The 57,671-nt window shown below is 60.7% G+C and carries 50 protein-coding genes, 1 tRNA gene and 1 pseudogene (1 of these 52 running past the window's edge); 19 read left to right on the top strand and 33 right to left on the bottom strand.

What is annotated here, in order from left to right; genetic code table 11:
• On the top strand, positions 1-2,570 hold the 3' portion of the coding sequence (locus ACT3UA_RS14250) for an FtsK/SpoIIIE domain-containing protein (RefSeq protein ID WP_444617046.1). The gene continues 1,102 nt to the left of window position 1, outside the view; only the last 2,570 of its 3,672 coding nucleotides appear in the window; its start codon lies beyond the left edge, outside the window; it ends in the stop codon at positions 2,568-2,570.
• Positions 2,571-2,582: 12 nt separating this feature from the next.
• Here the strand turns inward: ACT3UA_RS14250 and ACT3UA_RS14245 are convergent, their stop codons facing one another.
• Positions 2,583-2,987: a hypothetical protein gene (locus ACT3UA_RS14245; RefSeq protein ID WP_096284163.1), complete on the bottom strand. Its 405-nt coding sequence runs from the start codon at positions 2,985-2,987 to the stop codon at positions 2,583-2,585.
• A 356-nt stretch (positions 2,988-3,343) separates the two neighbouring features.
• Here ACT3UA_RS14245 and ACT3UA_RS14240 point away from each other — a divergent pair, with 356 nt between their 5' ends.
• Positions 3,344-3,592, top strand: a complete 249-nt coding sequence (locus tag ACT3UA_RS14240) for a WhiB family transcriptional regulator (protein WP_096256388.1) — start codon at positions 3,344-3,346, stop codon at positions 3,590-3,592.
• A 184-nt stretch (positions 3,593-3,776) separates the two neighbouring features.
• Positions 3,777-6,047 (top strand): protein kinase domain-containing protein, encoded by a 2,271-nt coding sequence (locus tag ACT3UA_RS14235; protein ID WP_444617043.1) that lies wholly within the window; start codon positions 3,777-3,779, stop codon positions 6,045-6,047.
• A gap of 78 nt (positions 6,048-6,125) precedes the next feature.
• Here the strand turns inward: ACT3UA_RS14235 and ACT3UA_RS14230 are convergent, their stop codons facing one another.
• On the bottom strand, positions 6,126-7,517 hold the full coding sequence (locus ACT3UA_RS14230) for a class II 3-deoxy-7-phosphoheptulonate synthase (protein ID WP_374954806.1): 1,392 nt from the start codon (positions 7,515-7,517) through the stop codon (positions 6,126-6,128).
• Positions 7,518-7,616: 99 nt separating this feature from the next.
• A complete protein-coding gene (locus ACT3UA_RS14225; protein ID WP_096284167.1) occupies positions 7,617-8,288 on the bottom strand; it encodes a lysophospholipid acyltransferase family protein in 672 nt (223 codons plus the stop codon).
• Positions 8,289-8,415: 127 nt separating this feature from the next.
• Between ACT3UA_RS14225 and ACT3UA_RS14220 the strand changes: the two genes are divergently transcribed.
• From ACT3UA_RS14220 to ACT3UA_RS14210, 3 genes are all read left to right on the top strand, one after another.
• The gene (locus ACT3UA_RS14220; protein ID WP_444617040.1) at positions 8,416-9,174 is read left to right on the top strand and encodes an alpha/beta hydrolase; all 759 of its coding nucleotides are present in this window, start codon (positions 8,416-8,418) and stop codon (positions 9,172-9,174) included.
• Between the two features lie 53 nt (positions 9,175-9,227).
• Positions 9,228-9,602 (top strand): hypothetical protein, encoded by a 375-nt coding sequence (locus tag ACT3UA_RS14215; RefSeq protein ID WP_444617038.1) that lies wholly within the window; start codon positions 9,228-9,230, stop codon positions 9,600-9,602.
• A 107-nt stretch (positions 9,603-9,709) separates the two neighbouring features.
• A complete protein-coding gene (locus ACT3UA_RS14210) occupies positions 9,710-11,521 on the top strand; it encodes an AMP-dependent synthetase/ligase (protein WP_096284173.1) in 1,812 nt (603 codons plus the stop codon).
• Here ACT3UA_RS14210 and ACT3UA_RS14205 read toward each other — a convergent pair.
• Positions 11,494-12,039 (bottom strand): hypothetical protein, encoded by a 546-nt coding sequence (locus ACT3UA_RS14205; protein WP_141393479.1) that lies wholly within the window; start codon positions 12,037-12,039, stop codon positions 11,494-11,496. The two genes, ACT3UA_RS14210 and ACT3UA_RS14205, sit on opposite strands and share 28 nt — an antisense overlap.
• Before the next feature lie 214 nt (positions 12,040-12,253).
• Positions 12,254-15,706: a pyruvate carboxylase gene (locus ACT3UA_RS14200; protein ID WP_096284177.1), complete on the bottom strand. Its 3,453-nt coding sequence runs from the start codon at positions 15,704-15,706 to the stop codon at positions 12,254-12,256.
• A 349-nt stretch (positions 15,707-16,055) separates the two neighbouring features.
• On the opposite strand from ACT3UA_RS14200, the gene ACT3UA_RS14195 reads away from it, so the two are divergent.
• On the top strand, positions 16,056-16,877 hold the full coding sequence (locus ACT3UA_RS14195; RefSeq protein WP_444617035.1) for a ParA family protein: 822 nt from the start codon (positions 16,056-16,058) through the stop codon (positions 16,875-16,877).
• 82 nt (positions 16,878-16,959) lie between these two features.
• Here the strand turns inward: ACT3UA_RS14195 and ACT3UA_RS14190 are convergent, their stop codons facing one another.
• From ACT3UA_RS14190 to ACT3UA_RS14175, 4 genes are all read right to left on the bottom strand, one after another.
• Positions 16,960-17,550 carry a MerR family transcriptional regulator gene (locus ACT3UA_RS14190; protein ID WP_096284180.1) on the bottom strand — a complete coding sequence of 197 codons (591 nt, stop codon included), beginning with the start codon at positions 17,548-17,550 and terminating at the stop codon, positions 16,960-16,962.
• A 200-nt stretch (positions 17,551-17,750) separates the two neighbouring features.
• On the bottom strand, positions 17,751-18,233 hold the full coding sequence (locus tag ACT3UA_RS14185) for a bifunctional nuclease family protein (protein ID WP_096284182.1): 483 nt from the start codon (positions 18,231-18,233) through the stop codon (positions 17,751-17,753).
• Positions 18,234-18,273: 40 nt separating this feature from the next.
• On the bottom strand, positions 18,274-19,029 hold the full coding sequence (gene ftsR / locus ACT3UA_RS14180) for a transcriptional regulator FtsR (protein WP_096284184.1): 756 nt from the start codon (positions 19,027-19,029) through the stop codon (positions 18,274-18,276).
• Positions 19,030-19,104: 75 nt separating this feature from the next.
• The gene (locus tag ACT3UA_RS14175) at positions 19,105-19,557 is read right to left on the bottom strand and encodes an FHA domain-containing protein (protein WP_444617032.1); all 453 of its coding nucleotides are present in this window, start codon (positions 19,555-19,557) and stop codon (positions 19,105-19,107) included.
• Between the two features lie 175 nt (positions 19,558-19,732).
• Here ACT3UA_RS14175 and ACT3UA_RS14170 point away from each other — a divergent pair, with 175 nt between their 5' ends.
• Both ACT3UA_RS14170 and ACT3UA_RS14165 read left to right on the top strand, forming a co-directional pair.
• Positions 19,733-20,287, top strand: a complete 555-nt coding sequence (locus tag ACT3UA_RS14170; RefSeq protein ID WP_444617030.1) for a hypothetical protein — start codon at positions 19,733-19,735, stop codon at positions 20,285-20,287.
• Between the two features lie 29 nt (positions 20,288-20,316).
• On the top strand, positions 20,317-20,691 hold the full coding sequence (locus ACT3UA_RS14165; RefSeq protein ID WP_444617028.1) for a DUF488 domain-containing protein: 375 nt from the start codon (positions 20,317-20,319) through the stop codon (positions 20,689-20,691).
• Between the two features lie 244 nt (positions 20,692-20,935).
• Here the strand turns inward: ACT3UA_RS14165 and ACT3UA_RS14160 are convergent, their stop codons facing one another.
• From ACT3UA_RS14160 to ACT3UA_RS14110, 11 genes are all read right to left on the bottom strand, one after another.
• Entirely contained in the window at positions 20,936-22,825 is a 1,890-nt protein-coding gene (locus tag ACT3UA_RS14160) for an FAD-binding monooxygenase (protein WP_444617026.1), read from the bottom strand.
• A gap of 247 nt (positions 22,826-23,072) precedes the next feature.
• Complete coding sequence (locus tag ACT3UA_RS14155) at positions 23,073-24,785, bottom strand: ABC-F family ATP-binding cassette domain-containing protein (protein WP_444617024.1); 1,713 nt, start codon at positions 24,783-24,785, stop codon at positions 23,073-23,075.
• 268 nt (positions 24,786-25,053) lie between these two features.
• The gene (locus ACT3UA_RS14150; RefSeq protein WP_444617022.1) at positions 25,054-25,905 is read right to left on the bottom strand and encodes a PhzF family phenazine biosynthesis protein; all 852 of its coding nucleotides are present in this window, start codon (positions 25,903-25,905) and stop codon (positions 25,054-25,056) included.
• Positions 25,906-26,015: 110 nt separating this feature from the next.
• Positions 26,016-26,092: transfer RNA gene (locus ACT3UA_RS14145), tRNA-Pro, on the bottom strand.
• 101 nt (positions 26,093-26,193) lie between these two features.
• Complete coding sequence (der, locus tag ACT3UA_RS14140) at positions 26,194-27,726, bottom strand: ribosome biogenesis GTPase Der (protein ID WP_096284198.1); 1,533 nt, start codon at positions 27,724-27,726, stop codon at positions 26,194-26,196.
• A 103-nt stretch (positions 27,727-27,829) separates the two neighbouring features.
• A complete protein-coding gene (cmk, locus tag ACT3UA_RS14135) occupies positions 27,830-28,543 on the bottom strand; it encodes a (d)CMP kinase (RefSeq protein WP_444617060.1) in 714 nt (237 codons plus the stop codon).
• On the bottom strand, positions 28,510-29,613 hold the full coding sequence (locus ACT3UA_RS14130; protein ID WP_105554328.1) for a prephenate dehydrogenase: 1,104 nt from the start codon (positions 29,611-29,613) through the stop codon (positions 28,510-28,512). The genes cmk and ACT3UA_RS14130 overlap by 34 nt, the downstream gene beginning before the upstream one ends.
• Positions 29,614-29,616: 3 nt before the next feature.
• Positions 29,617-30,885 (bottom strand): pseudouridine synthase, encoded by a 1,269-nt coding sequence (locus ACT3UA_RS14125; protein ID WP_444617019.1) that lies wholly within the window; start codon positions 30,883-30,885, stop codon positions 29,617-29,619.
• A gap of 99 nt (positions 30,886-30,984) precedes the next feature.
• Entirely contained in the window at positions 30,985-31,575 is a 591-nt protein-coding gene (scpB, locus tag ACT3UA_RS14120) for an SMC-Scp complex subunit ScpB (protein WP_096284271.1), read from the bottom strand.
• Positions 31,568-32,443, bottom strand: coding sequence for a segregation and condensation protein A (locus tag ACT3UA_RS14115; RefSeq protein WP_444617017.1), 876 nt, complete (start codon positions 32,441-32,443; stop codon positions 31,568-31,570). The genes scpB and ACT3UA_RS14115 overlap by 8 nt, the downstream gene beginning before the upstream one ends.
• The gene (locus ACT3UA_RS14110; RefSeq protein ID WP_176484102.1) at positions 32,443-33,300 is read right to left on the bottom strand and encodes a ParA family protein; all 858 of its coding nucleotides are present in this window, start codon (positions 33,298-33,300) and stop codon (positions 32,443-32,445) included. Before ACT3UA_RS14110 ends, ACT3UA_RS14115 begins: the two co-directional genes overlap by 1 nt.
• Positions 33,301-33,777: 477 nt before the next feature.
• On the opposite strand from ACT3UA_RS14110, the gene ACT3UA_RS14105 reads away from it, so the two are divergent.
• Both ACT3UA_RS14105 and ACT3UA_RS14100 read left to right on the top strand, forming a co-directional pair.
• A complete protein-coding gene (locus ACT3UA_RS14105) occupies positions 33,778-34,362 on the top strand; it encodes a TIGR03086 family metal-binding protein (protein WP_444617015.1) in 585 nt (194 codons plus the stop codon).
• A gap of 96 nt (positions 34,363-34,458) precedes the next feature.
• Entirely contained in the window at positions 34,459-34,809 is a 351-nt protein-coding gene (locus ACT3UA_RS14100; RefSeq protein ID WP_096284273.1) for a VOC family protein, read from the top strand.
• A 94-nt stretch (positions 34,810-34,903) separates the two neighbouring features.
• On the opposite strand, the gene ACT3UA_RS14095 is transcribed toward ACT3UA_RS14100, so the two are convergent.
• Positions 34,904-36,205: a cation:dicarboxylate symporter family transporter gene (locus ACT3UA_RS14095; RefSeq protein ID WP_096284213.1), complete on the bottom strand. Its 1,302-nt coding sequence runs from the start codon at positions 36,203-36,205 to the stop codon at positions 34,904-34,906.
• A 168-nt stretch (positions 36,206-36,373) separates the two neighbouring features.
• On the opposite strand from ACT3UA_RS14095, the gene ACT3UA_RS14090 reads away from it, so the two are divergent.
• Positions 36,374-38,065 carry an ATP-binding protein gene (locus tag ACT3UA_RS14090; RefSeq protein WP_444617012.1) on the top strand — a complete coding sequence of 564 codons (1,692 nt, stop codon included), beginning with the start codon at positions 36,374-36,376 and terminating at the stop codon, positions 38,063-38,065.
• Complete coding sequence (locus ACT3UA_RS14085) at positions 38,062-38,784, top strand: response regulator (RefSeq protein WP_444617010.1); 723 nt, start codon at positions 38,062-38,064, stop codon at positions 38,782-38,784. The genes ACT3UA_RS14090 and ACT3UA_RS14085 overlap by 4 nt, the downstream gene beginning before the upstream one ends.
• A 220-nt stretch (positions 38,785-39,004) precedes the next feature.
• Here the strand turns inward: ACT3UA_RS14085 and ACT3UA_RS14080 are convergent, their stop codons facing one another.
• On the bottom strand, positions 39,005-40,909 hold the full coding sequence (locus ACT3UA_RS14080) for an AMP-binding protein (protein WP_444617008.1): 1,905 nt from the start codon (positions 40,907-40,909) through the stop codon (positions 39,005-39,007).
• Positions 40,910-41,081: 172 nt separating this feature from the next.
• Here ACT3UA_RS14080 and ACT3UA_RS14075 point away from each other — a divergent pair, with 172 nt between their 5' ends.
• The 6 genes from ACT3UA_RS14075 (at position 41,082) to ACT3UA_RS14050 (ending at position 46,258) form a co-directional block, all read left to right on the top strand.
• Positions 41,082-41,732, top strand: a complete 651-nt coding sequence (locus tag ACT3UA_RS14075; RefSeq protein WP_096284221.1) for a GntR family transcriptional regulator — start codon at positions 41,082-41,084, stop codon at positions 41,730-41,732.
• On the top strand, positions 41,729-43,246 hold the full coding sequence (locus ACT3UA_RS14070; RefSeq protein ID WP_444617006.1) for an MmgE/PrpD family protein: 1,518 nt from the start codon (positions 41,729-41,731) through the stop codon (positions 43,244-43,246). Before ACT3UA_RS14075 ends, ACT3UA_RS14070 begins: the two co-directional genes overlap by 4 nt.
• Before the next feature lies 1 nt (position 43,247).
• The gene (gene prpB, locus ACT3UA_RS14065) at positions 43,248-44,177 is read left to right on the top strand and encodes a methylisocitrate lyase (RefSeq protein WP_096284225.1); all 930 of its coding nucleotides are present in this window, start codon (positions 43,248-43,250) and stop codon (positions 44,175-44,177) included.
• A gap of 32 nt (positions 44,178-44,209) precedes the next feature.
• On the top strand, positions 44,210-45,349 hold the full coding sequence (locus ACT3UA_RS14060; protein WP_096284227.1) for a bifunctional 2-methylcitrate synthase/citrate synthase: 1,140 nt from the start codon (positions 44,210-44,212) through the stop codon (positions 45,347-45,349).
• 133 nt (positions 45,350-45,482) lie between these two features.
• On the top strand, positions 45,483-45,980 hold the full coding sequence (locus ACT3UA_RS14055; RefSeq protein WP_096284228.1) for a DUF2975 domain-containing protein: 498 nt from the start codon (positions 45,483-45,485) through the stop codon (positions 45,978-45,980).
• Entirely contained in the window at positions 45,980-46,258 is a 279-nt protein-coding gene (locus ACT3UA_RS14050; protein ID WP_255248355.1) for a helix-turn-helix domain-containing protein, read from the top strand. Before ACT3UA_RS14055 ends, ACT3UA_RS14050 begins: the two co-directional genes overlap by 1 nt.
• On the opposite strand, the gene ACT3UA_RS14045 is transcribed toward ACT3UA_RS14050, so the two are convergent.
• The 11 genes and pseudogenes from ACT3UA_RS14045 to ACT3UA_RS13995 all read right to left on the bottom strand — a co-directional run.
• Positions 46,255-46,746, bottom strand: coding sequence for an 8-oxo-dGTP diphosphatase (locus tag ACT3UA_RS14045; RefSeq protein WP_444617059.1), 492 nt, complete (start codon positions 46,744-46,746; stop codon positions 46,255-46,257). The two genes, ACT3UA_RS14050 and ACT3UA_RS14045, sit on opposite strands and share 4 nt — an antisense overlap.
• 19 nt (positions 46,747-46,765) lie before the next feature.
• The gene (gene xerD, locus ACT3UA_RS14040; protein ID WP_096284232.1) at positions 46,766-47,725 is read right to left on the bottom strand and encodes a site-specific tyrosine recombinase XerD; all 960 of its coding nucleotides are present in this window, start codon (positions 47,723-47,725) and stop codon (positions 46,766-46,768) included.
• A 2-nt stretch (positions 47,726-47,727) separates the two neighbouring features.
• On the bottom strand, positions 47,728-48,381 hold the full coding sequence (locus tag ACT3UA_RS14035) for an NUDIX domain-containing protein (RefSeq protein ID WP_444617002.1): 654 nt from the start codon (positions 48,379-48,381) through the stop codon (positions 47,728-47,730).
• A gap of 68 nt (positions 48,382-48,449) precedes the next feature.
• The gene (locus tag ACT3UA_RS14030; RefSeq protein ID WP_096284236.1) at positions 48,450-50,132 is read right to left on the bottom strand and encodes a CTP synthase; all 1,683 of its coding nucleotides are present in this window, start codon (positions 50,130-50,132) and stop codon (positions 48,450-48,452) included.
• A gap of 101 nt (positions 50,133-50,233) precedes the next feature.
• Positions 50,234-51,982 carry a DNA repair protein RecN gene (recN, locus tag ACT3UA_RS14025; protein ID WP_444617000.1) on the bottom strand — a complete coding sequence of 583 codons (1,749 nt, stop codon included), beginning with the start codon at positions 51,980-51,982 and terminating at the stop codon, positions 50,234-50,236.
• A gap of 103 nt (positions 51,983-52,085) precedes the next feature.
• The gene (locus ACT3UA_RS14020) at positions 52,086-53,111 is read right to left on the bottom strand and encodes an NAD kinase (RefSeq protein WP_096284240.1); all 1,026 of its coding nucleotides are present in this window, start codon (positions 53,109-53,111) and stop codon (positions 52,086-52,088) included.
• 71 nt (positions 53,112-53,182) lie between these two features.
• Entirely contained in the window at positions 53,183-53,977 is a 795-nt protein-coding gene (locus ACT3UA_RS14015) for a TlyA family RNA methyltransferase (protein ID WP_096284242.1), read from the bottom strand.
• Positions 53,974-54,144 (bottom strand): hypothetical protein, encoded by a 171-nt coding sequence (locus ACT3UA_RS14010; protein WP_176484100.1) that lies wholly within the window; start codon positions 54,142-54,144, stop codon positions 53,974-53,976. Before ACT3UA_RS14010 ends, ACT3UA_RS14015 begins: the two co-directional genes overlap by 4 nt.
• Before the next feature lie 5 nt (positions 54,145-54,149).
• Positions 54,150-55,157 carry an HAD-IIA family hydrolase gene (locus ACT3UA_RS14005; protein ID WP_176484101.1) on the bottom strand — a complete coding sequence of 336 codons (1,008 nt, stop codon included), beginning with the start codon at positions 55,155-55,157 and terminating at the stop codon, positions 54,150-54,152.
• 13 nt (positions 55,158-55,170) lie between these two features.
• Positions 55,171-55,989: a hypothetical protein gene (locus tag ACT3UA_RS14000; RefSeq protein ID WP_255248356.1), complete on the bottom strand. Its 819-nt coding sequence runs from the start codon at positions 55,987-55,989 to the stop codon at positions 55,171-55,173.
• Positions 55,990-56,376: 387 nt separating this feature from the next.
• Positions 56,377-57,414, bottom strand: a pseudogene (locus ACT3UA_RS13995) (hypothetical protein); the annotation flags it as partial.
• Between the last annotated feature and the right edge of the window lie 257 nt (positions 57,415-57,671).

Below are 57,671 nucleotides of genomic sequence, written 5' to 3'. Positions count from 1 at the left end.
ACCTGCCCGCGGTCCTTGCCGGACGGCTGGAACTGGTACTCGACCCACAGCTCGAATGCCTTCCGGCCAGTCTGATCCTGCTACCCGGGGTGAGCACCGGGCTGCCACCGGCTACAGCGGATCCACATGCAAGCCTGCTGGCAGCACCGGCGACCGGCGAAGTGCGCTCCCTGTACGTGGTGGCCACCGCAGCACAGCCCTGCGCGGAGTCGATCGTGCTCGGGCTAAGCCGCGCCCCAGTGCCGCAGGGCACCTGGTGGGTGAATCCCCTGTTGCCGGAAGCCGTGCTCGAAGATCCGCAACTGGCCTTGCGGAAGGTGCAGCGGCTGAGCGCACCGCGTTTCGCCCGGCTGATCGATCGATGTCTGGCCCTCGCCGAAACCCACGGGTCCCTCAGCAGCGCTGCGCCGCCGAAGGTCGAGGGACAACCTGCACAGCGCGGGCTGACCGCCCACATTGGCACCACCGCGCAGCTTGATCCGGTGGTTCTGGACTTTGACTCCGACGGGCCGCACATGCTGATCTGCGGCACCACCGGTTCAGGAAAATCCGAGGCGCTACGCCGCATCGTCAAAGAACTAGCCGCCGGCTACTCCCCCGAAGATTTGGCCTTCGCCCTCGTCGATTTCAAGGGCGGAGCCGGGCTTTCGGTCTTCGCCGCATTGCCTCATGTCCAGCTCTTCGCCAGCGACCTCGACGCGGCAGCCGCGCAACGCACCCTGGCTCAATTAGAAGTCGAGGTCACCCGTCGCGAACGGCTGCTGGCCAGCTATCGCTGCAGCGACCTGCTCGAATATCAGCAGCTGAGCGATCCAGTGCCCGCCCTGCCAAGGCTGTTGGTGGTGATCGACGAATTCCGGGTGTTTAGCGAATCAATCCCGGAAGCCAGCCCACGAATCGACCGGCTCGCGGCCGTGGGCCGGGCTCTGGGCATTCACCTGTTGCTTAGCACCCAGCGGCCAGCAGGAACCGTGACCGGGCAAACCCGCGCAAACCTCAATACCGTGATCGCACTGCGCGTTAACGACCCGGGTGAATCTATTGAGCTGGTTGGCATCCGGGACGCTGCCTCGCTGCTCAACCCCGGGCAAGCAATCATCCACTGCGCCACGCGGCAGACCCGAAAATTCCAATTTGCGCTCGCCTTCGACCCACCGCCTTATGGCGAGCTAGCCGAACGAGGACCAACGAATCTCGGCGCACGACAGCTCTGCACTTTTGGGACGCCCCCAACTGCCTACGAAGCTGTGGAGGCACTGCACGACCAGATGGAAACCGTGGCTCAGCGCTGGGCAACGCTTAGATTACCGCGCTCACCGTTTGCCCCGGCACTTCCCGCGCAACCTGAACCTCCCGGTTCGGACTGGTCGCCCGAGCAAGCAGACGATATTTGGTGCGGGTTGATCGACCAGCTAGAGCACGGCACCCTCGATCCATTGGTGCTTGGTGGCGTGGCGAGGCGCAGTCTGTTGGTGTGCGGCCTTCCGGAGGCTGGGCCTCGTCAGCTATTGACCGGCCTGTGTCGGCTGCCGCGCAAAATACTGAGTTTCGGGCCCGCTTTGATCACAGATGAACGCAGCAGCCCGCACCTGCGACAAATTACTGGGGAGGACGTTTACGACTTTCTAGATGCGCTGGACTACCTCGAAGAACGGTGCGAAGACACGCGTCTACTCGTTCTAGTTCATGGTGCCGCGCAGCTGCAATCCTTGCTGCACCCACAGCATTTTCAACGCTTCGACGAAGTTCTCGGGGGTCTCTTGCGTCGAGGTGCAGCAGGTGGCACCACCGTCGTCCTCGCGGTGGATCGTGATCAGGCGCTGCTCAAAGCCGCAGGACTGTGCACCGAGCAATGGTATTTTCCTTTTCAGGCCACCGAATCGTTGAAAATGGCCTGGCCTCGCCTCCCCGAAGCTGCAAGCGTGGTTGGACGAGGAATATTAGTGTGCGGTACAGACGCTGCACGCACCATCCAGTTAGGTTCGCCCCAGCCCGCGCCCTTCGAACAAGACGCGTGGAATGCGAATATCGATGACTCTGCGTACTTAGCCGAGCAAGGGGCTTTCCCACTTGGCAAACGTTCAGTTGTAGATGCCACGATTAGTCTGTCTGCCTCGGCGATGACGCTCCTGATCTGTGGAGACCCTTTAATCCGAGAAGAGCTAAGCAAATGCCTGTGTCACCGGTGGTCACTAGAACGCTTGCGCGGAATCGACGAATTCGAATCACGGCTACGCCAATTGGCACCAGGGAATATCGCGCTGGTGCTCGAACATACGAACGACCCACGACTTGCCGGGTTGTTAAATTCTGCGCTGAGCCGCGCGGTGATCCCGGTACTTTTCGTACCGCCTTCCAGCCGGCTTGCCTACGAGATCGGGTCACCGGGCATGGCACTCGATGACCGTTGTGTTGCATTCGTCGAAGCCCACCATCCGCACGATATGCAACCCATGCCGTGGGAACCATTAAGTTCTCAAGAATCGGCACAGCGGGTAAACAAATGGCGCGCGGTCGCCAGTTGCCGTGGGCAACCACGCGCCATCTATATCGACATGGGTGAACTCTAGGATGGGTGAACTCTAGGACTGCGGGCGGTCGCCTAGAAATACGGTTGTCTTGGGTGCAAACAACATCACGACGATAATTCCGGCGATCACGATGGCCGCAATCGCGATACCGCTAAATGGACCTTGCAAGAAGGAGAACGAGAGGATCAATTGGAACAATTGCCACACGATGATCGGTGCACGTGTGAAGGCCTTTCCCTTGAAGAAGTTGAAGGAAACGCTGATCTGCCAGGCGCCGGCTGCGAAGCACAGGACGAGCATGAAAATTCGGCCGCCCATGTTCAAGTCCCCCGCGTCAGCGAGATGCATTAGGTAGTTGACCGCGTAAACCAGGACCGCCACCGCTTCGAGCATTGTCAGGGCAGAGACGGCCAAAACGCTGGGAGGGCGGGACACGGAAGATTCGTTGTTGCTCACGACAACAATTTTCGTGCAAGCAACTCAGGAACTCAAACGCGCAACATCGAAGGCGAATATGGCACCGACCACAGCCCCTTCAGTTAGCGCAGTGAGCCTCGGAATTCCATGTGAGAAAGCACTCAGGCATTCAACCACATTTCACTTCCGTGACTCTTGTTTACTTTCTCGTAACATGAAAACCTAATGTGGTTGGTTAAACGAACACCCCTGCTCGTACCTCTCCAACTCATCGATGACCTTTCCGGTACACACAACGTAACGCACCTGCATTTCCTATTCGCAGTTGTTTTCTGTTTGTGACGATTTCTGGGAGGTCTTCGTTCCCCTAAATATTTCAAGGAGCATCAATAAGCATGGATTGGCGTAGCCGCGCGGCGTGTCTGGAAAAGGACCCGGAACTTTTCTTCCCGGTGGGTAACACCGGTCCGGCCCTATTGCAGATCGAAGAGGCCAAAAGCGTATGCCGTCGATGCGACGTCACGGAAACCTGCCTGCAGTGGGCCATCGAGTCCGGGCAGGATGCCGGCGTCTGGGGCGGCATGAGTGAAGACGAGCGTCGCGCCCTGAAGCGTCGTGCTGCACGGGCCCGTCGCGCTTCTTAGAGTAATAGCTGCACCCGAGGTAGTTCTCGCAACCCGGGTTGCTGTCCGAAATCCGTCAGTGGCAACTCTACTGGCGGATTTCGACTTTAACCCGTGAAATTCTCAGGCCAGCTGAGTAACCTACACTTAGTATCTGTGTTCGAAAGGAGCAAGGTCGTGTCCCAGACTCGCCATCAGTGCTCCCTTGTGGCAGGAGTTTTCTTTGATTAGCCCGGATCGACCAGACTCGCTCGTCGGACAAGTAATTGGTCACCGCTATCGGCTAGATACGCTGATCGCGCTCGGTGGGATGTCACGGGTATACCGGGCAATGGATCAGAATTTGCACCGGTCTGTGGCCGTCAAGGTATTGGACGAGAACTACGCTAGCGAATCGATGGTCCGCGAACGGTTCGAGTCCGAAGCTATTATCGCCGCGAACATCTCCCACCCGAACGTGGTGTCCATCCGTGACCACGCCGTTTCCGGCAGTCACGTGTATCTGGTGATGGAGTACGTTCGCGGACGCAATCTTGCCCAAGTTATCGAGGAACGTGGACGGTTTACTCCACGGCAGATGCTAAGCGTTCTCGAACGAATCTGCAGCGGCCTACGTGCCGCGCACCTCGAAGGCATTGTGCACCGGGATATGAAACCGGCGAACGTTTTACTTTCAGATACTGGCGAAATCAAAATCACCGACTTTGGTCTGGCTCGTGCGGCCAGCGCGCATACTCAGTCCGGGACGCTCGTCGCCACGCTCTCCCATGTCTCCCCCGAGCTAGTTTCAGGGGCGCCCTCCGATTCGCGTAGCGACATTTACGCCGTTGGAATCATGATCTATCAAATGCTCACCGGTCAGCTGCCATTCCCGGTATCCAACCCAGCAGCAATGATGAAGCAACATCTCGATTCGCCAATGCCGTTGCCTTCCACAATGGTTCCAGGGCTCAGCGAAGATCTCGATGAACTGGTGCGCTGCTGCACAGAAAAAGATCCGGATCTCCGTCCGCAGAATGCGGGCTTCTTGCTCGACGATGTCGTCCAGATCCGTTCCACGCTGACCGATGAGGAGCTCGATCTTGACGCCGATTCGCTAGGTCAGATTTCGGACTTGGCCCCATTGGCTGCCGAAGCAATGCCTACCACTGTGCAGCAACGACTAGACGAGTGGCAGCGTTACCGTGAGGAACAACGCCAACCGTGGTGGTTGAACGAAAATACGCTCGGCGAGACGGCCGCTTCGACGACCGAAGACTACTCTGCGGTTCCCCTCGAAGAGGCCACCACGGTCATCAGCACCTCTCAAGCAACCGAAGTATTGGACCTTCGAGAGGCCCAGCCCACCACTGTGACACCTCAACTGTCCCCCGGCGATCCAGTCCAGCCGTTACAGGCAACGAATGCCACCGCGGCTTATTCACGCGATGATTTAGCTGGGTTCGACGATTCAGCTTTGGTGGCCGAGAAACCCGTGCCACCAGCAATTACTCATGGTTCAGCTCGCGCGCAGAAGCAGGAGCAAAAACGTGCGGCGAAACAATGGCGCAAGACCGCGCAAATACCCACCCACCAACTGGTGAACCCTAAATCTGCCGGAAGGCGTTCGGTAATCTTGGTGGTACTCATTTTTATCATCGCATTAGTCGTTGCCGGTGCATGGTTCTTCGGCCGCGGCCCGGGAACCATTATTCGCATCCCATCGCTGACCGGAATGTTGCAATACCAAGTTGTCGCCCAATTTGATGAGCAAGGCGTGCCGGTACGGGTGGACTCGGTCTATGACGATGAGATCGCTGTCGGCCGCGTAGTGCAATCCCAGCCGAGCACCGGCGAAAGCATGATGAAGTTTCAGGGCGTCGATTTACTGATTTCTCGCGGCCCGGAGCTCTTCGAAATTCCGGCGCTCGAAGGAGTGACTGAGGCGAACGCCACCGAGCAACTTTCCGATCTGGGATTGGCCAAAGTGAAGACGAGCCAGGAGTATTCCTCCTCCATCGCTAAGGGACAGGTCATTTCAAGTTCGCCGGCCGCCGGTGAAATGGCGGGGCGGAAAAACACCGTGACTTTGGCGATCTCGCGAGGTCCGGCACCGGTGCAGATTCCTAACCTCGCGGGGATGTCACTGGAGCGCGCCGAGCAGGCACTGAGCGAGGTCGGCTTGAAGCTGAAGCTCGGCGAGCAGCAGTACTCGTCAACAGTTGACCAGGGGTTGGTCGCGGATCAGAGCCCGCGGCAACAGTCCGTTGAGTTTGGCAGCACGGTCACCGTTCATGTGTCCAAGGGGCCAGAATACCTTCAGGTGCCATCGGTGATCGGTCAAAGCCTGGCCGAGGCGAGTGCAACGCTTGAGGAAGCCGGATTCACCGTCTCGACGCGATCGGTGCTTGGCGGCTTCTCGGACACGGTACGCATGCAGACGCCACTGAACCAGCGCGCCGTACGCGGCAGTGAAGTCAGCCTTTACGCGTTCTAAACCAAAGGCTTCGCTCGTTTAAATAACTCTGGCTTCCCGCGATTGCGGGAAGCCAGAGTTATTTAGTGCCACGGGCGTTTAGCGACGACCACGGCTCTGCAGCGCACTGGAAACCAAGAATGCCATTTCCAGGGACTGCTTGTGGTTCAGGCGTGGGTCACAGACCGACTCATAGAGGTCATCGAACTGTTCCTGGCGGATCGGATCGGCACCGCCGAGGCACTCGGCCACGTCGTCACCGGTCATTTCCACGTGCAGGCCACCTGGGAAGGTGCCCAGCGAATCGTGGACCTCAAAGAATCCACGGACTTCGTCCATGACATCGTCGAATTTGCGGGTCTTGTAGCCGTTCTCGCTGGTGACGGTGTTTCCGTGCATCGGGTCGGTTACCCACAGCACCTGGGCGCCGGAGGCGGTGACCTTCTCGACCAAATTTGGCAGCTTTTCGCGAATGTTCTGCGCACCCATTCGGGTAATGAAGGTCAATCGCCCTGGTTCCCGGTTTGGATCCAGCTTCTCGATCAGTTCCAGCGCATCGTCTGGCGAGGTGTTCGGGCCAAGCTTGACGCCGATCGGGTTACGCACGCGTGACAGGAAGTCCACATGTGCGTGATCCAACTGGCGGGTGCGTTCGCCGATCCACAAGAAGTGTCCCGAAGTGTCATACGGCTGACCGGTACGCGAATCGGTACGGGTCAAGGCACGCTCGTAGTCCAGCAGCAATGCCTCGTGGGAAGCGAAGAATTCGGTGCGCTTCAGCGCTTCGAAGTCGGCTCCGCAGGCATCCATGAAGCGGATGGCAGAGTCGATCTCTCCGGCAAGCTGTTCGTAAGCAGAGTGCGCAGGGTTAGCCATGAAGCCGGCATTCCACGAATGCACGCTGCGCAAGTCTGCGAATCCACCCTGGGTGAAGGCGCGGATCAGGTTCAGCGTTGCCGATGAGGTGTTGTAGGCCTGCACCAGACGCTTTGGATCATGTGCACGGGACTCGGGGGTGAAGTCATAGCCGTTGACGATGTCACCGCGGAAGGCCGGCAAGGTCACGCCATCGCGAGTCTCATCATTTGAGGAACGTGGCTTAGCGAACTGGCCCGCCATGCGTCCCATCTTGATCACTGGCATCGAAGCACCATAGGTAAGCACGACGGCCATCTGCAAAATGGTCTTCACACGCGCTGAGATCTTATCCGCGGTCGCCGCGTCGAAGGTCTCGGCACAGTCGCCCCCCTGCAGCAGGAAGGCTTTACCCTGCGCTGCGGCGGCTAGGCGTTCGCGGAGGACATCCACTTCACCGGCAAATACCAGTGGTGGACGTGAACCCAGTTCGGATATCGAGGCACTATAGTCCGGGTGCTCACGCCAGGTGGGCTGTTGGGCAATAGGCAAATCACGCCACGCATCAAGTTGAGGGTCGGTGGCGGGGCCGGCTACAGAAGAGCCAGGCAATGGGGTTCGGTTTTCTTCGCTCACCTTAACAATTCTACGTCCGCGAGCATCAAAGCACCGCGATGAATGTAACAACTCGACGTAACACACCGATTCTGGAAGTCCGGCGTATTGCGCGAACAACTATTTTTTGATTTTCTTCGGGGCGTAAACGTCAACATAGTTCTGTCCGGAAAGCTCATTGATGGCCTTGCGGATTTCGTCTGCCACGTGACGCAGCGTCTGCGGGTCATCGACCTGTTCGGCATACCTGCTGAAGTCCAGGGGTTCTCCGACGCGGATCCCGATACGGCCCGGACGCGGGATACCTTGCCCGATAGGTTGAACCCTGTCTGTGCCGATCATGGCGACCGGAATGACTGGAGCACCAGATTCCATGGCGAGTTTCGCGACCCCCAGCTTGGCTCGGTAAAGCCTGCCATCAGGCGAACGCGTGCCTTCCGGGTAGATCCCTAGCAACTTGCCTTCTCGCAGCGCACGGTTGGCGCTGTCCAGTGAGGCGGCGGAGCCTTTGCCGCCGGAACGGTCCATCGGTAGCTGATTAATATTGCGGAAGAACCAGGCGACGAAGCGTCCTTTGGGCCCTCTGCCGTTGAAGTAGTCGTCCTTCGCGAGAAAAATAACCGGGCGCTCAAGACTCGCGGGCAGGAAGACCGAATCACTGACCGACAGGTGGTTCGAGGCGAGGATCGCGGCACCTTGTTCGGGGATATTTTCGATGCCTTGGAGATCGATCTTGAAGAAGATACGCAACAATGGCCGGACCGCGAACCGTTTAAGAAAGTCGTAGAGCACGGGGTGGCATTTCCTTATTCTCGTCTTCGAACAGCTTTGCGCGGGAGACAACCGGACGGCGCCTTAGCCCACACCATACAATTGTGCACTACGCTCGACAGTGAACCGTTGAATTTTAGGGGTGCACATGATGAAAGATACTTCCTTGGTCCCGGAATCCGAGTCTGCTTCGGACGTGGCTGTATTGCTAATCCACGGTTTCACCGGCTCCACGACGGCCATGCGCCCATGGGCCGACTCGTTGCAGCGCCATGGTGTACACACGAGCGTTCCTATACTTCCCGGACATGAGACACGCTGGCAGGACCTGATCGGCCGACCCTACGGACAGTGGATCCAGGCGACGGAGGATACCTTCGATGACTTGGCGTCCGCGCATCAACATGTTTTTGTCGCCGGGCTGTCGATGGGCGGAGCGTTGGCACTGCATCTCGCATCACGCCGTAATGTCAGCGGAGTGTCTCTGGTGAACCCCGGGCTGGTCATCGATTCGCCGGTTGCTCCCTACGCGGGCTATCTGCGCCGAGTGGTTCGGACCGTCGCTCCGATAAGCAATGACATTGCTTATCCCGGGGCCGACGAGAATGCCTACGAACGGACGCCGGTTGCGGCAGTACATGAGGTGTACAAGCTCTTCGCGCAGACGCGTGCTCGGCTGCCATTGGTGGCCGCCCCAGTACAGTTGCTCCGTTCCGCCGTGGACAACGTGGTTTCGGATGCATCCGTTCATGCCTTGCTCAACGGGCTCGGGCCGGGAATTCTGCGCGAGCGAATTGCGTTATCACGTAGTAGGCATGTGGCGACATTGGATTATGATGCGCCGAAGATTTTCAAAGAATCGCTGCGCTTCATTACTGACGTCGCGGCACGGGAAGAGGCCCAATGAGCCCTGCAGAGAACGAGCCTTCAAAAGCCGAGGACCCGCGCTGGGATCAGTTGGTGGAGAATTTCAAAAGTCTCGACGCGCAAGCTCCTCGCGAGCCAAGCGCTGCCGAACGTGCCACCCACTTGGACAAGCTGTTTAACACCGGGCCGCTCGCTCGCGGACCACGCGACTATGAACCAGTCGATACTCCCGACGAATTCGTTCCTGAAGAGCCAGCCGCGCTGGGCAGTGGCGATCCAATGTTGAATTTGGCATGGGTAGGCGCCGCCGGCGGACCCTTTGGATTGCTGTTTTGCGTGATCTTTTTCCGAAGTGCACCGGGGTTTATTTATCTCGGTTTGGCCGCGGCGGCGATTCTTGGCATTTTTTACCTGCTGCGAAGACTACCGACTCAGCGCGATCCGGGAGATGATGGGGCAAAGGTCTAATCGACTTGGAACACTGCAACGGCTACGTTACTATCGAGTAATATAAATGTGACGCAGCTTACGAGGCGTTATAACCTAGGACACTTACCACAGGAGTTGAGTACCAGATGCGCGAATTTAGCTCGCCACTTCGCATCCACTCGCCGGAAAATTCGAACATCACCGATCTGCTCCTACGACATGCAAATTCGGCAGCGAATCCTGCCTTATTCTCCGTGCCGACCGCCAGTGGGGCTTGGCAGGACATCACCGCATCGCAGTTCGCAGCCGATGCCTCGGCCATCGCGCGTGGTTTCATCGCCTCCGGCATTGAGCAGGGCTCACGCATCGGGCTCATGGCCCGTACCCGCTATGAGTGGACACTCGTTGACTTCGCTATCTGGTACGCGGGATGCATCACCGTGCCCATCTACGAAACCTCCTCCCCCAGCCAGGTCGCTTGGATCGTCGCCGATTCCGAAGCCTGTGCCATGGTCGTTGAATCGCCCAACCACGAAAACGTCGTCCGTCAGGCGGCCCATCAAGAAACCCTCGAATCCTTGGACAACATCTGGCAATTCGAAGGTGGCCTCGATGAGCTGCGCAAGGCAGGCGAAAATGTTAGTGACGAAGAGTTAGAAGAACGACGCACCTCGGCCACGCTGAACGACGTGGCCACCCTGATTTACACCTCGGGCACCACCGGACGCCCCAAAGGTTGCGAACTTACCCACGGAAACTTTGTTGAGCTATCCGAAAATGCTGCAGCTGAACTTCCGCAGTGCGTATATCCGGGTGCCGCGACGATCATGTTCTTGCCGCTGGCGCACGTGTTCGCCCGGTACATCTCGGTACTTGCAGTTTCCGCCGGTTGCCGCGTGGGACACACCCCGGATGTCAAAAATCTCTTGCCTGATTTACAATCATTCAAGCCAAACTTCATCCTCGCGGTGCCGCGAGTCTTCGAAAAGGTCTACAACTCTTCGATGCTCAAGGCCGAAGACGCCGGCAAGGGCAAAATCTTCCATGCCGGCGTGGATGTTGCCGTTGCATATTCCAAAGCCCAAGGCGCCGGCAAGGTTCCACTGGTCCTTAAGCTAAAGCACAAGCTGTTCGATGCCCTGCTGTACAGCAAGTTGCGCGCAGCGATGGGCGGAAACATTCGCCATGCAGTCTCCGGCGGTGCACCACTAGGAGAACGCCTCGGTCATTTCTTCCACGGGATCGGGCTGACTGTCCTCGAAGGCTACGGGCTGACCGAGACTACGGCTCCGATCACCGTGAACACCATCGATCGCATCAAGATCGGCACGGTGGGCCCACCGCTGCCGGGCAACGCTGTGCGCATCGCAGAGGATGGCGAGATTCTAGCCAAGGGCATCTGTGTCATGCGCGGTTACCACAACCGCCCCGAGTTGGAAGCCGAAACCTTCGTCGACGGCTGGTTCCGCACCGGAGATGTTGGCGAGCTGGATGCCGACGGATTCTTGAGAATCACCGGGCGCAAGAAGGAAATCATCGTTACTGCCAGTGGCAAGAATGTAATTCCTGCACTGCTTGAGGACCAGATTCGCGCCGATTCGCTGGTCTCCCAGTGTGTTGTCTTAGGCGATGGCCGGCCGTTCATTTCGGCTCTGGTCACCTTGGACCCAGAGGCATTGCATGGTTGGTTGGAGCGCCACCAGCTCGATACCGCCCTGACCGTGGAAGAAGTCAGCAACCTCGACCAGGTAAAGACCCATGTGCAGAGCCTCATCGACAAAGCCAATACCTCGGTCAGCCGGGCAGAGGCGATCAAGGCCTTCCGGATTGTCCCAACGGACTTCACCGAATCCTCCGGACATCTGACCCCTTCTATGAAGATCAAGCGCGCCGTGGTCTTCAAGGATTACGAAGCCGTCATCGACGAAATCTATTCGGCAGATAAGCCTGTCGCATAGTTCAATACAGCGTTGGCAAGTTCCCACGATTCGTGGGATGCAGCGGCCCAGGGCAACCTGCGGCCGCTTTGCTGTGTCTGTTCGGCAAAATTCATTGGGAGCACAACCCGTTCGAAGACCGGCGCCGGGGTGGCAGACGTTCTCGCGCCGAGCTGCACGTACACCAGGTTCTCGGCCAATGCCGTTCGGCCGTTGAGCAGTAGCCACTGCACTAGCTCCATCAGTGCAGGCTCTGCAGTTGCGGAGCCATCGCCCACCACAACCAGCACGTCGGCCTCGTTGAAGCGTCCGGCAAGGGCTGCCTTGACTCGTTCGGGACCCGCGACGCGGACCTGCGAGTTCAGCGTCAGCTGCGCCAACTGGCCTTCAAGGAACACGGCAAGTTCTGCAGCCGGTAGGGTCGCACTAAGCGCGAAGACGGTAATTTTCAAGTTCTCCCGCACCTTGCCCGCCGCGATGGCTTTCGCCCGCAACGCGGCTGGCTTCAGTGTCGGACCTGACTTACGCGCTATCCTCATGTCACTCCTTGAACAAGAATTTGAGCTCTCCGGACTTCTTGGTGAAACCGAAGCCGTCAGAGAGCATAGTGCCACAACTGCCCGTTGGTGCACTACTCCAGTGGACCGCGCCCAAGCGCATTGATGCCAATGTGCAAAAGGTGTGGCCCCAAGGACCAGTTCAATGTCCCCGAGGCCACACCTATTGCTCAGCGAACGCTGCGCCTTCGTTGACTTACTTGGGTTCGATGACGAGCAGCAGGTCGCCGCCCTGCACCTGGCTGGTTCCGTCCAACGTTACCTGCGAAACGACACCCGAAGCGTTGGCCGTGATGCCAGCTTCCATCTTCATCGCTTCGATGGTTGCTACCGATTGGCCTGCTTCGATCAGGTCGCCGACCTTGGCGTTGACCGTCACGGCACCGGCGAACGGTGCCGCCACGTGGCCCGAATTGGTCGGATCGGCCTTTGGCGCACTCTTCACCGTCGACTCGACCGATTCGTCACGCACCTTGATCTGGCGCGACTGGCCATTGAGCGAGAACACCACGGTGCGCAAGCCCTTCTCATCGGCCTCGGATACCGAGATCAGCTTCACCAGCAGGCGCACACCGGTACCAAGGGACACCACGCGCTCGACCTCTGGGGTCAGGCCGAAGAGGTAGTCGCGGGTGTGCAGCACGGACAGGTCGCCGTAGTTCTCCACGGACTTCTCGAAGTCGCGGGTCGGCCCGGCAAAGAGCAAGCGGTTCAAGGTCGAGCGGATCGTCTCGTCATCGGCATTGAGCGCCGCCGAATCTTCGTCCGACAGCTCTTCAACCCGTGGGCGCACACTGCGGCCCTGCAATGCCTTGGTGCGGAATGGCTCTGGCCATCCTCCCGGAGGATTGCCCAGCTCACCCGAGAGGAACTGGATGACCGAATCCGGGATGTCGAAGTTCTGCGGATTGGCTTCGAAATCTGCCGCCGGTACGCCGGAGCCGACCAGCTGCAATGCCAGATCGCCAACGACCTTGGAGGACGGGGTCACCTTGACCACGTTTCCGAGCATGGCGTTGACCGAGGCATACATGGATTCGATGGCCTCGAAACGCTCGCCCAGTCCCAGTGCGATGGCCTGCTGACGAAGGTTCGAGAGCTGTCCACCCGGAATTTCATGCTGGTAGACGCGCCCGGTTGGTGCAGGCAGTCCGGATTCGAACGGCTTGTACATCGCGCGCACCGCTTCCCAGTACGGTTCCAGCGAAGCTACCGCGTCCAAGGAAAGCCCTGAATCGCGTTCGGTGTGCTCAAGCGCTGCCACGAGGGCGGAGGCAGAAGGCTGGCTGGTGGTGCCGGCCATCGCAGCCGAAGCCACATCCACTGCATCCACGTCGGCATCGATCGCTGCCATCAGGGTAGCAAGCTGTCCGCCAGAGGTGTCATGGGTATGCAGGTGAACCGGCACATCGAAGCGTTCGCGCAACGCGGTGACCAGCTTCTTTGCGGCGGCCGGACGCAGCAGTCCTGCCATATCCTTGATCGCGATGATGTGTGCACCGGCATCGATGATCTGCTGAGCCAGATTCAGGTAGTAATCAAGGGTGTACAGCTTCTCGTTGGAATCGAGCAGGTTGCCGGTGTAGCACAGGGCCACCTCGGCGACGGCGGTTCCGGTTTCGCGCACAGCCTTGATGGCCGGAGCCATCTGCGAGACATCGTTCAACGCATCGAAGATGCGGAAGATGTCGATGCCACTCTTCGCGGCCTGCTTTACGAACGCGTCGGTGACCTCGGTGGGGTACGGGGTGTAACCTACGGTATTACGGCCACGCAGAAGCATCTGCAGCGGGATGTTTGGCAGTTCGGCACGCAGCAGCTCTAGACGCTTCCACGGATCTTCGCCCAGGAATCGAAGCGAGACATCGTAGGTCGCGCCTCCCCAGACTTCCATGGAGAACAACTGCGGCACGGTATGGGCGTAGGCAGGCGCAGCGGCGAGCAGATCTCGGGTACGCACGCGAGTGGCTAGCAATGACTGGTGTGCGTCGCGGAAGGTGGTGTCGGTAACACCCACGGCCTTCGCGTCGCGCAGCGCCTTGGCAAAACCTTCAGGACCCAGATCCAACAGCTTCTGGCGCCAGCCTGCTGGAGGTGCTACCGATTTCGAAGGGCCGTCGAATGGCGAACGCTCCGGCTCGGAGGATTTGTCCCCCGGGAAGCTCGGAAGCTTCTTGCGTGGATCGATGCCATCGATGCGTTCGCCGTTAGGCTTGTTGACGGTCACGTGAGCCAGGTAGTTCAGTGCCTTGGTGCCGCGGTCCTGAGATTCGTTACCGGTCAGCAGATCCGGGCGCGAGTCAATGAAGTCGGTCGCGACGTCTCCGGCGATGAACTGTGGATCGTTGAGAACATTCTGGATGAACGGAATGTTGGTGGCGACACCACGGACGCGGAATTCGGCCAGCGCACGGCGTGCGCGTGCGACGGCGGTCTTGTAGTCGCGGCCACGACAGGTGAGCTTAACCAGCATGGAGTCAAAGTGCGGGGAAACCTCTGCGCCTGCGTAGATGGTGCCGCCATCAAGACGCACGCCGGAACCACCAGCAGAACGGTAAACGGTAATGGTTCCCACATCTGGTCGGAAGCCATTTGCCGGGTCCTCAGTGGTGATGCGCGACTGCAGTGCCCAACCACGAACCTGGATGTTGTCCTGGCTGATCTCAAGATCGCTCAGCGATTCACCGGAGGCGATACGCATCTGAGCCTGGACGAGGTCAATATCAGTGACTTCTTCGGTCACCGTGTGCTCCACCTGGATACGCGGGTTCATTTCGATGAACACGTGCTGTCCTGCCCGCTCACCGACGGTGTCGACCAGGAATTCGACGGTACCAGCGTTCTGGTAGCCGAGGGTCTGCGCAAACTTCACTGCGTCACGGAACAGCGCCTGACGGATGGACTCATCCAGGTTCGGCGCCGGAGCGATCTCGACGACCTTCTGGTGACGGCGCTGCAAGGAGCAGTCACGCTCATGCAGGTGCACCACGTTGCCCTGCTCATCGGCGAGGATCTGCACCTCAATGTGACGCGGGCGAAGGACTGCCTGCTCAAGGAATACGGTCGGATCGCCAAAGGCGGTACCGGCTTCGCGCATTGCCGCACCCATTAGCTCGGGAAGGTCTTCGCGCTTGTCGACACGGCGCATGCCGCGGCCGCCACCGCCGGCAACTGCCTTGACGAAGATCGGGAAGCCAATGCGGTCGGCCTCGGCTAGGAGGAAGTCAACGTCGTCGCTCGGTTCGGAGGATTCCAATACCGGGATGCCGGCCTTGCGCGCTGCCTTCAGCGCAGCGACCTTGTTTCCGGCCAGTTCAAGCACGTCCGCCTTTGGACCGATGAACTTAATGCCGTTTTCTGCAGCCTTGCGGGCCAGGTCTGGGTTCTCCGAAAGGAATCCGTAACCTGGGTAAATCGCGTCAGCGCCGGCTTCTTTGGCGACGCGGACGATTTCGTCAATGTCCAGGTAGGCGCGAACCGGGTGGCCCTCTTCGCCAATCTGGTAGGACTCTCCAGCTTTCTGGCGGTGGATCGAGTTACGATCTTCATATGGGTAGACGGCAATTGTTTTTGCGCCTAGTTCGTAACCAGCGCGGAAAGCACGAATTGCAATCTCACCGCGGTTGGCGACCAAGATTTTCTCAAACATAGTTTCCCTACATCGATTCAGCACACCCATTTGGAAGACGGGGAAGCGTCCTTCGTGGGACGCTTCGTTCCCATTTTCCTGGGTGTAGGGCCTCGCATAACGGATATTTTTAACCGCTGCTGTGGATACCCTACCGTGACGGGGTGCACAATTACCAAACATTTCGCTCAGTGGTCTGACCACATGACTTACTAGCGTCTGCATACAGTTTTTATGACATGGTTACATCCGTGCTAAAAATCCCACGTTGCGGAGTCGGGGAAATACCGCGTGGCACACTATGATAAAGAGAGACTAAATATTCGGTGGGACGTTTAATCAGCAAGCAGTGAAAGGCGTGGTCTGGTCCGTGCATGTAGTGAGCATCAGCAGCCTCAAGGGTGGCGTAGGAAAAACCTCCGTAACACTCGGATTGGCCTCAGCAGCACTCGCAGCCGGAATTCCGACGCTCGTGATCGATTTAGATCCGCATGCAGACGCGAGCACCGGCTTAGGCGCCCGAGCCAACGGCAAACAGCCAATTGGGCAAATGCTCAAGAATGTTCGTCGTGCGCGACTTCAAGATAATGTCGCAGCCAGCGCATGGCAGTCCAAAGCTGCCGAAAAGAAATCGCGCACACGAATTCCGGTACTCGATGTCGCCGTGGGCGACGCGTTCACCGGAATTTATGATCGCCCAGATCTTCGTACTCGAGATTTGCGCCGTCTCTCGCAGCTATTGAGCCGCACCAGCGGATACCAGCTAGTACTTATCGATTGCCCACCATCGCTTAACGGTCTAACCCGCATGGCATGGAGCGCTTCAGATCAGTTATTGCTCGTCGCTGAGCCAAGCTTGTTCTCAGTAGCTGGAACCGAACGCACACAGCGCGCGCTTGAACTCTTCCGCCGCGAATTCGCTCCGTCCCTAGGCCCGGTTAGCGTCGTAGCCAACCGCGTGCGCAAGGATTCAGCCGAGCATACGTTCCGAGTCAACGAGATGCGCCAGATGTTCGGCGATTCCATGGTGAAGCCGGAGATCCCCGAGCACCCAGAATGGCAACAGATTCAGGGCGCAGCATATTCAGTGCATCAGTGGCCAAGCAAAGCCACTGCCCCAATGCTTTCTCAGTTCGATGCGCTACTCAAGGACCTCATGTCCTCGGCGCCGACGCAGAACGCACAGTCCTAGGGTTTAGAAACAAGAAAGCTTCGGCTCGAACAAACTTATGGAAGTTTGTTCGAGCCGAAGCTTTCGCAATTCTAGGTACTATTCAGCTAACGTTACGGGCGGCCTTGGCAGCGCGTCGGGAAGCGAGCTCATCGGTGACCAACTGGTCCCCCGTGCTTTCCGATGGCAGCATTGCCAACGTTCCTTCAACTTCGCGCCATACTCGGCCAACGGCGATACCGAAGACACCCTGACCGGCCTGGACCAGGTCTATGACTTCGTCGGCACTGGTGCACTCGTAAACCGAAGCGCCATCGCTCATCAAGGTAATCTGGGCCAGATCTTCCACACCACGTTCGCGGAGATGGCTTACCGCTGTGCGGATCTGCTGCAGCGAGACGCCGGTGTCCAATAGGCGCTTAACCACTTTCAGGACCAGGATATCGCGGAACGAATACAGGCGCTGAGTACCGGATCCTTTGGCTTCACGGACCGCCGGTTCAACCAGACCAGTACGAGCCCAGTAGTCCAGCTGTCGGTAGGTAATCCCGGCAGCCTTGCATACAACTGGTCCCCGGTAGCCGGCATGTTCATCCAGCTCGGGCAGATCATCAGTGAAGAGCAAACCTTGGGTATTGGATCGCTGAACGCCACCGGTGGTCCCATGGCGAGGACCGGTCTGGCTAGACTCCATCCAAATACTCCTAGCGTGTAAGCTCATTCAATTGAGAGGCCAGAGAATTTCATGCGACTGACCGGTGCGAGTGATGACGAACCTAGTATCGGTCAACAGGAATTTTCTCTATGCTTCGACGGTACGGCTATAAGGGGCGTTGGTCAAAGACCTTCAAGCTTAACTTTAAGGCGTGTCGCAAATGGCAGGCCGAAGACCAGCTAAGCCGAGAAATCTTCGGGGTCAATATTGTCAAGGAACTCTCTGAATTCACGCATTTGTTCCTCGGGAAGCTCTTCGTCTTCGGACTCGATTTCGATGGCGACCCCCGCTGATTCCATGACTTCTTCGGTGCACAGGATCGGGCATTGCGTACGTACCGCCAGCGCAACTGCGTCAGAAGACCGCGAGTCGACGCGCTTGCCGTTGGACAGCACCAACTCGGCGGTGAAAATTGCGTTCTGCACCGAGACGATCTCGATTCGCACAAGTTTAATTTCCAGAGCTTCGAGCATGTTAACTATCAGATCGTGAGTCATGGGTCGTGGCGGGGTGAGCCCCTGTTCCGACATTGCGATAGCGGATGCTTCGGGTGCGCCAATCCAGAGAGGGAGATACAAATTCTGCTCATGACGCTTAAGCAGTAGCAGCGGCTGATTCGATGGAAGCTGAATCCGGATACCGGCAAATTCTAGTTCAAGCATGCACTCCCCCTAGCGTTGCGAACTCGTTCCTGCTATCAGCCTAGCGATCAAGCTGCGAAATCGCACGCTGTACGAGCGCTTCATGAAGTTCTAGGCACTGTCGCGAGATTTCTTGAGCTTCTTCGGTTGCCCGAGCGCGCGCGGAGACCTCAGGCTTTTTCAAGTCCGCACCAATAATGGACTCGATCAAGGAGAACTCGCGTTCTGCAGCGGTACGGAACTGACGAAGGTGGCGAGGCTCAATACCGTGATGGGAGAGATCAACGGCGGACTTGGTGACCCGCACGCCGTGGACATCGAAGTTGCCCGATTCAGGCTCGATCAGGCCAAAGTTAATTAGCTCGTTGACGAGCTCTTCGCTGGCTCCGGTAAGCCCCTGAAGTTCCGCTAGGGAGACGGGACGTGAATGACGGTCGACTGCCTCAACCATGTCGCTATTGACTGCCTGCGGTGCTGTGGGCGCGCCACCGGGCAATGCCGCGGGAGCTTCACCACGGTCAATGGCATCGAGGTGGTCCTTGATGACCTTGAGCGGAAGGTACTGATCGCGCTGTACAGAGAGGATGAATCGAAGTCGACTCACATCGGAGGCGGAATATTTCCGATATCCGGCCGAGGTACGCTGCGGGATAATTAGTCCCTTGTCCTCCAAGAATCGAATCTTGGAGGCAGTCACCCGTGGGAATTCGCCTTTCAGTTCAGAGAGCACCTCGCCGATATTCAGTGCTGCCACCCTCACGTTCTCGTGGCGTACTGCCTCGAGTCGTGGGCTACGGGCTGCATCAAAGATTGGCAAAGGAGAATCTCCTCAAGTAGTTAGGCGGCATGACAGCCGATTGAGAGGCTGCCAGGAGACTAGTTCTTCACTAGTTTAAACGTTAGGTACGCTCTGGTAGAAATTCAGACGGAACTTACCGATCTGCACCTGTACCGCGTTGGCCAAAGTCACCGAGTCGATACGGTCGCCGTTGATGTAGGTTCCATTCAACGAACCAATGTCGGTGAGCTTGAAAACGTCGCCAACGCGCTCAAACTTTGCGTGCCGTCGAGAAACCGTGACATCGTCCAAGAAAATGTCCGCATCCGGGTGGCGACCGGCAATGCTGGAATTGGTGTCCAGCAGGAAGCGGGCTCCCTTATTTGGTCCCGTATGGGCAACCAGTAGCGCAGATCCCGCAGGAAGTGCTGAGACCGCAGCGCGTTCGTCCTCGGACAGCGGATAAATTACCGACGGCTCTGCAGTCTTGTGAGCTGCCGGCAAGGAGATATTGGTCGTTTCGGAGGCAGACTCGTTGTGCGGGTCAACCGGCCCATGTTCAGACATTTGGGGTCCTCCAAGAAAATTTGCTCTCAAGCTCGCGCTTGACGACCTTCGGTTAAACGGGAGTTTGGTGGTTTGCACCAGACTATCTCCAGATTAGCCTACTCAACGCTCAAGAGATAACACGAAATTACACATTTTCAATGCTTGGCATGCTCAAACGTGCAATGATTCCTGCATGGAAGAGAATTCGAATGCCACTGCACCGGCAACACGCGGAGAATCCGCGCCTGCCAATAAGCGTTCAAACTGGAAACTACGGCTCATACTAGGTTCGCTTGCAGTTATCACGATCTTGGCAATCTATGCGATTGCTACGATTTTTATGCCAGTTTGGTGGGCAACTCGAATTTCAAGCCAAAATATTGGATCGGCCACCGGAGGCTGGATTTCGGGGTTCTCGCTCGGGTTTGTCTTTACGTTGATCCCGCTGCTCGTGCTGTGGCAGGTTCGGTTCCGCAAGTTGAGCTGGCGATGGCGCGGAGTTATTGCGGTCCTGGCAATCATTCTCGCACTGCCTAATTGGCTAACGCTTGGAATCTTCTGGAACGGCTCGGATGCCGCGCAGAAGGCTCAGGCAATTTTGAATACTGGCGCGACCTGGTTCGGTGGCGCCACACTTGTTGGAGCCATCGGCGCCGCAGCCATCTTCTTGGTCATCTTCATTACCTGGATGATCTTGCGTCGACGGGGAACGCGCGTCAAAGACCTGGAGGCGCGCCATGAAGCATAGCGCCGCTCCGGCACACGCGATGAAGCTCAATGACCGAAAATAACGTGACTGATATTCGACTCAAACGCGCATACATCGACGCTGAAGCATCCGACGGATATCGGGTCCTGGTCGATCGTTTGTGGCCACGCGGGCAAACCAAAGAGAAACTCTGTGTGGAGCGGTGGGCCAAAGGCATCGCACCGTCAAATGAACTACGCAAGTCTTGGCACCACGATCCGGCGCGATTTGATGAGTTTGCAGAGCATTACCGTCAAGAGCTAAACCAGAATCCGACTATTGACGAATTCTTGGAGCTGGTCGCCGAACAACCAGTCGTTACCTTCATCTACGCGGCAAAAGACGAGGAAGTTAATCACGCGGTGGTACTTCGTGACTTTCTTCTTGCACAGCTGAATCAGTGACCTCATCCCGGGTCGAGGCTGGCGGAACAAAACATACACCATCAACACACGCCATATCGGACTCCGAGACTTGCTGCAAATCAAATTTGAATTCCATTGTGCTCCCCAAACGGTGGCGGTTCTTAGCATAGAGAACAGCAATCAAGATCTGAATATTCCGGTAGCAATGACGATTGCCCCGCCACGTGATTCGTGACGGGGCAATCATTGACCTTGGGTAGTCTGGTCAGGCTTCGTGAGCAGCCTAGTTCTTCGGAACCAGAACACCGTCGAAGAAGGTCGCCAGCTCGGCCGTCGCATCCAGCGGCAGGATATTAGCAACGTACTGATCAGGGCGGACGATCACAATGGCACCGTTAGCCGAGATGTCACGCTTCGCGTAGATATCCGAGCCATCGAGCACCGCGTAGACCTTCTCGTAGTCCATCAGCCCGAACTTGCCGCTGTTGGGACGGAAGACCTTCGGCGCGTCATTGAGGTTGAAGGTGGTGTAGTCCTGCTGGAAGACGACCTTTACGTCGAAAAGTGAATCAATATCGGCACCAGCCGGGGTGAACTTGACGATTGGTGATTCTGGCGATTCAAGCAGCCACTTCGACAGGTTGGTCACCTTCGAATCGGCGCCGGCCACAGCCTGGTCGGCGAACACGTAGATACGGTATCGACCGTCTGCGCGGTGGTGGTGGCCCAAGTGCACAGGATTGTTGTCACCTAGGCGCATGACCTCAGATGATTTGAAACGCTTGCCGATAGGGAAACCCTTGGCCAAGTCCTGATGATCTTTTTCGCCGGTCAGAATCGAGGGCTGGTATTCGGTCATGAAGCCTGCAGGGAATTCGGCGGTACGCACATAGAACTCAGCGATACCTTCCTTGCCTTCAAATTCTTCAGGCTTGGCCGCCATCAACGAGGACCACTCCTTATCGAAGTCGATCAGGTTCTTTGCGATGACCTGGCGCTCGCCCGAATAGGTGCGCAGCAGCTCTTCGGGAGCCCGTCCGGACAGCACGTAGCCGAGCTTCCAAGCGAGGTTGAAACCGTCTTGCATGGACACGTTCATGCCTTGGCCGGCCTTGGCCGAGTGGGTGTGGCAAGCGTCGCCGGTGATGAAGACGCGTGGCTCCCGAGTACCGATCTCTTCGACCTGGACATCGTCGAAGCGGTCCGTCAGGCGGTGGCCAACCTCGTAAACGCTATTCCACGCAACGTCTTTCACCTCAAGCGTGTAGGGGTGCAGGATCGCCTTGGCGTGCTCGATGACCTGTTCCAAGGTGGTTTCACGGACCTTGCCCTTGTTGTCTTCTGGAACCTCGCCTAGGTCCACATAAAGCCGGAACAAGTTGCCACCCTCGCGAGGGATCAGCAATATCGAGCCAGCCTGGGAGTGGATGGCGCATTTGGTGCGAATGTCAGGGAAATCGGTCAGCGCGAGAGTGTCCATAACGCCCCACGCATGGTTTGCTGCGCCGCCGGCGAGTTGCGCGCCGATGGAACGACGCACGCCGCTGCGGGCTCCGTCCGAGCCAACGACGTACTTGGCACGCACAACGCGTTCTTGGCCCTTGGTCTCACCATCGGTGGAAATCAAGGTGGCCTTGACCGGGTATTCCTCCCCGTCGTGGACTTCGAGGGTCTTGAACTCCCAGCCGTAGTCCGGGGTGATTCGTGCTGGAGAATTCTTTGCGTAGTCGGCAAAGTAGTCGATGACGCGAGCCTGGTTCACGATCAGGTGCGGGAATTCGCTAATGCCGTGCGCGTCATCGGGCGTGCGGGCGCCGCGGATGATGTTCTCCGGGTTCTTCGGATCCGGCTCCCAGAAGATGGTTTCCTTGATCTGGTAAGCCTCGGCGGTGATGTGTTCAGCAAAGCCAAAGGCCTGGAAAGTTTCGACACTGCGCGCCTGGATACCGTCGGCCTGGCCGATTTCCAGACGGTGCGGGCGCCGGTCGATAATGCGCGTGTGCACCTCGGGGAACTGCGATAGCTGCGCAGCGGTGATGATACCGGCGGGACCAGCACCGACGATCAATACGTCCATCGTGTCCGGAAGGTCGGCCGGTCGGTCGAGACCGGTTCCGGCGGCCGGTTCGATGCGTGGGTCGCCCGATACATATCCATTGTGGTGAAACTGCACAGCTTCATCCTCACTTCTCTGTGAACGCTCTGGCTCAAAACTTATGTGTTCGATAATCGAACATTAGATTCGCATATCGCACACTAACTATAAGTGAATTGTGAACGTCGACACAAGCTGAGATTGCGTACATCTCATCTTTGCCTAAGTCATAGGCTCAAAATCTACGCCGATAAAGCACTTCTGGATACACCCCTGCCGAGCCCGCCCTGGTGAACCTACGTCCGTGTAGTGCGTTTCGCCGAGCTCAGCGGACTTCGGTCACCATCCCACCCGGCGCCACCAGCAGGCGCCGCACTTGGAAGGAATCGCGGAGTTTTTGCTGCCAACGCCGATCGTGCGTCACCGTAATGACGGTTCCGGCATAGTCGGCGAGGGCTTCTTCAACGCTTTCCACGAGTTCTGGAGACAGATGGTTGGTCGGTTCATCGAGCAATAAGAGCTCAGCCCCGCTAGACAGGGCGACCGCCAATTCCAGCCGTCGCTGCTGACCCACCGAAAGGCTTTGCGGATGGCGTGAAAATTCCTGCGGCTCGAAAAGCCCCAAGTGCGCCAGCTTTACCCATGCTTGCGGTACATGCTCGTCAATTGCCAAGGCAAAAGCTTCAACGACGCTTTGCCCGGGCAGCAAGCTTAACTCCTGCCGCAACCACTGCACCCTCAAATCCGAAGCGCGCGCCACGAGTCCATGATCTATCGGAAGTTCACCGGCGAGCACCCGCAATAGTGCTGACTTGCCCGCCGCGTTGGGTCCTGAGACCAGCCACCGCTCCCCTGTCCGGATGATGAACCTTTCGGCATTAACCGCGGGTGCCTTACCGCGTGACGCACCATCGACTAAGATCAATTCTTCGCGGGTCCCACCGTTTTGCTCGGCTGCCTCGGGCAAGGCAAAATGCAGCTCCTTGGCCGGCTCCACGGCAGGTGCTGCGGTTAGCTCGTTGATACGCGACTTGGCCTGACGGGTTTTGCTCGTCGAACCATGAGTACGGCTGCGCTGTCGAAACGAACCGTGCCCAAACCCCGCCTTTTCGCGCTTTCGCGGTACAGCTGACACCCGAGACGCATTTTTGAGCACCAACTTGCGAGCCCGTTCAAGTTCCTGGCTCCACTGTTCATGTTCGGCAATCAGCCGCTCGCGTTCTCGTTTCTTCTCACTTAAATATCCTAGGTAGCCATCACCATAATGCTGCAGCTTTCCCTGATGCACTTGCACGATTTCGTGGGCGAACCTGCCTAAAAACACCCGGTCATGGCTGACCACTACCAACGCACCTCGATGGGCATGCAGGCTCTGTTCCAGCCATTCCAAGGCGGTGTCATCCAAATCATTGGTCGGTTCGTCCAGGAGTAACAGCTGCGCCTCTGCGCACAGCACCGCGGCCAGGGTCAACCGAGACCTTTGGCCGCCAGATAGGGTGGTCACTGGAGCGTTGCGATCAACTTCGCCTAGGCCAAGCTGTTCCAAGGCACGGTTTAGCCGCCGCTCCAGCGAGTAGCCTTGACGTGCTTCATAGAGCGCTGTCACTTGAGACAGCTGAACAAGAAGTCGTGCGGCTTCGTCCTCAGATGCGTGTTCCAAGCGCAGGCCGATGGCGGTGAGCAGCTGCTCAAGGTCGCGGAAGGTCCTGTGGTAGCCGTCGATGGCCTGCTGCACGGTGGCACCAGGTGCAAACTGTGGATGCTGGCTGGCCATGGCGATACCACCGGGCACGCGAACGCGGCGCTGACCGGACGTAGGCGCCAACGTACCGGCAAGCAGCCGCAATAACGTTGATTTACCGGCTCCATTGTCGCCAAGTATGGCAAGTCTTTGGTGCGCGGCCACATGCAGCTCAACGTCCTGCAGCACATCGCGATCGCCGAAGCTGAGGCTGACCTGTTCGAGCGAACATTGGAAGCTTTCGAAGCCGTCGACTGGACGCTGCGGATTTTCTGGATGTACGGGTTCGCGGGACATGGGGATATCCTCCCTCGCAAGCCGAAGCTGGGGTGCGCTATCGGCTACACGGATAGTCGTCGGCTAAGAGCCGAAAATGGACCGGACTCTCGACATGACCCCGGGATTATCCCGGGGTTCATGCGAAGGACCCACCGCGGAGTATGACTCAACGCGGTGTCCCGGTCTACAAAAACAACGTTCCCATGCATTCCACAGTACGCGTGGACTTCGCCGCTGCCAAGGCCAGGTACCGAACGTGCATTGGTCAGCGGTCTTGGCTGGTATTTCAGAGGTCGATCTGTCCCGAGATGGCTACGTGCGTTGCGCCGCCGACCCAAAGCTGGCCATCGGCGACCGAAATTTCGAGGCGACCGCGTCGATTCATCGCAGTTCCCTGGCGCACCACGTACGGCGCCCGGGCACGATCGGTATCCAGCATCCACGCTGCGACGGCCGCGTTGAAACTTCCCGTCACCGGATCTTCGCGCATATCGAAACCGTCTTCGGTGAAGAAGGTGCGCACTTCATAGTCTTCCCCGGTCGGGCTCTCTCCCGGTTCCAAGGCGCCGATGACACCGATATTCCAATCACCGGGGTGACCGGCAGCATTGGGGTTCAAACCCAGAACCGTTGCCGCATCGGAAAGCTGCAGCCCTACCCAGCCCGGGCCGTTGTCCACCCATTGGGCGGCGAGCACGCTTTCGGCGGGGACACCCAAGATCTCGATTACCTCTGCCAGATAGCCTGGCTCGACCTCCCCGGTGCGAGTGGCAGGAGGAGAAACGAAACTGAGCAGGTCATCCTCGATGCGAATCGGCACGAGACCCGCCTCGCATTCGGCGATAATCATTCCCGCCTGGCGCGGTACTCCACCCTGATCCAACCATGCCCGGGCGGTACCCAAGGTGGGGTGGCCGGCAAAGGGAAGCTCCGTGCTCAGGCTCAAAATTCGGAACCGGTAGTCGGCCTGCCGCGAGGATGGCGGGTAGACAAAGGTGCACTCCGACAAATTCGACCACACCGAATAATCGCGCAGATCCTCGTCGCTCAGTCCCACCGCGTCCAGCACGACGCCTACCGGGTTGCCCTTATAGTGCTCTACGCCAAAGACGTCGACCTGTCGGAAACTGCGCAGCATGAGTTGGGACCTTTCACCCGGGTATAAAAATACTAGCGAAAGCCGCGCTCACATGCGTTTCGACATGCCAAAACCCCGGCGAAAACGTATTTTCGCCGGGGTTTTTCAGCTGGTCGGGCTAACAGGATTTGAACCTGCGACCTCCTGACCCCCAGTCAGGCGCGCTACCAAGCTGCGCCATAGCCCGATGCTCTCGCAGCCGTTATCCCCGTGCCTTTCGGCCCGGGGTGCCGTCTACGAAAAGCTCCTTAATTACCCTACCTCATATGCGGGGTAATTTTCGAACCGTTACCGGGTACGGCTGCGACGCTCGCGGATACGCATCGAAACTTCGAGCGGGGTGCCTTCGAAACCAAAGGTCTCGCGCAGGCGGCGGGCGATGAAGCGGCGGTAACCCGGATCCAGGAATCCGGAGGTGAACAGCACGAACTTCGGTGGACGGGACGAGGCCTGGGTGCCGAAGAGGATCCGCGGCTGCTTGCCACCGCGCACCGGGTGCGGGTGCGCCGCAACCAGTTCGCCGAGGAAGGCGTTAAGCTTGCCGGTCGGAACACGCTTATCCCAGGATTCCAGCGCGGTATGCAACGCCGGAACCATCTTGTCCTTGTGCCAACCGGTCAGCGCGGACATGTTCATGCGCGGCGCCCACTCGATGTGGGCCAGATCGCGCTCGATCTCCTGCTCCAGGTAGTAGCGGCGATCCTCGTCCACCTCATCCCACTTGTTGAACACAAGCACCAGTGCACGGCCGGCGTCGACGGCCAATTGGATGATGCGCACGTCCTGCTCGGAAACGGTTTCGTTCGCGGCCAGTAGCACCACCGCAACTTCCGCCTTTTCCAGAGCCGTCTGGGTACGCAGCGAGGCGTAGTAGTCCGAGCCCTGCGCCATATGCTGGCGGCGGCGGATACCTGCGGTATCCACGAAGCGCCAGACTTCGCCACCGAGTTCGATGAGCTCATCAACCGGGTCGCGGGTGGTGCCGGCGTAATCGTCGACGACCACACGCTCGGAGCCTGCGAGCTTGTTCAGCAGCGAGCTCTTGCCCACGTTGGGGCGGCCGATCAGCGCGATACGGCGCGGGCCGCCCGAAGGGATCACTCCACCGTGGGCGGAGTGCTTGGGCAGCTTCTCCATCACCGCGTCCAGCAGGTCCGCGGTGCCGCGGCCGTGCAGGGCGGATACCGGCCATGGCTGGCCGAATCCAAGGCCCCACAGGGTGGCGGCTTCGGCTTCCTGGTTGAAATCGTCGACCTTGTTGGCGACCAGGAAGACCGGCTTGCGCTTCTTGCGCAGCATCTTCACCACTGCCTCGTCGGTCGCGGTGGCACCCACATGCGAGTCGACAACGAAGAGGATCGCGTCAGCCACGTCGGCGGCGATTTCGGCTTGGTCGGCAACCGAGGCGTGGATGCCCTTGGCATCGTGCTCCCAACCACCGGTGTCAACCACGCTGAACGGGCGGCCCAGCCACTCGGCCGAGTAGGAAACACGGTCACGGGTGACCCCCGGAACGTCTTCCACGACCGCTTCGCGGCGGCCTAGGATGCGGTTGACCAAGGTCGATTTGCCTACGTTGGGGCGGCCGATGATGGCCAGGACCGGTGGGATGACAACGTCTGAATCGTCCTCGGAGTCATCGTCCAGACCCGAAAGCAGGGCGGAGTCCTCCGCATCCAGGTCATAGTCTTCGAGGCCGGAGAGCAGGGCGCGGGTACGGATTTCCGCGTCTTCCTCGCTCAGTTCGGCTAGGCGCTCGGCGATATCGTCGTCTACGACCGGGGTGTATTCCCCGTCGTGGGAGGTGTTGTGCTCGCTCATGATTTTCCCTTCAAGGCGATAGGTCCAACCCGTTGTTTCGGGCGGGACGTGAATCTTCATCGGCTCTCGCCGAGGATGGGCGCCGGTTATGGCTTAGTTGGTACTACTTTTTCGCAGCCGTGGCGATTGCGTCAAGCACGGCTGCAACGGTCTGCTCAAAATCCAGGTCCGAGGAGTCCACCGTGATGACTCCGTCGGCGGCCTGGGTGAAGTTCACTACCGTCGAATCTTTTTTGTCCCGTTCCAGCACCTGGGCCTGGAGCTGGTTCGCGTCTTGAGTTCCGCCGAGTTGGATTCCGCGGCGGCGCAGGCGCGCTTGTTCGGAAGCGGTCAGCAGGATGCGGGCTTCCGCGTCCGGGGCGACAACGGTGGTGATATCGCGTCCCTCGGCGACGATGCGCTCGTTGGCAGCGATGATTTCGCGTTGCCGGCGCACCAGCTCGGCGCGGGCCTCCAGATTGGTTGCCACCGCCGAAACCTGCTCGGAAATGCGGGGTTCACGAATTGCGTCGGTCACCACGGTATCCCCGATGACCACCTGCTCGCGGTCCGGATCCACCGAAATCTCCAGCTTCGCCGCGCGCACCGCCTGGGCGATCGCGTCTGCGTCGCTCAAATCGGTTCCCGCTTCGAGCACCGAATAGGTGATCGCCCGGTACATTGCACCGGTATCGAGATAGGCCGCGCCCAGTGCGCGGGCCACGGCCTTGGAGACCGAGGACTTGCCCGAACCGCTGGGTCCGTCGATGGCAACGACAAGGTTCGTCGGGTTAGCTGCGTGCGTCACTGGGCTACTTTCCATCCGTTGTTCGTCAATACGTTTATCAGTTCATCGCGCCGGCCAGGGAGCACCGACACGTCCACCAGGCCTACCTGGTGTCCGGCGGAGTGCTCCATGCGCAGGTCCTCCAGGTTGATCCCCGCTGCCCCGATGTCTGCCATCAGCGCGGCGATCTGCCCCGGCTTGTCATCCACCACAACGGTGACCAACGCAAAGGCTTGCGGCGGCGCACCGTGCTTGCCCGGAATCCGCGCCTGCCCGGCGTTGCCCTCGCTCATCAGCTGCGACAGATCCAGCAGCGCCCCAGGGCCCTGCGGGTTGTGCAGCGTGTTGATCAGCCGGTCCAGGTCTTCCTTCATCCCCGAGAGGATCGGGATCAGCGCGGTGGCGTTATGCGCGAAAATCTGGATCCACAACTTCTCATCGCTGGCCGCGATGCGGGTCATGTCGCGCAATCCGTTGCCTGCCAGGCCCAGCTGGTGGGCCTCGGCGTTGAGCAGCCGCGAGGCGATCATCGAGCTGGCTGCCTGGGGGAAGTGGCTGGTCAGCGCGACCGACTCGTCGTGGGTCCGCACGTCCATGCGATGCAGGGTCGCCCCCAGATCGATGGCCAGCGCCTCGGCGGTCTTCACGCTGGCCGCGGTAGCCTGCGCATGCGCGCAGATGACCCACGGCATCGAAGTGAACAGCGCCCCGCGCGCGGCGGCCGGACCGGATTTCTCCCGTCCTGCCATCGGGTGGGTTCCCACATAGCGGGCGAGTTCGGCCTCACCCAGCCGCTGGTCGGCGCATACGGCGTCGAGGATCGAGCCCTTCACGCTGGCGATGTCCACCACCGTCGCGTTCGGGTAGGCCAGCAATGCATCGGCCACCAGCGCGGCGGTGACATCCGGCGGAGCGCCGATGACCACCAGCTCCGGGGCGATGCGCGTCTGCGCATCCAGCGGCTGGCCGGCGCCGATGTCCTGGGCCACGCCCGCCGCGGTCGGCGAGATGTCCTGCAGGTAGACCGCCACACCCTTGGCGCGCAGTCCTAGGCCCACCGATGTGCCCAGCAGTCCGGTGCCGATCACCAGCACCGGGCCGGCAAGGTGAGAGGTGGGCATGGGCTACATCCCCACCATGGCCATCAGGTGTCCGATTTCCTGGTTGCCCAGTGGCCGGATGGTTCCCTGCTTCTGGTCGCCCAGCTGGACCGGTCCGATGCCCACGCGCACCAGGCGCTCTACCGGGTGGCCCACCGCGTCGAACATGCGGCGCACGATGCGGTTGCGGCCCGAGTGCAGGGTCACCTCCACCATCACGGACTTCGGCGTGGTGTCAATCACTTTAAGATCATCAACCTTGATCCAGCCATCTTCCAAGCGGATGCCTTCGCGCAGGGCATTGCTCGCGGCGCGCGAAATCGGGCCGGGAATCTGCACCAGGTAGGTCTTCGGGACCTCGTACTTCGGGTGCTGCAGGCGGTTTGCCAGTTCCCCGTCGTTGGTCAGGATCAGCAGGCCTTCGGTCTTGTAGTCCAGGCGCCCGACATGGAAGAGGCGCAGCGACTCGTGCTCGTGGCGGAAGTAGTCGGCGATGGTGCGACGGCCTTCTGGGTCATCCATCGTGCACATCACGTGCTTGGGCTTGTTGAACACGAAGTACTTATTCGACTGGTTCAGCTGCAGACGCATGCCATCTACGTGGATGGAGTCTTTTTTCGGGTCCACGCGGGCACCGAGTTCGACGATCAGCGAGCCGTTGACCTCAACCCGGCCCTCGGTGATCATCTGTTCGCAGACGCGGCGCGAAGCGACCCCGGCGTTGGCCATGGCCTTCTGCAGACGGATCCCGTCCTGGTTCTCCACGCGGTTAGCCTGGTTTTCGACACGTGCCTGGGCGCGAGCGCGCTGGGTAGGACGAGCGTAGCTGGACTGCACCGAGTTGCCGAAGCGCTCCTTGCCGAAGGCGCGCTCGGAGTTCTTTCCGAAGGCCGCCGAGCTCGACTTGTCGCGGCTTTCGCCCGGTTTGCCGGATCTGGCTCCCGGCTTGGAGCCGTAAGGCTTTGCACCGGACGCGTTCTTCGCACCGAATGATTTGTTGCCCTCGGAGCGGTTGCCGTACGACTTCTCGCCGGAGGAACGACCGCCCTCGGAACGATTGCCGTACGACTTCTCGCCATAGGACTTATTGCCCTCGGAGCGGTTGCCGTACGACTTCTCGCCGGAGGAACGACCGCCCTCGGAACGATTGCCGTACGACTTCTCGCCATAGGACTTGTTGTTATCGGAGCGGTTGCCGTACGACTTCTCGCCGTAGGACTTGTTGCCGGCGGACTTGCCGCCGAAGCTCTTGGGGCCACGCGGATTGCGCGGTGCCGAGGAACCCTTGTTCATGGTTCGTACTTCCCTTGTCTGTTACGTATCGCGGGCGCACCGCTCAGCCAAGCGGGACGCATCTGGTGTCCGGTCGACATCCGTTATATACGCGGATGCCTAATCGTCGTAGGTTGCCGAATCGAGCGATTCAAGGTCGGCTACTCCGGGAAGATACGGGGAGAGCGCCGGAAGTTCCTCCAGCGTGCCCAGTCCCAGTCGTTCCAGGAAGTACTCGGTAGTCTGGTACAGCGTCGCTCCGCCGTCGCCAATTTCCGGGTACTCCGTGATCAACCCCCGAGTCAGCAGTGTGCGCACCACCGAATCGACGTTAACGCCTCGAATCGCCGAAATACGTCCACGCGAGACCGGCTGTCGGTAAGCGATGACAGCCAGGGTTTCTAGGGCGGCCTGCGAAAGGCGTGCTGTTTGCCCGTCGAGCACATAACTGGAGACGAAATCGGCGTAATCGGTCCGCGTATAAAAGCGCCAGCCAGAGGCGACACGGCGTAGTTCAAATCCACGCGGACGATCTTTACCATCATACTCGGTCGCCAGCTCTTCCAAGGTGGTGGCAATCCGGGCTACCGGCAGCTCGAAGATTTCGGCCAAACGTGCCGTTGATACGGGCGAATCGGCGACCATCAGCACCGCTTCGAGCCCCGATTTGAGCCCTCCGGGGAGCTCGTCGATGGGTGCAATCTCACTCATGATCTGGCTCACCAGCACTCCCCTCGTAGCTATCTTGCACCGCTTGGACGTCAAAGTCCTGCTCGCCGGCCAACGAAATCTCCAGCCGGCCCAGCGGATCCTGTTGCGCGAATACGATGACCTTCTGCCTGAACATCTCCAACAATGCCAGAAAACGCACCACCACGACCAACTGTTCGCTGGTGTCTGCGATCAGCGCCGCAAAATCCAAGGTGCCGCGCTCGGTGAGCATCGCGGTGATCACCTCCGCCTCGGCGCCGATGGTGACATTCGCCCCGTGCAGGTGCGAAAGCCCTACCTCGGTCACCGGCTCTGGCTTCGGGATCAGAGCCGTGGCGGCGAGCTGCGCGAATTTCTCCGGGCCGATGTTGAAGATCAGCTCCGGCAGCAGCGCGGCGAATTGCGGCTCCAGCGACACCTCTCGCGGCCGGCGCGCCGATTCCTCGTGGTAGCGCTGCCCGAGGAATTCCGCGGCGTGCTTAAACGCCTTGTACTGCAGCAGCCGGGCGAAGAGCAGATCCCGTGCTTCGAGCAGCTCGAAGTCTTCCTCGTCGGCCATTTCGCCGCGCGGCAGCAGCCGGGCCGCCTTGAGATCGAGCAGCGTGGAGGCGACCACCAGGAATTCGGTGGTCTCGTCGAGCAGCTTCAGCCCGTCCCCGGCGCCCTGCAGCTCCTTGAGATAGGCGATGAATTCGTCGGTGACCTCGGCCAGCGCCACCTCGGTGATGTCCATTTCGCGCTGCGTGATCAGGTGCAGCAGCACGTCGAAGGGGCCGTTGAAATTTTCCAGTGCAAGCCGAAAACCGCCAGCCGTCTCATCCGTGGCGGATGGGTCGGTGGCGGTTTTTTCGGTGGCCTGCGCGCTCATTAAGGGGCGCCACCACGGTAGATCAGTTCCTTCGCGAGATTCCGGTACGCCACGGCGCCAGGGTGATTGCCCGCATAGGTGGTAATCGGTTCGGCGGCGACGTTGGCATCGGCGAATTTGATGGTGCGCTTGATAACCGTCTCGAAGAGCTTGTCCCCGAAGGCTTCCTCCAGGCGGGACATGACCTCGCGGCTGTGCAGGGTGCGGGCGTCGTACATGGTGGCCACCACGCCGTCGACCTCGAGCACCTGGTTCAGCCGGTCCTTGACCTTGTCGATGGTTTCCATCAGCAGTGCCACCGCACGCAGCGCGAAGAATTCCGCGGTCAGCGGGATGATCACGCCGTGCGCCGCGGTCAACGCGTTGACGGTCAGCAGCCCCAGGGAGGGCTGGCAGTCGATGAGCACCACGTCGTAGTCGTCGATCACGTTGCGCAGCGCGCGTTCCAACGCCTGCTCGCGAGCGACCTCATTGACCAGCTGCACCTCGGCGGCGGAGAGATCGATATTGGCCGGCAACAGATCGATATTCTCCACCTCGGTGCTGCGGATCGCATCGGTGATATCGGTTTTACGGTCCATCAGCACGTTGTAGACGGTCATGTCCAGCTCGTGTGGATTCATGCCGAAGCCTGCGGAGAGCGCACCCTGCGGATCGAAGTCCACCAGCAGCACCTTGCGGCCGTATTCGGCGAGCGCGGCGGCCAAGTTGATGGTGGAGGTGGTTTTACCCACGCCACCCTTCTGGTTAACCATCGCGATCACCCGCGCCGGGCCGTGCGATGGAAGTTCTTGCGGGGTCGGGAATTCGGTTAGCGGTTTACCGGTGGGACCGAGCGGGCGGGGCTCCTTGAGCATTCCTGTGCCGCGCTGTTTGCTTCCCTGCTGTTCGCTCACGATGGGTGAACCACACTTCCCGTTCGGATCGGACGATGTACTTGGTTAAAGGTTAACGGTTCGGTTCAAAAATTCTCGGGTTTGCGGTTCTCATACGGCGAGCCTTTACCTTGAACCTTAACTCAAATGTTGTAAGGGAGCTGAATGCCTCTCGGGCCAGCCGCAGCCGAAGAACACGTGGGCATTTCGCCACCCATGCACCGGCCGGCAGGGCGATGTGCTCAGTGCTCAATCCGGTGTGCTTCGCAATCAAGGCTCGACGATGGCTGCATCACGATTCTTTCACCAAATAATTGCCTGTCAGCCCATCGACTCCCCGATCTCCGCACTAGAACATCCGCCCTCTGGCGTTGTTATCGATAAACTGCTTCGGGAAACTTCATCTATGGATGTCGCGCACCCATCGCCACCTGGCCATGTGAATCATCTGGAGGAATCATGAGCACACCACAGCAGCTAACCGTCAAACAGCTTGAGCGCGCATTTTCCTCGGTCGCGGAACTCATCAAAGGCACTGAGTCCGGAGAGTACTCGGCGCCCACCCCATGCACCGATTGGACGGTGCGCGAGCTGATCGCGCACCTGGTCGGCATGAACCTCGTCTTTACCGCCCTCATGACCGAGCAGTCACCGCCGCAGCGCACGACCGACGTCCTGGGCGATGATCCGCTCGCCGCCTACCTCGATTCGTCCACCCGGCTGCTCGCCGCCTTCGATCATCCCGGAGCCCTTGAACGCAGTTATCAGAGCCCCATGGGTTCGGCCACCGGACAGGAGCGGTTGCAGATACGCATGTACGACCTGCTCGCGCACGGCTGGGATCTTGCCCAAGCCACCGGCCAGCAACTCGAGCCACTAGAGGACTTGGCCGAACAAGCGTTGCAGTTCGTTCGGCGCCAGCTCGCAGATCAGCCCCGAACCGGGCGCTTCGATCCGGTGCAGGCCATCGCAGATGATGCGCCGGCGATCGAAAGGCTCGTAGCATTCCTTGGCCGTCGGGTCGAAGAGAATCCAATCCCGTAGTTTGAAAACCGCCCGGCTCAAAAGGCTTGCAGCAGTTCAGCTCCCGTGTTCGACTGGAACACCACGGTGCAGAATCCAGCAACGAAGGACAGAGCCATGATCAAAGGAATACTTGCCAATTGCACGGTCACCGATCTTGCACGTGCCGAAGAGTGGTACACCGTCTTATTCGGTCGCGAACCGGATCACCGGCCCATGCCTGGCTTGCTGGAATGGCATCTTGGCGTAGGTTACGGGGTGCAGGTTTGGTCCGAACCTGACCGTGCTGGCAACTCGACCATCGTGCTCGATGAGTCCGACCTTGATGCGGAAGCCGCTCGTCTGCTAGAGACCGGAATCGCGCATCAGGGTCCGCAATTGGGCGGAGGCGCGCATATCCTGCAGCTGGAGGATCCCGACGGAAATCGCGTAGTTCTCGCCGGAGCCCTGGTCATTCCGCTGCCCTGAATTCCGCGGCATAAAGACAACACGCCAACATCGAAAAGTCCGCGGTTCCTCTTTAGAGGAACCGCGGACTTTTTGGGTTATGCATCAATCGAGACTAGTGGGCGTCTGGATTCATGGAGAGCTCATCGAACGGGCGGTCGCCGGCAAGCACCGCGCGGGCCTGCCCCATGTCCAGTTCCTTGGTCCACTTGCCGATCAGCAAGGTGGCCACCGCGTTACCGGTGAAGTTGGTCAGTGCGCGAGCCTCGGACATGAACTTGTCGATGCCCACGATCACGCCCATGCCGCCAAGCAGTTCCGGACGGTGCGCCTGCAGTCCGGCGGCCAATGTGGCCAGACCCGCACCGGTGACGCCGGCCGCGCCCTTGGAAGCGATGATCATGAACAGCAGCAGGCCGACCTGCTGGCCGAGGTTCATCGGCATATCCATGGCGGTGGAGACGAACAGCGCGGACATGGTCAGGTAGATCGCGGTTCCGTCGAGGTTGAAGGAGTAGCCGGTTGGCACGGTGATGCCCACTACCGGCTTCGAGACACCGACGTGCTCCATCTTGGCGATCAAGCGCGGCAGCGCCGACTCGGAGGACGAGGTGGAGAAGATCAGCAGGTATTCGCGGGCCAGGTACTTCAGCAGCGAGAAGATGTTCAGGCCGGTGACCAGGCGCAGAATAGTTCCGAGGATGACCACGATGAACACCGCACAGGTCAGGTAGAACGCGCCCATCAGGATGGCCATCGAGCCGATGGCGGCCCAGCCGGTGGCGCCGACCACGGCGGCGATTGCGCCGAAGGCACCCAGTGGAGCAACCCACATGATCATCATCATAATGCGGAAGACGACCTGCTGAATGCTCTTGATGCCGTTCAGCACCGGCTCGCCCGACTTGCCCATGGACTGCAGGGCGAAGCCGACGATGAGCGCCAGGACCAGGGTTGGCAGCACCGGCAGATCACCGGGAATCAGTTCCAGCAAGAAGGCGACGGTCGGATTCTCGGCGCCTCCGGCACCGGCCTCGTAGGGCTTGAGCTCCAGGCCTTCGCCGGGGTGGATCAGATTGCCCACCAGCAGGCCCAGGGCCAGCGCGAAAGTAGACATGGTCATGAAGTACAGCAGCGCCAGACCGCCGACCTTGCCCACAGTGGCTGCTTTGGCGATCGAGCCGATGCCTAGGACAATGGTGCAGAAGATGACCGGTGCGATGATCATCTTGATCAGCGCAACGAAGCCGGTGCCCAGCGGCTTCAGCGCCTTGCCGAGGTCCGGGGCGATCAGCCCGACGGCCGCGCCGAGCACCACGGCGGCGATCACCATGATGTAGAGCCAGTGGGTGCGGTCCTTTTTCTTGACCGGTGCCTGCGACGCAGGGTCCTGCGGAACTTGTTCTGTGACAGCCATGGAGATTCCAGCCTTAATATGCCGAGGGGCCAGCTCAACGTCATTATCGGGCTGGCGCGTAAAATCGTTCTTGTCCCATCGTGCGCGCCAAAGTGATCCGCCTCTCTATTGCGTTCATATTGTTCACACAGCCGAAACTTAAACTTCCCCGACGAAGGAGTCAGCCAGATGGCCAGCAACCCGCAGGAGGGTGCCGCTGCCAATGCGCCGGTCCCGTTGACCCGCGACGGCTGGTCCTTCGCCGCACGAATATTCGCCGCGCAGATGCTGCTGGTCATTGTGGTGGTGGTGTGGCTGGGCATCGCTTCCTACCAGCAGCAGGCCCGGGTGGTGCTCGATGTACGCCAATCGACCGTGGCCACGGTGTCCACCACCTTGGCCAACGACCCGTTTGTGGTAGACGCCTTGCAGCAGCCGGACCCCGGCGCCGGCTTGCAGCCTTACACCCAGGACATCTTGTCCCACGCGCCGACGATAGATTTCATCACGATCATGACACCGGACCTGCTGCGCGTGACCCACCCGAATCCAGCACAACTGGGCAAACGCTATTCCGGTTCCACCTCGCAGGCGCTGCGCGGGCAGGTCTATTCGGAGCAAGCGGTGGGAACCCTCGGCCGCTCGGTGCGCACCATCGCCCCGGTCTACGCCGCGGACGGCACCCTGGTCGGCATGGTCGCGACCGGCATCACCCTGGAGAGCCTGCAGGTGCTCTACCGCGAGGAGCTCCCGCAGATCCTGCTGGTTTCGCTCTTCGCCCTGCTCTTGGCCGGTTTTACCTCCTGGTCCTTCTCCCGGTACATCCAGAGCGCCACCCTCGGCTTCGGCCCGCACGGGCTGCGCCGGCTCTACGCCTTCTACTTCTCCGCACTGCATTCGGTCCGCGAGGGGCTGATCCTGCTGGATCGCAAGCACCGCATCGTGCTCTACAACTCCGAGGCGGCCCGGCTGCTGCAGCTTCCGGCGCAGACCCCGTCCGGCGGGTTGGAATTGGCCGACGCCGGCTTGCCCGACACCCTGCGCGAGCTGATGGCCGGCGGCCGAGCCGCCCGCGATGAAATCCATCTGGGCCACGGATCGGTGCTCGCCGTGTCGCAGAGCAACGCCCGGCTGACCGGCACCCAGCTGCCCGGCCGCTACCGCCTGCCCTTGCGCTGGCTGCGCGTGCAGCCGCCCACCGGGCAGGTGCTCACCCTGCGGGATCTGACCGAGGTACAGGAGCTGACCGGCGAGGTGCAGTCGCTGAAGACCTTCTCCACCGCCCTGCGCGCGCAAACCCACGAACATGCAAACCGCCTGCACACCATCGCCACCCTCATCGAGAACGGCAGCTCGGACAAGGCGCTGGCCTTCGCGGTCGACGATCGGCAGCACTCCCAGGCGCTCACCGACGCGATCGTGCGCAATATCGACGATGTGTACCTCTCCAGCTTGCTGGTGGCCAAGTCCGCCCAGGCGCACGAGCGCGGGGTGACGCTGAGCATCAGCGCCGAAGGCGTGGTGCGTCCGGACACCTTCCACGCCACGGACATCGTCACCATCGTGGGCAACCTGCTCGACAATGCGCTGGACGTCTCGGTGGGCACCGCGGAATCCACCGTCTGGGTGGAGGTCACCGCCCTTGAGGACGAGGTCATCATCGCGGTGGCCGACTCCGGCCCGGGCATCGAACCCGAATTCTTGGAGAACCTGCTGCGCTTCGGGGTGAGCACCAAGCAGGGCAGCGCACCGCGCGGGCTCGGTTTGGCCCTCGTCCAGCAGGCGGTGGCGCGGCTTCATGGAACAATGACGATAGACAACGACGCCGGTGCGATCTTCACCGTCACCCTGCCGGTACCGCCCAAGGAGGAGCACGCGTGAGCCACACCGAGCCGACCGCCGAATTCCTGGTGCTGGTGGTCGACGACGAACCGGAAACCGCACGCGCCCACGCCACTTATGTGGATCGGGTGCCGGGCTTCCGCACCGGAGCCATCGCGGCCAATGGGCACGGCGCCCTGCAATTGCTGGCCGAGGCGCACGCCGCCGGCACGCCCTATGATCTGGTCCTGCTGGATATGACCCTGCCGGATCTGCACGGCATCGACGTGGCCCGGCGCATGCGGGGTCGCGGCTACACGCTGGACATCATCGCGATCACCGCGGTGCGGGACCTGGCGGTAGTGCGTTCGGCGGTGGCCACCGGTATCACCCAGTACCTGATCAAGCCCTTCAGCTTCGCGGTGTTTGCCGAAAAACTCGAAAACCACCGGGCGTTCATCGCCACCATGCAGTCCACCGGCTCCTCCACCTCGCAGGCCTCCATCGATACCGCATTTTCCGCGCTGCGCACCACCAGCGCCTCGGTGTCCCTGCCCAAGGGGCTGATCAGCCAAACCCTGGAGCAGGTGCGCACCCATCTGGCAGCCAGCCCCGCCCGAGCTTTCTCGGCCACCGAGCTCGGCGAAGAACTGGGGCTCTCGCGGGTGACGGCGCGCCGCTACTTGGAGCATCTGGCGATGGCCAATTCGGCGGTGAAGCAACCTAGGCACGGCACCCGCGGGCGGCCGGAATTCGAATACCGGCACAATTCGAGCTAGCGCCGTCCGTGGCGGAATAAGGTTTCCGCCAGCTTCCGTCGCAGCGTTCGGCACGATTCGCTGTGATTCCAGAGGCAAATGGTGACCGACTGCGCAGCCTGGATAGCGATCTCGGTGGTGCTCGTCTTAGGACTTTATCCGCCGCACAACCAAGGGCCTGGCCCCGCAGAATTTCTGCGGGCCCAGGCCCTTGCAGCGTTAACCGCTGGAGGGTTCCGGGCTAGGCCTGCGGACGCAGGTACCGGGTCAGGTCATCGAGCACCGTGGGGTCTTCGATGGTCGAGGGCACCGTGTAGTCCTTGCCGTCCGCGATCTGCCGCATGGTCTTGCGCAGGATCTTGCCCGAACGGGTTTTGGGCAGTCCGGCGACGACGGTGACCTCGCGGAAGTCGGCGACCGGGCCGATATGCTGGCGCACCAGCGCGACGATCTCCTTCTTCAGCGTCTCCTCATCGGTGTCGACGCCGGTTTTGAGCACCACGTAGCCGCTGGCCCGCTGCCCCTTGAGCGCGTCGCTGATGCCGATCACCGCGCATTCGGCGACCGCGGGATGGCTCGCCAGCACCTGCTCCATCGCCCCGGTGGACAACCGGTGCCCGGACACGTTGATCACGTCATCGGTGCGGCCCATCACGAACAGATACCCGTCTTCGTCCAGGAAACCCGAGTCGCCGGTCAGGTAGAAGCCCTCGATCTGGCTCAGGTAGGTGTCGATGAACCGCTGGTCGTTGCCCCACAGGGTGGTCAGCGCGCCCGGCGGCAGCGGCAGCTTGATCACGATGTTCCCCTCGGCACCGGCGGGCACCTGATCACCCAGTGCGTCGCGGATCTCCACGTTAAATCCGGGGACCGGGGTGGTCGGGCTGCCGGCCTTGGCGCTCAGCTCCTCCAACCCCAGCGGGTTCGAGGCGATCGGCCAGCCGGTTTCGGTCTGCCACCAGTTATCCACCACCGGGATTCCCAACAGATCCACCGCGAAATGGTAGGTGTCCGGGTCCAGCCGCTCACCGGCGACAAAGAGCGCGCGCAGCGTGGACAGGTCGTGGGCGGCGATCATGGCTCCGGAGGGATCCGCCTTGCGCACCGCGCGCAGGGCTGTCGGCGCGGTGAACATCGTGGTGACCTTGTGGTCCTCGATGATGCGCCCGAACACGCCCGCGTCCGGGGTGCCGATCGGCTTGCCCTCGTAGAGCACGGAGGTGGCCCCGGCGATCAGCGGGGCATACACGATGTAGGAGTGCCCCACCACCCAGCCCACATCCGAGGCGGTGAACATGACATCGTCCGCGTGCACGTCGTAGATCGCATTCATCGAATATTGCAGCGCGGTGGCGTAGCCGCCGGTATCGCGCACCACGCCCTTCGGCGCCCCGGTGGTCCCGGAGGTGTACAGCACGTACAGCGGATGCGTGGAGGGAACCGATACCGGCCCGGCCGGCTGCGCGAGCTTGGCCAGCTCGTCCCAATCCAGCCAGTTCACCCCCGCCGCGCTCTGGTATTCACCGGGCGCATGCGCAAAGCCTTCGCGGTGGGCGACGATGACATCGCGCACCGATTTGTCGGCGAGCGCCAGCGCTTCGGCGACGGCCGGCAGGTATTCGATATGCCGCGAGGGTTCGATGCCGCCGGAGGCGGTGACGATGGCGACCGGCGCGCAGTCGTTGATGCGCGCGGCCAGTTCCTTGGGCGCAAATCCGCCGAAGACCACCGAGTGCACCGCACCGAGCCGCGCGCAGGCGAGCATGGAGATGGCCGCCTGCGGGATCATCGGCAGGTAGATCAGTACGCGGTCCCCGGTTTCCACCCCACGGGATTTGAGCACGCCGGCGAAGATTTCCACCTCGCGAAGCAGTTCGCTGTAGCTGTACTCGGTCTTCGTCCCCAGCATTGCCGAGTCGTAGACCAATGCCGTGGCGTCTCCGCGCCCGGCAGCCACATGCCGATCCAGCGCATTGGCCGACAGGTTAAGCTCGCCGTCCGGGAACCAGTTGTACAACGGCGCCTTCGAGTCGTCGACGGCTTGGGTGGGTTCGCTATCCCATTGGACATCTTGTGCGGCGGTGAGCCAGAACGCGGCCGGATCGGTAGCGGCCAGTTCAAAGGCCTGACGGTATTCCTGTGCCATGTTTCCCTCCTGGGGCCGGGCGTCATCACCCGGCGGCTGTGCGGTAGCTTCGATTCCAAGCGTATGAGCGCAGTCACATGTTCGCAAGTCTTATGTATACATTTCTCGTTATTTAACGAAAAGTATTCGGACCTACTGTCGCTTTTTTGCTATTCGTGTATACAATCGAACCATGAAAGCAAGCGATAAGGTCTACGAGAGCCTGCGCCGAGACATCGTCGAATGGCGCTTGTCACCGGGCACGGTGCTCGCCGAGGTGGAGCAGTCGGCCAGGCTCGGAGTCTCCCGAACCCCGGTGCGTGAAGCCCTGGCCCGCTTGGTTGCCGACGGGCTGGCGGTGCAGCAGCGCGGGCGCGGTGCGATCGTCTCCGAGGTTTCCGAATCCCACGTCGAGGACCTGTTCGTCTTGCGCCGGGCGCTGGAGTGCGAAAGCGCGCGGCTCGCGGCCCGCTCAAGCCAGAGCGAGGCCTTCGCCGAGCTGGCGCGGCGCTTCGAAACGGCCGCTAGGCAGCTGCGTGCAAGCACCCCCACCGAGGGCTACTACGAGCTGGTGGGCGAACTCGACGAAATGATCGACGACGCAGCAAATAACGCCTACCTGTCCAACGCGCTGCGCACGCTGCGCGTCCACCTGCAACGGGTGCGCCGGCTGGCCAAGGACAACCCCGAACGGCTAGAGCAATCCGCCGGAGAGCATGCGGCGATCGCCCGGGCCATCGCCTCGGGCAAATCCGAGGTCGCCGCGGCGGCCACCACCGTGCACCTGCACCAATCCTTTGAACACATCATGACCCACGCGGTCGCCTCTGAAAGGACACCATGATCAATCATCCAGTTCGCGTTTACCGCTCCGAGGAAAATCTGGCCCGCGAGGATCAGCTTGCCCACAAGATCGCAACCGTGGCGGTCGACCCGGTAGAGGTCACCGCCGAGGTCACCGACATGATCATCAACCGCATCATCGACAACGCCTCGGTAGCCATCGCCTCGCTGAACCGCGGCCCGATCATCGCCGCCCGCACCCAGGCACTGGCCCACGCGCCGTCCACCGGCGGGGCGGGCGCCAACGTCTTCGGCATCACCGAGAAGGTCTCCCCCGAATGGGCGGCCTGGGCCAACGGCGTGGCCGTGCGCGAGCTGGACTACCACGACACCTTCCTCTCGGCCGAATACTCCCACCCGGGCGACAACATCCCGCCGATCCTCGCCGTCGCCCAGCACACCGGGGCCTCGGGCAAGGATCTGATCCGCGGCATCGCCACCGGCTACGAGATCCAGGTCGACCTGGTCAAGGCGATCTGCCTGCACAAGCACAAGATCGACCACGTAGCCCATCTGGGCCCCTCGGCCTCCGCCGGCATCGGCACCCTGCTCGGCTTGGATCTGGAAACGATCTTCCAGGCCGTCGGCCAGGGCCTGCACACCACCACCGCCACCCGCCAGTCGCGCAAGGGCGAGATCTCCACGTGGAAGGCCCACGCCCCGGCCTTCGCCGGCAAGATGGCCGTCGAGGCCGCCGACCGCGCAATGCGCGGGCAGACCTCCCCGGTCCCCATCTACGAAGGCGAAGACGGCGTGATCGCCTGGATGCTCGATGGCAAGGACGCCGCCTACGAGGTGCCGTTGCCCGAGGCCGGCGAGGCCAAGCGCGCGATCATGGACACCTACACCAAGGAGCACTCCGCCGAATACCAGGCGCAAGCCTGGATCGACCTGGCCCGCAAGCTGCACGGTGAGCACCCGGAAGCCACCGATCCGAAGAACGTGGCCTCGGTGCTGATCAAGACTTCCCACCACACCCACTACGTGATCGGTTCCGGCGCCAACGACCCGCAGAAGTACGATCCGACCGCCTCGCGCGAAACCCTGGACCACTCGATCCCTTACATCTTCACCGTCGCGCTGCAGGACGGCGCCTGGCACCACGTGGACTCCTACGCCCCGGAACGTGCCGGACGCGCGGATACCGTCGAGCTGTGGCACAAGGTCACCACCGAAGAAGATGCCGAATGGACCCGCCGCTACCACTCGCTGGACATCGCGGAGAAGGCCTTCGGCGGCAGCGTCGAAATCACGCTGAACGACGGCACCGTGATCACCGATGAGATCGCCGTTGCCGACGCGCACCCGCTGGGTGCCCGCCCGTTCGCCCGCGAGCAGTACGTCAACAAGTTCCGTACCCTGGCTGCCGGTCTGGTCGACGAGCAGGAGATCGACCGCTTCATCGCGGCCGCCGAAAACCTGGAAAACCTCGGCGCCGGCGAGCTGGAACAGCTGAACATCGTCGCCGCCACCGGAGTGATCGACCAGTCGAACGCACCGAAGGGCCTGTTCTAACATGCTGTACTCAACTCTCACCCCCGCCGCGAAGCGGGTCGCGCTGCGCGAAATGCTCACCCCGGGTGCCGCCCGCCAGTTCCCCGGGGCGTTCAACCCGCTCTCGGCGAAGCTGATCGGCGAGAAGAACTTCGACGGGGTCTACATCTCCGGCGCGGTGCTCGCCAACGACCTGGGCCTGCCGGACATCGGGCTGACCTCGTTGACCGAGGTGGCCACCCGCGCCGGGCAGATCGCCAGGATGACGGACCTGCCGGCGATCGTGGACGCGGACACCGGATTCGGCGAGCCGATGAACGTGGCCCGCAGCATCCAGGAACTCGAATACGCCGGCCTGGCCGGCTGCCACATCGAGGACCAGTTCAACCCGAAGCGCTGCGGCCACCTGGACGGCAAGAACGTGGTGGACACTGACACCATGCTCAAGCGCATCGCCGCCGCCGCGGACGCACGCATCGATGAAAACTTCCTGATTATGGCGCGCACCGACATCCGCGCGGTCGAGGGACTGGACGCGGCGATCGACCGGGCCAAGGCGATGGTCGACGCCGGGGCGGATGCGATCTTCCCCGAGGCGATGAAGAACGTTGCGGAATTCGAAGCGGTCTGCAACGCGGTCGACGTGCCGGTGCTGGCGAATATGACCGAGTTCGGCAAATCCGAGCTGTTCAACCGCCAGGAGCTTGCCGACGCGGGCGTCGCGCTGATCATCTACCCGGTGACCTTGCTGCGCAGCGCCATGGGCGCCGCCGAGCGTGTGCTCGACGCAATCAGCGAGGATGGGACTCAGGAGCGCGAAGTGGATAACATGTTAACTAGGTCACGCCTCTACGAGCTTGTCGACTACGAGGCGTACAACCGGTTCGACACCGGGATCTTCAACTTCCAAGTCCCCACCCTGGACATCGATACCAACAACTCGAACCTCTAGCACGGGAATCCATCAACGAAGAGGATGAACTCATGACCACCACCGAGGAAATCAAGAAGGGCCTAGCAGGGGTCGTCGTGGACTACACGGCCGTCTCCAAGGTCAATCCGGACACCAACTCGCTGCTCTACCGCGGCTACCCCGTGCAGGATCTCGCGGCGAACAAGTCCTTTGAAGAGGTCGCGTTGCTGCTTTGGACCGGCGAGCTGCCCAGCGAGTCGGAGCTGACCGAATTCTGCGCCTTTGAGCGGGCTAATCGTGCGCTCGATCCGCGGGTGAAGGCAGCCATCGACCTGCTGCCCACCGACTGCCACCCGATGGATGTCGGGCGCACCGCCGTCTCGGTGATCGGCGCGAACCACCTGGAGGCGGAGAATTCCTCCCCCGAGGCGGAACTGCGCAAGGCGAAAGAGCTTTTCGCCGCCTTCCCGGCGGTCGTCGCCTACGATCAGCGCCGCCGCCGCGGCCAGGAAGTGGTACCTCCGCGCGAGGACCTGGACTACTCGGCGAACTTCTTGTGGATGACCTTCGGCGAGGAAGCCGCCCCGGCGGTCGTCGACGCGTTCCGCGTGTCGATGGTGCTCTACGCGGAGCACTCCTTCAACGCCTCCACCTTCACCGCACGAGTGATCACCTCGACGCTCGCGGATCTGCACTCGGCGGTCACCGGCGCCATCGGCGCCCTGAAGGGTCCGCTGCACGGCGGCGCCAACGAGGCGGTGATGCACACCTTCGACGAGATCGGAATCGACAAGAACGAGTCGCGCAAGGATGCCGCAGCCCGCGCCAAGACGTGGATGGAGCAAGCCCTGGCCGAAAAGAAAAAGGTCATGGGCTTCGGCCACCGCGTCTACAAGCATGGCGACTCGCGCGTGCCGACCATGAAGGCCGCGCTGGATAAGATGATCGAGCACTACGATCGCTCCGAAATGCTCGGCCTGTACGACGGGTTGGAATCCGCGATGGACGAGGCGAAGGCGATCAAGCCGAACCTCGACTATCCGGCGGGCCCGACCTACCACCTGATGGGCTTCGACACCGAAATGTTCACGCCGATCTTCATCGCGGCGCGAATCACCGGCTGGACCGCTCACATCTTCGAACAGCGCGCCTCCAACGCGCTGATCCGACCGCTGTCCGCATACAACGGCCCGGAGCAGCGCGCCCTGTAAACACCTAGGGCAGCTACGGTTCATTCGGCGGGGTCGGACCTACGGGTCCGACCCCGCTCTTGCGTTTCCGGCACGTTCAGTCTATTGTTTTTCGATAGGTATACATCGCTAAGCGACAATTGGAGAGTGTCACATGGGTAAATTGAGCACTTTGGCGTTGCGAATCGTGCTGGGGCTGGTAGTCCTCGGCTCGCTCTTCATCCAATGCTTCATGATCCCCCTGGCGGCCATGGAGCTGGCGGACCGTCCAGCAGAGTTCGCCTACCTGCGCATCTCATTGTTCAGCTACGCGGTACTGGCCCTGCTGATCGTTCAGATCTGCTGCGTCTGCGTCTGGAAACTGGTCGCCCGGGTGCGCCGCGGAACGGTCTTCACCCACGCCTCATTCAAATTCGTCAACATCATCATCACTGCAATTGCCTCCGGGGCGGTGCTGACATTCATCCTCGGGACGATCATGGCCCCGGGCGAGGCGGTGGCTCCCGGCGTAGTGCTCCTGGTCGGCGGATTCGGTGTCCTGCTAGCGGGCATTGCCCTGATCGTCTTGGTGCTGCGCCACCTGCTGTCGCAGGCGGCGAGCACCGAAGCCCAAGCGGCCCTGCTACGCACCGAGTTGGGCGGGGTGATTTAGTGGCCATCCGAGTGGATATCGATGTGATGCTTGCCCGACGCAAAATGGCGGTCGGCGAATTGGCCGAGCGGATCGGCATCACCCCGGCCAATCTTGCGGTCCTGAAGAATGGACGTGCCAAGGCGGTGCGCTTCAGCACACTGGAAGCGCTGTGCCAGGTCCTGGATTGCCAGCCGGGCGACCTTCTGATTTTCGAAGCCGAAAGCCACGATCCGCGCGGATCCGGTTCTCCGCTGCCCCAATCCACGTTTCCATCCGACGCGTCGAAAATAGGCTAGCCCCAGGGCTCGAAATCGATCGATTGCACCGCCAGATTATCCGCCGCCAGAATGATCTTCGCGGTGAACCGCTCCCCTGCAGCCAAGGCCGGGAGCCAGAGCGGGGAATCCTCCCACATCTGCCTCACCGGCAGTTCGCCGACAGGGAACCACAACGGTTCAAGTTCCTCGCTGGGCACGGGCATCCCGCTGGCGATTCGCGCAGTGAAGACCGCACAGTCCATATCCGCGCGCGGATTCGCCGGAAAAGTAAAGGCCACCCGGGCGGCGAACGTCAGATCTGCCGATTGCACACAAACCCCGGTCTCTTCGCGGAACTCCCGCATCGCAGCGTGCTGCGCAGACTCCCCGGGATCGATCTTTCCTCCCGGCAGCACGATGTTCCCCTGCCCAAAGCCGCGCAGCTTGCGTCCCAATAGCAGCTCGGTGCCCCGGGTGCCTTCGCGCAGCAGCGCCAAGAGCGCGACGGGTTGCGGCTGGGTCACCATCACGCTGGTCTCCGCACCGCTAGTTCACACGCGGGTGCGCGAAGAGGTACGCCTCCCGCAGTGAATCGACGGTGACCTTCGTGTAGATCTGCGTGGTGGTGACCGAGGCATGGCCAAGCAGCTCCTGCACCACGCGCACATCCGCACCACCCTCCAGCAGATGGGTGGCGAAAGAGTGGCGCAGCGTGTGCGGGGAAACATCGCCTGGAATCCCGGCTCGTTCGGCGGCCTTGGACAGGATCAGCCACACCGACTGGCGCGAGAGCCGCCCGCCGCGCTGATTCAAGAACAACGCGGGAGTGCCCTTGCCTTTGGCGGCCAGCCCCGGACGTGCCCGCACCAGATAGTCGCTCACCGCGCGTTGCGCATATCCGCCCACCGGAACAACGCGTTCCTTGGAGCCCTTGCCGAACAGCCGCACCACCGCGTCGGCGGCGAAGTGCAGGTCATCGACGTCCAGGGCGACGACCTCGGAAATGCGCGCCCCGGTGGAGTACAAGAATTCGAGAATCGCCCGATCGCGCAACCCCGCGGGGGTATCGAGAGCGATCGAGTCGAGGATCTGGGTGACGGCAGAAATACTGATCGCCTTGGGCAGCGACTGGCCGACGGCCGGAGGCTGCACCTCGCGGGCCGGATTCGGGGAGCAGATTTCCTCCAGCTCCCAATACTTATGCAGTTGCCGGATGGCCACCGTATGCCGGGCGACCGAACGCGCCCCCAGCGCCTGGTGTTCCGCATCCCCTCGGGCCAGCTGCTGCAGGTAGCCGCTGACCTCATTCTCGGTGAGGCGTGCCGGGTCGGTGATGCCGCGCGCTTCCAACGCTTCTTGGTACCGGGTCAGATCCCGCCGGTAGGACTCCAGCGTATTCTTCGCCAGTCCGCGTTCGATGGCCAGATGCTGCAAGTAGCGGCGTAGCTCGGAAGCGAACTTCGAGGACTTCGGGCTTGGTACCGCGGCGCGCTCGGGACTGCTCATCGCTACGATGAGGTTCTGCTGCGCAGCCCCGGGTGCGCTTCGAAGGCGCTGTTCGCCTCGCGTAGCGAGGCATAACCGGTGGCTCGGGCCGCGTGCGCTGCCAGCAGGCCGACGACCGCCGAGGGGTTGTGGATCTCCCCGGCGAGCACTGCGGCAACAGCCTCGTCCAAGGGCACCCAGCGGGTGATGATTTCGGCTTCTTCTTCGGTCCGTGCATGGCGTTGGTCCGCCGGCACCAACTGCACATCGCGCGCCAAGAAGATGCGCAACGCCTCTGAGGAAGATCCCGGAGAGAGGAACACGTCGGTGAGCACCGACCAGGTCTGCGCGGTGCTATCGGCTTCTTCCCAGAGCTCGCGCTTCGCCCCGTCCAGCGGCGGCTCGCCTGCCACATCGAGCAGGCCAGCGGGAAGCTCCCATAGCCGCATGCCTACCGGATGACGGTATTGGTTAACGAGAAGGACCCGTTCACGCTCATCGAGGGCGAGAATCGACACGGCACCAGGGTGCACGATGTAGTCTCGCTCGATGCGGGTTCCATCATCCGAAAGCTGCACCGTGTCGTGGACGACATTCCAGATGCGTCCTTCATAAACGGTTTCGCTGGCGATGAGCTCTCGTGGTGAAAGTTCATCGGCTATCGGTTGTGGTTCCACGCGAACGGGCCCTTCTATTGGTATTACCTTGCTGGTACTACCTTAGACGGTTTAGAACCGGGTTTCGCTTAGGCGTTGCGCTTGGCCAGCGCCGCGGCGACCAGACCTGCAAACAGCGGGTGCGGACGAGTTGGGCGGCTGGAGAGTTCCGGGTGGGCCTGCGTGGAGACGTAGTACGGGTGTACGTCCTTAGGCAGTTCCACGAACTCGACAAGCTGGCCATCCGGGGAGGTTCCGGAGAAGACCAGACCTGCTTCTTCGAGCTGCGCACGGTAGGCGTTGTTGACCTCATAGCGGTGACGGTGTCGCTCTGCGACCTCGGTCTTGCCATAGGTTTCGGCCAAAACCGATCCTGCTGCGAGCTTTGCGTCATACAGTCCCAGACGCATGGTGCCGCCAAGATCGCCCTTGCCGTCAACGATGTTCAGCTGCTCTTCCATGGTCGCGATGACCGGGGTGGAAGATTCTGGATCGAATTCGGTCGAGGAAGCCCCTGGCAGGTCGGCCATATTGCGGGCGTACTCGATCACCATCGACTGCAGCCCCAGGCAGAGGCCGAGGGTCGGAATCTGGTTTTCGCGAGCGAAGCGCAATGCTCCGAGCTTGCCTTCCAGACCGCGAATGCCGAATCCACCGGGGACACAGATCGCTTCGACGCCCTCAAGTGACGTGCGTGCACCGTCTTCGGTGTCGCAATCATCCGATGGCACCCAGCGAATCTTGACCTTGGCTTCGTTGGCGAAACCACCGGCCTTCAGCGCCTCGGTAACCGACAGGTAGGCATCTGGCAGATCGATGTACTTGCCCACCAGGGCGATGGTCAATTCATGCTTCGGGTTGTTCACCACGTCCAGCAGGCGGTCCCAGCCCTCCCAGTCCACGTCGCGGAACTTCAGCTCCAAGGTCTGCACGATATAGGCGTCAAGGCCCTGGGAGTGCAGGATCTTGGGAACTTCGTAGATGCTTGGCGCGTCGGCGCAGCTAATGACCGCTTCGGTTTCCACATCGCAGGTACGGCCGAGCTTGGCGCGCATCTCGTCGGGGATTTCACGGTCCGAGCGGATCACCAGAGCGTCGGGCTGAATGCCGATGGAGCGCAGGGCTGCCACCGAATGCTGAGTTGGCTTGGTCTTCAGCTCATGGCTTGGACCGATGTATGGAACGAGGGAGACATGCACGAAGAAGGCGTTCTTCCGGCCGATATCCTGGCGGACCTGGCGGGCCGCTTCAAGGAATGGCTGGGATTCGATATCTCCGACGGTGCCACCAATTTCGGTGATGATCACGTCCGGGGCGGACTTGCCGGCACCGGGTTCGGTGGCGGCCAAACGCATGCGGCGTTTGATCTCATCGGTGATATGCGGGATGACCTGAACGGTATCGCCCAGGTATTCGCCGCGACGTTCGCGTTCCAGAACGGTTGAGTAAACCTGGCCGGTGGTCACATTCGCGCTGCCTGGAAGGTTTTCATCCAGGAAACGCTCATAGTGGCCAATGTCCAGGTCGGTTTCTGCGCCATCGTCGGTAACGAAGACTTCACCGTGCTGGAAGGGGTTCATTGTACCTGGATCGACGTTCAGGTACGGATCGAGCTTCTGCATGGTCACTGAGAGACCACGAGCTCGAAGTAGATGTCCAAGGCTGGATGCCGTCAATCCCTTACCCAGGGAGGAGGCCACACCGCCGGTGACGAAGATATGCTTTGTCGTTTCAGACGACCGAGAATCACGAGTTAAATTACGCTGCACCACGGGATTTCATCCTATCACCATTGCTCGCTTGCGCGAATACCGACCATCCACTTTGCAACTCTACGACACGCAACCGCGATGCCAAAGTCCGTTTCCGCAATCTATCGTGCGCTCTTCGTCACCAGGGCGTCGACCATCTTTCGCGCGTCGGCGAGCAGCTCTTCGGCATGCGCCTGCGCGGTATCGGAATCCTCCTGACCTGCCAACATACGCGCCAATTCGCGCACACGCTCGGACTCGTCCAAGGTGATTACATCGCTGGCGGTAAACCCTGCACCGGCTGCGGATTTTCCATTTGAGGTCTTGATCACCCGGATATGGCGATCTGCGTAAGCGGCGACCTGAGGCAGGTGTGTGACCACAATGACCTGCACATGGCGGGCCAGCATGGCTAACCTCTCACCAATGCTTACCGCCGCCTTGCCGCCCACGCCCGAGTCGACTTCGTCGAAGATGAAGGTTGGCACCGGGTCGACCGCGGCGAGCACCACCTCGATGGCAAGCATGACGCGTGAGAGTTCGCCTCCACTGGCCCCCTTGCCCAGCGGCCGCGGCGAGGCGCCGGCGTGCGGAGCAAGCAGCATCTCGATCTGGTCTTGGCCGTAGGCACCAAGCTCAGGCAATTCACTGATCTCAACAAAGAGCCTCGCATCCGGCATGGCCAACGCCGTCAATTCCTCACTGACCCGCTTGGAGAGCTTTGCGGCCGCCTTACGACGAGACTCGGAAAGTTCGGTAGCCAGCGACGCAGCCTTCTGCTCCAGCTCGACCACCGTGCTTTCGAGCTCCTCGATGCGGGTGTCATCGGAACCAAGCTGCTCCAGCCGCTGTCGGGACTCATCAGCCCAGGCAAGCACCTCATCGATGCTCGGTGCGTACTTGCGCAGCAGCTTGTTCAGTTCCGCGCGGCGGGATTCGATCAGTGCCAGCCGCTCCGACCCCTCTTCATCGAGGTCCGAAACATAGCTGGCCATATCGCTAGAGAGCTCAGAGGCGAGAATGCCCAATTCTGCGGCGCGCTCGGCAAATGCAGCCAATGCAGGATCATCGCCGCTTGACTGCGCGAGCACACCGCGAGCGGATTCGGCCAGGGTGGTGATCCCGGGGGTCTCAAAATCTTCGCTGTCGACGATCGCGCGGGCCTGCTGGCTGGCGCTACGCAGCGATTCGACATTGCCCAGCTTGATTGCGGTTTCGCGCAGTTGTTCGTCTTCGCCCGGCATTGGCTCCAGCGAATCGATCTCGTCGAGAGCCAGTCGTAGATTTTCGGCTTCGCGCACCCGATCTCGCGAGTCTTGCTTCAGCGCCGAGAGTTCCTTGCTGGCGGCGCGCCACTGCCGATAGGTGCGCTGATAGCTGCTTAACGTGCGGGCAAGGGCCGAGCCAGCAAAACGGTCCAGTGCGTCGCGCTGCGCGCCGGCTTCCTTCAGACGGATCTGATCGGACTGGCCATGCACCGCGACAAGCTCTTGGCCCAATTCGGCCAGCAGACCTACCGGAGCGCTTCGCCCTCCGACAGTCGCCTTCGAGCGCCCCTGCGCGGACAGCGACCGAGTGAGGATCAGTTCGCTCTTCTCCCCCACCTCGTCCACAAACGCGCCGGCATGGGTGGCGGATTCAAGTACGTGATTGTCGGGCTCCAGATGCACGACCGCTTCGGCCAGCGCATGCTTGGCGCCGTTTCGCACGGCTCCTGCATCGGCCCGCCGTCCAAGCAATAGTGACAAGGCGGTGATGACCATGGTCTTACCCGCACCCGTTTCACCGGTGACTACCGTCAACCCCGGCCCCAGTGGCAGGGTCGCCTTAGTGATCACGCCAAGGTTGGAGATCGAAATTTCCTGAATCATAGCCCGCTCCCGGTCGTTCTAGTTCATGCGTTCCAGTTCTCGTCCTAATAGTACTTGCTCAATCGTAAGTTTGTTCTAATATCGTTGCTGCGGGTCGTGTTTCCTACTGCTTAGTTTCGTCACGTGCTATCAAGGGGATGCTTGGTTCGTCCTTGTGGTGCGGCTCAATGCTTTGAAAGCCCGGGCCGGTCACCTGCAGCGCGGTGGTCGCCGGACGACGATCGTCCTCGTCGGCAGGCCCACGCCAACCCTGAATGGGCAATTCAAACTTCTTCACCAGACGTTCGGAGAAAGGAGTGGTGTTCAAACGAGCCATGCGTACCGGTATTTCGCTGCGCGTAACCTCGATGCGTGCACCCGGAGGCAGGTCGATGGTACGACGCCCGTCGCACCACAGCACCGCACCGGCCTCTGAACGAGTGAGCGTCTCCACAGCCATAACCGAGTCCGGGGAAACCACCAGCGGTTTGGCAAACAGCGCATGCGCACTAATCGGGACCATAATCAGCGCGGCAACCTCTGGCCAAACTACCGGGCCTCCAGCCGAGAACGCATAGGCGGTAGATCCGGTGGGGGTAGCCATCACGACGCCATCGCAGCCGAATGTGGAGATCGGTCGACCGTCTACCTCGATTACCACTTCGATCATGCGTTCACGATTGGCTTTTTCAACGGCGGCTTCATTCAGCGCCCAAGTTTCGGCCAGGCAGACATTGTCCAACCACACCTTAACCTCGATGGTCATCCGCTCTTCGACGGAATATGCACCTGAAACGAGATCCCGTACGGTGCTCGCCAGCTCGGAGCGCTCGGCCTCCGCAAGGAAACCGACATGCCCTAGATTCACGCCGACCAATGGCAACGGCGCTTGGCGGACCAGTTCCGCGGCGCGCAGCACCGACCCGTCGCCGCCAAGGACTACGCCCAGATCCACCTCATCGATGGTGCAGTCCTGGTCCAAGATCTCCATCGGAACCTGCAGCCCGTGGCTGGCATCGAGCACTGCTTCGTGATCCTTTTGACGCATTACCGGCATCACACCTGCCGCATCGAGCAACCCACAGGTTTCGATGGCCGCGGCGATCGCTTCTTGGCGCCCGGTGTGGGTGAAAACTAGAATGCGTCGCAAGGCAGGCTGCCCCTCTCTGGTTCGAGCTATGCGCTTGGCGCTGAGTATGTCACCGCACAAGCAAGTCACTTCTAAGAGTAGTCAACCGCGTCCCACATTTCGGTTTCACTGACCGATTGTTGATGACCGGTTGGAACTTTTCCGAGCCAGAGGAAGAATTCAACGTTGCCGTCTTGTCCGGGCAGCGGGCTGCGGGCTACTCCGCAAAGCTCCAGCCCGGCTTCCTGCGCGGATTTCACAACACCTTCGATGGAGCTGCGGCGTAGTTCGGGAGATGAAACCACACCGGTGCGGTTCAAGTGGTCTCGGCCAACTTCAAACTGCGGCTTGACCATCAACATCAAGGAACCGCCCGCGCGTGTCGCTCCCGCAAGCGCAGCGATCACCAAGCGCAAGGAGATGAAGGACAAGTCTGCCACTACAAGGTCGACTTCTCCCCCGATATCTTCGGGTTTCAGATAACGAACGTTAAGCCCTTCAAAAACCGAAACCCGTCGGTCTTGGCGGATCTGATCGACGAGCTGGCCATGCCCAACATCGGCTGCCACTACGTGCTTAGCCCCGCGGCGCAATAGCACATCGGTGAACCCGCCGGTCGAAGCTCCGGCATCGAGACAGCGCATAGACATTGGGTCGACGGTCGTAAACACATCTAGTGCTCCGGCAAGCTTGTGCCCGGCTCGGGAAACGTATTCTTCGCCGATACTGGCCAGCACATCGAGCCTGGCCGTGATCGGAATTTTTTTAGCAGCCTTGGTGACGCACACTCCATCGAGCAGCACCCGGCGGGCCTCGATGAGCTTTGCGGCCTCGGTGCGCGAACGGGCCAGAGATCGAGAAACAAGTTCCTGATCTAGTCGGTTCATCCGTGGAGCTCCGTGGAATTGAGTTCGGCTTGGAGGGAATCGAGCAGCTGCTCGTAAACTGCGGCGTGCGCGATCACATCCTGCTGCGCCAGCGAGGATAATGTTGCGTCTACCCGCTGGTCGTCAATGTGGACTACCGGCTTGGACCCAGGGGTTTCCATGTTCACGTCGTTCACCTCTGTGCTCGTCGCAGGGTATCCAATCCGCGGGCGGTGAATTGGATTTCTGGGCTGACATGTTCTTGCTGCCGCGAATGAGCCAGCCACCATGCGTGACACGCGGCCCGCCAGGCATTCAGGTCCGATTCGTTCCCGTTGACCTCAATGGATTCGCCTTCCACCTTAGCTACGGACTCGCCGACTTGAACCCCGTACCCGAGGACCTTGATCGTCGGATACGGCCGGTAGAGGTCCGCGAGGCTTGAAATCAAGTAGTTTGGGCGTTCGGCTACTGGTGCCCCGAGCGCCGTACGCGGGGAATCTACGCCGGTCAGCACCAGCGCGGTTGAGAACCCCGCCCGATATCCACCGAGAATATCGGTGTCCAGACGATCACCGACTACCAATGGGCGCCGAGAATCGAGTCGGTCCGCGGCGCGGGAGAATAGATAGGATTCAGGCTTGCCGGCCACACGTGGGGTCACGCCGGTGGCCAGTTTTACCGCGTGGACCAACGAACCGTTACCCGGGGCGATGCCCTCGGCGCGCGGAATCGTGAGATCCGTGTTTGTGGCAACCCACTGGGCGCCGTTGTTGATGGCATAGCTTGCCTCGGCTAGATCGTTCCATGCGACGTTAGGATCGAAGCCTTGGATCACCGCCACCGGTTCGTCTTTGTGCGATTCGACGACTTCCAGTCCCCGCACCGCAATGCATTCACGCAGATACGGGGACCCGACCACTAGGACCTTGCTGCCCGGGTTCAATTCGCGTGCCAGCATTTCGGCGCCGGCATCGGCAGAACCGAAAACCTGCTCAGCACCGGTTTTCACACCAAGCTGACGCAGGTGGGCCGCGACCGACATCGGCGACCGCCCCGCATTATTGGTGATGAACGCCAGGGCGACGTTTACTTCGGCTAGTGCATTCAACGACTCGACGGCGTCGGGGATCCCATTGGGACCCGCATAGACGACGCCATCGAGGTCGGAAAGCACAGAATCAAATCCGGAGATCAGCATTCGGTACTAGTTCCTACTTCTGGGAGTCGGTTTCGGTCTCGATCTCGGCGTCGGCCTCTTCGGCTTGAACCTCGACCAGTGCGTCTTCTTCATCGATGCCGGTCTGCTCGGCAACTGAGGCGTCTTCGTCAATGCCGTCTAGTTTGGCATCAACTTCGTCTTCCTCGGCTTCGTCCGAGTCGGCCTCTGCGACAGCATCGTCCTCATCAGCTACGACGACGATGTTTTCATCAACAACGTCCTTGGCGCGTGGACGCTCATCCTCTTCGTCCATCTCTGGAGCCAGATCCACAATGAAGGATTCGGTTTCTTCCTCGATGCCTAGGGCCCGCTCGGCAGTAGCGACCTGAGCAAACCAGCGCTTTGACTCTTCGCCACGTCCAGCTGCGGAAAGCAGATCAGCGTAGGCGGTGAACAAACGAGGGCTGAAGGAATAAGCACGGTTGAAGTCTAGCTGCTCCAAGGACTCCAGTTCCGACAGGGCCTTATCCAGTTGTCCCAAGTCACCGAAGCAGCCGGCCGCAACCATATGCATTTCGACCTTCACTGCGGTTTCCAGATTCGCGCATTCCTCGGAGTGAGCAAGTTCAATAGCTTTTTCGGCACGGCCCAGGCCTCGCAACGAGTCGGCAATCAACGGCAGGTTATAGTCCGAACCGGAGATCCGACGGTGAGTGCGAAGTTCACGCAATGAGTCAGCATATTTGCCTGCGTGGTAGGCAGCGATGCCAACTGCTTCGCGGACAACCGCAACACGGCCGCCACGACGGGAAGCTGCCAGTGTGTGCTCGTAGGCCAGCTCTGGTTCTTCTTCAAGCAGACGCCCTGCCATTACAAGGTGCTTAGCAACCCAGCTTGCCGAACGCTCTTCGAGGTAGCGAAGCTGGGCGCGTGCAACGCGATCCAGCTCTTTACCGGTAACGTCCTCGTCGATTTCTGGCGACTGCTCACGGTCGGGGCGGTTCGAGATTCGCAGGTCGCCCGGGTTGTGAGCGCGAGGTGCCTCTGGTCCCCGGTCGTCAAAGCGGCTTCCGCGATCGGGGCGGTCGCCCTTGCTTCGGAAGTCACCGCGGTTGTCATCACGCTTGAAGCCACCACGGTTATCGTCACGGCTGCCACGGAAGCCGCCTTCGCGGTTGTCATCACGCTTGAAGCCGCCACCGCGGTTGTCATCACGCTTGAAGCCGCCACGGTTATCGTCACGGCTGCCACGGAAGCCGCCTTCGCGGTTGTCATCACGCTTGAAGCCGCCACCGCGGTTATCGTCACGCTTGAAGCCACCACGGTTATCGTCACGGCTGCCACGGAAGCCGCCTTCGCGGTTGTCATCACGCTTGAAGCCACCACCGCGGTTGTCATCACGCTTGAAGCCACCACCGCGGTTATCGTCACGCTTGAAGCCACCGCGATTGTCGTCGCGCTTGAAACCACCACGGTTATCGTCACGGCTGCCACGGAAGCCGCCTTCGCGGTTGTCGTCACGCTTGAAACCACCGCCACGGTTGTCGTCACGCTTGAAGCCACCACCGCGGTTGTCATCGCGTTTGAAGCCGCCACGGTTGTCATCGCGACCGCCACGGAAGCCGCCTTCGCGGTTGTCGTCACGCTTGAAGCCGCCACCGCGGTTGTCATCGCGTTTGAAGCCGCCACGGTTGTCATCGCGACCGCCACGGAAGCCGCCTTCGCGGTTATCGTCACGCTTGAAGCCGCCACCGCGGTTGTCATCGCGCTTGAAACCACCACGGTTATCGTCACGGCTGCCACGGAAGCCGCCTTCGCGGTTGTCGTCACGCTTGAAGCCGCCACCGCGGTTATCGTCACGCTTGAAGCCACCACCGCGGTTGTCATCGCGTTTGAAGCCGCCACGGTTGTCATCGCGACCGCCACGGAAGCCGCCTTCGCGGTTATCGTCACGCTTGAAGCCGCCACCGCGGTTGTCATCGCGTTTGAAACCACCACGGTTATCGTCACGGCTGCCACGGAAGCCGCCTTCGCGGTTATCGTCACGCTTGAAGCCGCCACCGCGGTTATCGTCACGCTTGAAGCCACCACGGTTGTCATCGCGACCGCCACGGAAGCCGCCTTCGCGGTTGTCATCACGCTTGAAGCCGCCACCGCGGTTATCATCACGCTTGAAGCCACCACTACGGTTATCTTCAGTGCGCTTGAAGCCATCGCGCGAATTGTTGCGGTTTGATTCTGAGTTCCGGAAGTCGCCCTGTCCGCGTTCGGAACTACGGCGGAATTCGTTAGACATGTAATGTCCCCTTCAGCGGCTATCTCAAAACCGCAACCTTCGTGATCGCATTTGCGATGCACTTCACTATTTACTATTCACCATGCCGTCCGGCATGTACATCTATATCAAGTCTACGGGAGCCAACTGCCCTTACCATAAGAATCTGGAGCAATGTGGGCAGACACTCAGTATGGACTATGGGTCCTCACCGTTAAAGTGCAAAAAGGGGCTCCACCCCACCAGGCAGAACCCCCACACCAACCCCCGCACCACTT

The organism is Glutamicibacter sp. 363, from assembly GCF_052379505.1.
Lineage (GTDB): Bacteria > Actinomycetota > Actinomycetes > Actinomycetales > Micrococcaceae > Glutamicibacter.
Note: the sequence above shows the minus strand (reverse complement) of the source record. Positions and strands in the feature narration are given on the sequence as shown.

Bases quoted from the DNA above. Each gene is read 5' to 3' on its own strand.
- ACT3UA_RS14240 (WP_096256388.1), top strand. From the start codon at position 3,344: ATGGATTGGCGTAGCCGCGCGGCGTGTCTGGAAAAGGACCCGGAACTT.
- ACT3UA_RS14190 (WP_096284180.1), bottom strand. From the start codon at position 17,550: ATGGAGTCTAGCCAGACCGGTCCTCGCCATGGGACCACCGGTGGCGTT.
- prpB (WP_096284225.1), top strand. From the start codon at position 43,248: ATGCTGTACTCAACTCTCACCCCCGCCGCGAAGCGGGTCGCGCTGCGC.
- ACT3UA_RS14170 (WP_444617030.1), top strand. From the start codon at position 19,733: ATGGAAGAGAATTCGAATGCCACTGCACCGGCAACACGCGGAGAATCC.
- ACT3UA_RS14130 (WP_105554328.1), bottom strand. From the start codon at position 29,613: ATGCCCACCTCTCACCTTGCCGGCCCGGTGCTGGTGATCGGCACCGGA.
- ACT3UA_RS14060 (WP_096284227.1), top strand. From the start codon at position 44,210: ATGACCACCACCGAGGAAATCAAGAAGGGCCTAGCAGGGGTCGTCGTG.
- ACT3UA_RS14090 (WP_444617012.1), top strand. From the start codon at position 36,374: ATGGCCAGCAACCCGCAGGAGGGTGCCGCTGCCAATGCGCCGGTCCCG.
- ACT3UA_RS14175 (WP_444617032.1), bottom strand. From the start codon at position 19,557: ATGTCTGAACATGGGCCGGTTGACCCGCACAACGAGTCTGCCTCCGAA.
- ACT3UA_RS14200 (WP_096284177.1), bottom strand. From the start codon at position 15,706: ATGTTTGAGAAAATCTTGGTCGCCAACCGCGGTGAGATTGCAATTCGT.
- ACT3UA_RS14115 (WP_444617017.1), bottom strand. From the start codon at position 32,443: ATGAGCGCGCAGGCCACCGAAAAAACCGCCACCGACCCATCCGCCACG.
- ACT3UA_RS14210 (WP_096284173.1), top strand. From the start codon at position 9,710: ATGCGCGAATTTAGCTCGCCACTTCGCATCCACTCGCCGGAAAATTCG.
- der (WP_096284198.1), bottom strand. From the start codon at position 27,726: ATGAGCGAGCACAACACCTCCCACGACGGGGAATACACCCCGGTCGTA.
- ACT3UA_RS14045 (WP_444617059.1), bottom strand. From the start codon at position 46,746: ATGGTGACCCAGCCGCAACCCGTCGCGCTCTTGGCGCTGCTGCGCGAA.
- xerD (WP_096284232.1), bottom strand. From the start codon at position 47,725: ATGAGCAGTCCCGAGCGCGCCGCGGTACCAAGCCCGAAGTCCTCGAAG.
- ACT3UA_RS14080 (WP_444617008.1), bottom strand. From the start codon at position 40,909: ATGGCACAGGAATACCGTCAGGCCTTTGAACTGGCCGCTACCGATCCG.
- ACT3UA_RS14015 (WP_096284242.1), bottom strand. From the start codon at position 53,977: ATGAACCGACTAGATCAGGAACTTGTTTCTCGATCTCTGGCCCGTTCG.
- scpB (WP_096284271.1), bottom strand. From the start codon at position 31,575: ATGAGTGAGATTGCACCCATCGACGAGCTCCCCGGAGGGCTCAAATCG.
- ACT3UA_RS14070 (WP_444617006.1), top strand. From the start codon at position 41,729: ATGATCAATCATCCAGTTCGCGTTTACCGCTCCGAGGAAAATCTGGCC.
- ACT3UA_RS14095 (WP_096284213.1), bottom strand. From the start codon at position 36,205: ATGGCTGTCACAGAACAAGTTCCGCAGGACCCTGCGTCGCAGGCACCG.
- ACT3UA_RS14220 (WP_444617040.1), top strand. From the start codon at position 8,416: ATGATGAAAGATACTTCCTTGGTCCCGGAATCCGAGTCTGCTTCGGAC.
- ACT3UA_RS14055 (WP_096284228.1), top strand. From the start codon at position 45,483: ATGGGTAAATTGAGCACTTTGGCGTTGCGAATCGTGCTGGGGCTGGTA.
- ACT3UA_RS14000 (WP_255248356.1), bottom strand. From the start codon at position 55,989: ATGGCAGGGCGTCTGCTTGAAGAAGAACCAGAGCTGGCCTACGAGCAC.
- ACT3UA_RS14100 (WP_096284273.1), top strand. From the start codon at position 34,459: ATGATCAAAGGAATACTTGCCAATTGCACGGTCACCGATCTTGCACGT.
- ACT3UA_RS14155 (WP_444617024.1), bottom strand. From the start codon at position 24,785: ATGTCCCGCGAACCCGTACATCCAGAAAATCCGCAGCGTCCAGTCGAC.
- ACT3UA_RS14165 (WP_444617028.1), top strand. From the start codon at position 20,317: ATGACCGAAAATAACGTGACTGATATTCGACTCAAACGCGCATACATC.
- recN (WP_444617000.1), bottom strand. From the start codon at position 51,982: ATGATTCAGGAAATTTCGATCTCCAACCTTGGCGTGATCACTAAGGCG.
- ACT3UA_RS14125 (WP_444617019.1), bottom strand. From the start codon at position 30,885: ATGAACAAGGGTTCCTCGGCACCGCGCAATCCGCGTGGCCCCAAGAGC.
- ACT3UA_RS14110 (WP_176484102.1), bottom strand. From the start codon at position 33,300: ATGCTCAAGGAGCCCCGCCCGCTCGGTCCCACCGGTAAACCGCTAACC.
- ACT3UA_RS14150 (WP_444617022.1), bottom strand. From the start codon at position 25,905: ATGCTGCGCAGTTTCCGACAGGTCGACGTCTTTGGCGTAGAGCACTAT.
- ACT3UA_RS14075 (WP_096284221.1), top strand. From the start codon at position 41,082: ATGAAAGCAAGCGATAAGGTCTACGAGAGCCTGCGCCGAGACATCGTC.
- ACT3UA_RS14005 (WP_176484101.1), bottom strand. From the start codon at position 55,157: ATGCTGATCTCCGGATTTGATTCTGTGCTTTCCGACCTCGATGGCGTC.
- ACT3UA_RS14205 (WP_141393479.1), bottom strand. From the start codon at position 12,039: ATGAGGATAGCGCGTAAGTCAGGTCCGACACTGAAGCCAGCCGCGTTG.
- ACT3UA_RS14105 (WP_444617015.1), top strand. From the start codon at position 33,778: ATGAGCACACCACAGCAGCTAACCGTCAAACAGCTTGAGCGCGCATTT.
- ACT3UA_RS14185 (WP_096284182.1), bottom strand. From the start codon at position 18,233: ATGCTTGAACTAGAATTTGCCGGTATCCGGATTCAGCTTCCATCGAAT.